Here is a 57,671-nt window from a genome sequence, read left to right as displayed (position 1 = left end):
ATATTTTCTTTTAGGTAGCATATTATTTTCTCTACTTCATAGTATATTTCTTTTTCTTTTCTTACTAAATCAGAGTGTTCAAAACCCTTAGTTTCTAAGCTGTTTAAAAAGAATAACAACTCAATAAAATAAGAACGGCTTCTACAAGGCCAGTAGTCCGAATCTTGTTCTTCTAGCTCTCTGTTTATCTTAGAACATAAATTAACTATGACTTGCTTTGAACCAGGTAGTATTGGAATTCTCCAAGTCTTCTCTTTTGATATTCCATAAAAAAAATCTAAAAGAATGGCATCTTGATAAACGGTAGGTGGAATTTTTCCAAACAGCTCTTGTTCCTGTAAAAGAGTTTGAGTTAGATAATCATTGAGTGCTATTGGTAGAAAGAATAAGGTGAGGCATTCTATATTGGATTCTGATAGTGTAATAATGGTATCTTTTTCTGATAGTAACAATAGTAGTGGAGACTCTAAATCAAAGGTAGTATTATGATAGCGAAGAGTTGCTTTGCCATTTAAAATCAAAACGAAACGACAATAGGAAGAGGATTTTATATCCTCCGTAATGCGGTTCTGCTTATCCACTTTTAAGTAAACGTCTCTTTCCCAATATGGGTTTTTTGATTTGGTGTAATAATCCATACATTGCCTCCAATAATATTCATTGTGTTATGAGAATACCCTCTTATGCATATTTTAACATAAGAGGGCATTCGGGGCAATATAATAGGAAAATTATGGCGTTTTTAATGCAATGGTATCACCGTATTTGATAACGGTTTTTCCATCTGGATGAAATTCTTTTACATTCTCTTCATTAAAAGTTTCTAAGTCAGAGGATGTATGCATTGGAATATTGTAGGTTGCTTTCACTAATCCAGCACATTCCGTTGCTTCTTCCGGACCCATATTGTAATGTCCATCGATAGGATACATAGCATATGTAATGTTTTTGTCTGCTAAATTTCCCATAGAATCGATTTTTGAGGTGTCACCTGCATGATACACTGTTATTCCGTCAAAGGATATAAGATAGCCTACACAACCCATGCGATGGTTATCATTGTATGCAGGAACTGCTTCAATTGTAACACCTTTTTCTTCAAATTTTTGATATTCCTCTTTTTTTAGAGCTTCATTTTGAGTAATAACTAATGTAGTATCTTTTTTGTTAATTAAATCTACTCGGTCATGGTCACCGTGAGCATGAGTAACTAAAACAATATCGGCTGGTGTTTTATAATCTCCATCAAAATAAGGATCTATGTAGATGACTATTCCTTCTTTTGTAACAATTTTTGTAGTTGCATGACCTATTAGTGTTAACGTAGCACCATCTTTACTACAGCTGCTTAAAAACATTACAGTACTTAAAACTGATAATAATGCAAATATCTTTTTTAACCTCATTTTTCTCTCTCCTCCATGATCAATATTGTAATAAAAAATTGGAAATATTTCGATGTATTTTATGCACAAATAATTGGATTATATGCACATTATAATAAGTGAATGAAAAGAGATATCATTCTATTAGTATAATTTGAAGCGAATTTTAGATACTAAAAAAGATAACTTAATCTTTTTTTGTGACCATTAAAGAGAATCAGTGATTTTTCTTAATGGAGAGAAGGAGGTAATATGACTGATTTAAGATGTGAAGTATGCAACTGTGCGTATAATGACAATCACCTTTGTGAAAGAAAGAACATATCAGTAAAGGGACCAAGTGCAGAGTCTCCCGATGCGACCTGTTGTGACAGTTTTTGCGAGTGTGGACATGGTGCTAAAAATGCGGTTCATGGGGAAGCAGCACTTGAAACTGAAATCTATTGCAATGCAGAGGATTGTGTTCACAATGAATGTGAAAAATGTACTGCTCATAGTATTGATGTCAGAGGTATTGGTGCCAGCCAACCAGAAGGTACCCTCTGTGCCACCTTTAATTGTAGACATGGAGAATCTAGTTACATCAATTCTTCGATTTCCTAAGATAATCGAAAGGTACTATTTTTTAAGTTAATCTAACGATAACTAATAAATAATAAATAGTAAATAGATGATAAACGTCTCTTATGCTGTGAGAACAAAAAAGACAATCAGTTTTAGGCTGATTGTCTTTTTTTATACTAAATGATATTTTTGTAATAATAGATTGTAGATGATTGAAATTTAGATTTGAGATTATGCCTAATAGTAATCTTCGGAGTCATAAACTTCGTCGATTTCTTCTTTGTCTTCGTAATAGTCATCATTCATAGACTTACTTTTATAGACTTGTTTGGCATTGGCTTTGCTATTGCTAGCATTGTTAGAGCAGTTGGAAGCTGTTCTTTTGGTTGGAGTAGATTTACTATTTTTAGAACTTTCCATGAGAATAATCTCCTTTCCTTTTTGTCCGTAGTATGTACATTTTCATAAATAATATTCAAAAATTAAGGATGGGGAGTATGCAGGATATAAATGGTATTAAGAGGATTATTCTCGTCCATAACAAATCCATCGATATGGCCATTGTTAATAATTGTAGTGCAATGGTTTACATCATATTGTTGTTCACATTCTTCTAATGTAATAATATCCATATTCATAAAATTACCCCTATCTTGTCTTTTCTCTGCATTATATTCATTGCCGAGCATAGATAGAATAGGGGTAAGATAATAAATTTATTTCGTTAAATCAATTTGAAATCGTTCTAGAACGAATTAGTACTTAATAAAACTACATCACTAATAAAATTTCATTTTCTACCGTTAAGGAATTAGCAGGGATGTAATTTGAAGACAACTTTGTTCCATTTAAGTAACATTCACGATAGCCACCTTCTGCACCATCTGTATTCTGGATAGTAATAGTTAACTTCTTACCACGGAACATCTTAGTGATTTTAACCTCTTTCCAAGTGGATGGAATCGAAGGGGAAAGTAATAGACCATCAAAGTCAGGACGCATACCTAAGATACCTTCTACGCAACCTACCATTACGGTAGATGCAGTTCCTGTTAACCAATGTACATGGGAGCGTCCTTCAAATGGACTATCCACGGATTCTGTAAATTGTCCATGAACATATGGCTCGAGAACACGAACATCTGCATTATCATTCTGAGAAGATGGAGAGCACTCAGTAAAGTACTCATAAGCTCGATTTCCGTGACCCATTAACGATTCTGCTAGAATAATCCAACCTTGTGGCTGTGAGAAAATACCACCATTTTCTTTGGTTGATTTATTAAATAGGATAGCGAGAGCACCGCTAAATGCGTGATCTACATAGGAAGGAGCCATTACTCGGCACCCATATGGTGTATTCAATTCACGATGCACACTCTCTAAAGCTTTTTCTGCCTGGTCTTTTGTAGCAAGACCGCTAATAACTGCCCATGATTGAGGATTTAACCACATATTTGCTTCAGGATCATGTTTAGAACCAATGACTTGACCATCTTCCTTATAGCCACGGATAAATCGGTCATCTTCCCAACAGTATTTCTGAATGGTTTCCCCTAGTTCTTTCTGAACTTTATCTAAGTAAGAAAGATATTCTTTATCACCCTTTTCCATAGCAAATGGGCGAATCACTGTCATAGCATAATATAACTGTAGTGCAACGAAAGAAGATTCTCCCTTTTTACCAAGGCGCAAGCAGTCGTTCCAATCAGCATGAAGACCAGCAGGCATGTTATGTGATCCAAGACGCTCCATAGAGAAGTTAATTGCTCTCTTTAGATGATCATAAACAGTACCTTCATCTTTGTTGGCATATGGGATAACTTCATCAATAAAAGCTTTATTTCCTGTTTCTGCAATGAATTTTAATACCGTAGGAAATAACCAGAGAGCATCATCTGCACGATAAGCTGGATGTCCAGTTGCCTGTGCATAAGAAATATCATCTGGTGTATCTTCATGACCAGCATTATGATTAAATTTTACTAATGGTAAACCACCACCATTATCGACCTGTGCTGATAACATAAAGCGAATTTTCTCCCCAGCCATTTCTGGATCCAGGTGAATAATACCCTGTATGTCTTGAACAGTATCACGATAACCGTAACCATTTCTTAACCCTGCGTAAATAAAAGAAGCAGCTCTTGACCAGATAAAAGTGATAAAGCATTGATATGCATTCCACGTATTTACCATATGATTAAAGTTTTCATCTGGGGTTTTTACTTGAAATTGCTCTAGTTTTCCATGCCAGTATGATTTTAATTCACTAAGTTCTTTCTCTACGATGGATATGTCTTCATAACACTTTAATAGTTCGGCAGAATCTTTATCATTTTTCTTGCCTAATATGTATACCAATTCTTTCGTTTCTCCAGGAGCAAGGGTGAGCGTAGAATGAAGAGTACCACAGGCATTGGAGTTATAATTTAAGGTATTATCACAACAACCATTGATGACAGCGATTGGATTACCATAACTATGATAACGGCCAATAAATGACTCTTTATCACCATTGTAGGAGACAATAGGTTGCCCTACGCTTCCAAAGAATCGTTCACGATAATTGGTTCCTTCTGCATTCTTACCATCATTTTCGTTGATCGTTTGGAGGATTTTATTACCTTTAAAATAAGTTTTCGTAATAAAGAGTGTGTATTGTAGATTAACTTGATCATTTTCATAGTAGTCTTCATTTGTAAATTCTATAAAACCAAAGGTGGAAATCGTTCTTTCCTTATCATCTGAATTGGTTACAGATAATTTCCATACTTCATGTGTCTTATTAAGAGGGACGTAATATAATGCTTCGGAATGAATCTTAGAATAATCTGCGCTAATTTTGGTATAGGCGGTGCCGTGGCGGCATTCATTCTGATAGACGGATAGATCTTTACCTACTGGTTGCCAAGAAGCTGACCAATAATCGCCGGTTTTATCATCACGTAGGTAAATATATCGTCCTGGCTTGTCTTCTTGATTAAATATGTATCTGGATATTCTACCATTTGCACCACTTTTTACGAAACTATAACCACCTGCATTGTTTGATATGATAGCACCATATTCGGGAGAGCCTAAATAATTCGCCCATGGAGCTGGAGTATTAGGTTTGGTAATCACATATTCTCTGTTTGTTTCATCAAAGTAACCGTAATTCATAACAATCTCCTTTATTTTATTAATATGGTTAAGACATAAAAATTCCTTAACTTTTGGTTCATTATAGCATAAGTTAAGATTTAGAAACAATGTTTAATCATATCCTTATAAATTGGTGGAGATAAGATATGACATGGGAAACGATGAGATATGCCTTAAGGATTTAGTGTGCTGTCGATTCTTATCACATTCAATGGATAAGCGGCATATTTTAATAGTGAATACTGTACAAGGAGGGGGAATATGAAAGATATCGTTACATCCATTCAGCTAGTAATTTCTAGCCTTGGTGGTTATCTTGGGTGGTTTTTAGGTGGTACCGATGGATTTTTATACGCATTATTATTTTTCATAATTGTCGATTATCTAACTGGTGTGATGGTTGCTATCTTACAGCATAAGGTGTCTAGTAAGGTTGGGTTTCGTGGAATCTTTAAGAAGGTAGTTATCTTATGTCTTGTCGGAATAGGCCATATCTTAGATACGAAAGTTATCCGTAGTGGAACTGTAATGCGAACCGCAATTATTTTCTTCTATTTATCGAATGAAGGAATTAGTATTTTAGAAAATGTTGCATTGATAGGACTACCTGTCCCCAAAAAATTATTAGATGTCCTTATTGCATTAAAATCAAAAAATAGTGAAGAAGTTGTGGATATAAAAAAAATAGAAGAAACATTTAAGAGTAGTACAGAGGAGATAGGAGAAGAGAACAGAGAAGATCAAAATGAAATTAGCAAAGTAGAGAAGCATCAGGAAGAGGATTGTAAGGAAGATAATAAAGAAGTTAATAAAGTAGATAATAAAGAAGATAATAAAGAAGATAATAAAGAAGATAATAAAGAAGAGGATTATAATGAAGAAAATTATAAAGAAGAGATACTAAAAAAAGAGAAACTAAAAAAAGATGAGTATAATTTAGAGTGTAAAAAGGAAGAAAAAGATGAAGAAAAAAACCATAAAGAAAAGAACCACAAAGAAAGGAACAAGTTACAATACAGAACAAAAAAACAGGATGTATATAATAAGTATAAAAAATATAATAAGTATAAAAAATATAATCATAATTAAAATCTTGATAGTGAATAGAGACTGTAAATTATTTTGTGGAAACTAGAGAAAATCCTCTTAGATTAATGTTAAAATAAATATTAATCTAGGTGGATTTTTTATGGCAAGACATGTTAAAAGATTTATTAGGTGCAATGGAAAATCATAGTAGTATACTATTACTTTTTATTGTTTAGTTCCTAATGAATCATAGCCCTGTAAGAACTGTATTAATGTTCTTATAGGGCTATGATTTATTCATTTATTTACTTATTTATTTTTTTCTACTTCAGCCATCTTCATTGCACGAACCTTTAATGAAAGACCAAAGAGATTGATGAAGCCTTCTGCATCATGATGATCATACAACTCACCTGTAGTAAAGGATGCAATACTTTCATTGTATAGAGAATATGGAGATGTTGTACCTTGCTTAATAATATTTCCTTTGTAAAGCTTTAATTTAACTTCTCCAGTTACATATTCCTGAGTGACCTCTACAAAAGCCTGAAGGGCTTCACGGAGAGGCGTAAACCATTTTCCTTCGTATACTACATCAGCAAATTTATTACCAATTTCTTTTTTACAAGAAAGAGTAGCACGATCTAAGATTAATTCCTCAAGCCCTGTATGTGCTTCCATTAAGATTGTTCCACCAGGAGTTTCATAAACGCCACGGGATTTCATACCAACAACACGGTTTTCGACGATATCGACAATACCAATACCATGCTTTCCTCCAAGCGTATTTAGTTCTTCAATAATCTCTGAAACCTTCATCTTCTTACCGTTAAGAGCAGTTGGAATACCTTTTTCAAAGGTTAAGGTTAAGGTTTCTGCTTCATTTGGAGCTTTCTCAGGAGAAACGCCAAGTACAAGCAAATGATCGTAATTTGGAGCATTTGTAGGATCTTCTAGTTCTAAACCTTCATGACTAATATGCCATAAGTTACGGTCACGGCTATAGCTATGGCTTGCGTCAAATGGTAAGTCAATTCCGTGAGCTTTACAATATTCAATTTCATCTTCTCTGGATTGCATCTTCCAAGTGTCATTACATCTCCATGGTGCAATGATTTTCAAATCTGGAGCAAGTGCCTTAATACCTAATTCAAAACGTACCTGGTCATTACCTTTACCAGTAGCACCATGGCATATTGCAACCGCATTTTCTTTTCTTGCAACTTCTACTAATTTTTTCGCAATCACTGGACGAGCCATCGAAGTTCCTAGAAGGTATTTATTTTCATAAATTGCACCAGCTTTTACACATGGCATGACATATTCATCTACAAATTCATCAGTTACATGCTCTATGTATAATTTAGTTGCACCGGATAATTTTGCTCTTTCTTCTAATCCATCTAATTCATTTCCCTGTCCAACGTCGATACAGCAGCAGATAACTTCATAATCATAGTTTTCTTTTAACCATGGAATAATTGCAGTAGTATCAAGACCACCGGAATATGCTAAAATAACTTTTTCTTTCATAATAATATCCTCCTTAAACAATTGGTTTCACACTTAGAAATGTATATCCATGCATGAAATTCATCTTATAATTTATAAATATACATCAAACTTAAAAAATATGCAATCCTAAAATTAAGAAAATTTTAATTTAATCTTAGGGTATGTTTAAGACTAATTTAGTTGTTTCGTTTCTTAGACTATGATAGAATATTAACTTGGAGGTTGCAAAATATTAGAAAAAAATGGTGAAGTAGTTGCAATCTAGAAAGGAACATTAAGAATGAAACAATTTTTTAAGAAATATAATCACGCCTGGGTATTGCTTTATACGTTTATCTATTTAATATGGTTTTTCTATTTGAGTCAAACAAGCATTGATTCTTATCACTTGGTAAAATCAAGTCTAGATGACAAGATACCATTTATTGAATGGTTTATCATTCCGTATTACATATGGTTTCCTTATGTCCCTGTTGTTATCGCTTACTTCTTCTTTACTTGCAAAGAAGAATTTTATCGTTGCACCGGTTTTTTATTTATCGGTATGACAATCTGCCTGATCGCATATACCATTTATCCGACTGGGATTAATTTTCAACATGATTTAGATTCTCTTGGGCGTAGTAATTTTATGATTAATATGACACGTTTTATTTATAGTGTTGACCCGGGAACTAATGTCTGCCCAAGTATTCATTGTTATAATTCTATAGGTCTTTCGATTGCAATTATAAAAAGCAAGCGACTTGGGAAGTCTAAAGTTATTGTTATCGGATCAGTTATTTTAAGTACTTTAATCTGTATGTCAACAGTTTTCGTAAAACAACATTCAATCATTGATGTATATTTTGCAATTGGGCTTGCAGTTATTATGTATCTTATTATATATGTTCCAAATTATGAAAGATTATTTAAAAAATGTAGATTAGAAGCTTTAAAAAATAGACAATAATCATTTAGTGGAGGTTTTATGTATCAGATTGTCTTAGCATCAGGTTCTCCAAGAAGAAAAGAAATTTTATCGCAGGTTGGTATTGATTTTACAGTATGTGTTAGTAATAAAGAAGAAATCACATCTGAAACATCACCTGAAAAGGTTGTAATGGAACTTTCCAAGATGAAAGCAAAGGATGTATCGCAACAATATGCAGCGAATACAATAATTATAGGCTCAGATACCATCGTGGCATATCAAAATCAGATTCTTGGAAAACCAAAGAATGAGGATCATGCAAAGGAAATGTTACAACTGTTATCTGGGGAATCACATGAGGTATATACTGGTGTAACCGTAATTATTAAAAATGACTCAGGCGAAGTGTTAGAGCATACGTTTTATGAAGTATCTAGAGTAACATTTTCTGAGTTAACAAAGGAAGAAATTTTAGATTATATAGCTTCCAAAGAACCAATGGACAAGGCTGGAGCCTACGCAATCCAAGGAAGATTCGCAGTTCATATTTCAAGAATTGAGGGAGATTATTATACTATTGTTGGACTTCCAATTGCTAGATTATATGAAGAGGTAAGGAAGTTAGGGTTTGACATTGTTAGGAATCGAGAGGTGGAGTAGTAGTTTAAATAACGCTAGATAAGATAATTTTAATATATCTGATTGTTATATGGCAATTTATGCAGGTATACTTATATTAAAGGGCATCTATGTAGATGTTCTTTTTTTTATGTTTTTGTGCAGTTATATTTGAAATAATTTTTGAAGTTGTATTGCTTACTTAATGAGTATTCTAAATAATATAAGAAGCTGAAAAGATGTTAAGCAACAGTTGTGTAAGGAATAGTATAAGAAAAGATCAAAAACAGGAAAGAAAACAGGAAAAATCTTTAGGAAAAGTAAAATAATGTCGAAGAATGACTGCTAAATATTGATATATGGTATATTATGGTTTATGATATAAAGAAAAGTGCTTTAAGTGAGGGAGAAACGCATGAAAAAGAAAAAGCTCTTTATTGCTTTCGTAATCATCATTATTTTGTTACTCATTCCGGTTAGTTTTACTATTACTGACAAAATACGTTATGACAACGGAAAAGAAGCAATCTTTGTTTGGGATATTGGGGGTGGTGGAGAAGTTATTATATATAAAGGTATTTTCTACAGTATCCTGTACTTTTATCCGGAAACCACAATCGATGATAATCAGGAAATCTCCTCTGAATGGGTATGGTTTTGGGAGGATTAAAAATGGGGGTATTTAGATGAAAAATAGTGTTTTCTATGACATATGTAACAGGTTAGATAGTTGTAATAAATCTTGTTATAGTGACAGCATTACTTGCACTAAGAAAATATTGAAACATCAAATAGGAGGAGATTATAATAAATTTTTAGAAATAAAAGCTGAATGTATCGATTCAGACTATTCATCTGGAGCAGCGAATTTTATTTCACAGGCAGCTTTAGTTGTGGCAGTATACTCTTTTGCAACGGATATTCTTGATAGGATTATAGATTATGTTATTATTAAAATAATAATTTCATTATTTTATTTTCTTATAGCATCAGTATTTAGTATTTATTGCCTTAGAAAAATTACAAATAAAAAAAGTATTATAAAATGGAGAAAATATATTTTAGTAGTACTTGATGACATGGAAAAAAATTGGTCTACTTATTTCAATTAAGATTTAGAGGTTGTTACAAAAGAGAAAAGACAATTTGCTTTGGTCAATGCATGGTGGTGGAAATACGCACTCACCCTACGCATTCGGTAAGGTGAACTGTATTTGCCTACGCAAAGTGCATTCGCTTCTAAGTTGAAACTTGATAAGCCTAGAGTTGCGAAGCCACGTTGCTTTCGTTGCAGTTCATGAGCGGACAAGTTCCGCTATCTATAATGTAGCATTAAATATAACTAATGCAAATTAATACATAATATTCTAACAAATTATTCATCAAAATTAATAAAATTAAAATATGAAAATCAAATAAAAAGGAAGATACCCTGTACGAGCTGGTATCTTCCTTTTTATTTAGTTATAAGTGCTATAATTTATAATTATAAATTAACATATAAAAAAAGCTTGCATAATATACAATACGGATGTATAATTATGAAAACTTTTGAATAATTTACCTTATTAGTAGTAGAAATATAAAAAGATACAAGAACTGTTTTAATGAGAATACATAAAAACATAAAGAACTTAGGGAAGAGTCTACGAAATGATTCTGCATGATAAAAGTACACAATGCTGTGTCAGAATGGAGGTTAGTATGATTAAAGTGGGTATTATTGGTTCTACTGGATATGCAGGGCAGGAATTGGTTCGTATTTTATTACAACATAAAGATGTTTCGATTGTGTGGTTTGGATCAAAGAGCTACATAGATAAAAAATACTCAGAAGTATTTCAAAATATGTTTCAACTAGTGGAGGAAAGTTGCCTCGATGATAATATGGAGGAACTTGCAAATCAAGTAGACGTAATCTTCACAGCAACACCACAAGGTTTTTGTGCATCTCTTATGAAAGAAGATATTTTATCGAAAGTGAAAGTAATTGATTTAAGTGCAGACTTTCGAATAAAAGATGTGAGTACATATGAAGAATGGTATGGCATAAAACACAGTAGTCCGAACTTTATAAATGAGGCAGTCTATGGACTATGTGAGATAAATAGAGAGGAAATAAAGAATGCACGTTTAATTGCAAATCCTGGGTGTTATCCAACTTGCTCTATCTTATCTATTTATCCACTTGTGAAGGAAGGTATCATAGAACCAGATAGCATAATTATCGACGCAAAGTCTGGAACCTCAGGAGCTGGTAGAAGTGCAAAGGTTGCCAATCTTTACTGCGAAGTAAATGAGAATATCAAAGCTTATGGTGTTAGTACTCATCGCCATACTCCTGAGATTGAAGAACAATTTTCCTATGCAGCTGGGGAGAACTTAACGATTAATTTCACACCTCATTTAGTTCCAATGAACCGTGGTATTTTAATAACGGCTTACGGAAAACTAAAGAAGCAAGTGAGTTATGAGGAAGTAAAGGATATTTATGATAAGTATTATGAAAAAGAATATTTCGTTCGAGTTTTAGAGAAGGGGATGACTCCTGAAACCCGTTGGGTGGAAGGTAGTAATTTCGTGGATGTGAATTTTGTGATTGATCCACGAACCAATAGAATTATCATGATGGGAGCAATGGATAATTTGGTAAAAGGAGCTGCTGGGCAGGCAGTCCAAAATATGAATCTAATGTTCGGGTTACCTGAACAGGAGGGACTTAAATTAGTTCCGATGTTCCCATAAAATTTAATATTAGTATAAGGCCGAGTTACCCAAAATCCTATTTATTATTATATTAAAATAAGGTCGAGTTACCAATATCTTATTTATTACTGCATTAGTTTAAGGTTAAGGTTACCAATATTTCATTTGATATAGCACTCTCTCTCTCAATCTTAAAGCTATCTGAGGATAGAGAATAGATGATCTTTATATAAAATAATGTTTAAAAATTAATGGCATCGTATTGAAAGAAAGGAGAGTATGAGGAGATATTCTCATACGATAACAATTATGGAGATTATACAAGGTGGAGTAACAGCAGCAAAAGGATTTAAGGCGTCAGGCATCTATGTAGGAATAAAGAAAAAGAGAAAAGATATGGCGTTAGTATATAGTACGGTTCCTGCAGTCGGAGCAGGAGTATTTACAACTAATATTGTAAAAGCTGCACCAGTAAAATGGGATATTAACTTATTAAAACAAAACAATGCAATACAGGCAGTTGTTTTAAATAGTGGTGTAGCAAATGCATGTACTGGTGAACTTGGGGATATCAACAACGAGAAAATGGCAAAAGCAGTAGCGGATGCACTTTCTTTACCAGTAAGTTCTATATTAACAGCATCTACTGGTGTGATTGGTAAACAATTACCGATAGAGGTTATTGAGTCGGGTTCCAAAATACTAGTAGAGGAATTATCAGATACGATAGAAGCAGGCTTATTAGCAGCAGAAGCAATTATGACCACGGACACTATTTCAAAAGAATGCGCAGTATCTTTTTATCTAGGTGAGAAAAAAGTTACGGTTGGTGGTATGAGTAAAGGTTCTGGTATGATTCATCCTAACATGGCAACGATGCTTGGTGTTGTAACTACGGATGTGGCGATTAGTAAAGAAATGCTTCAGGAAGTAGTAAGTACTGATGTAGTTGATACATTTAATATGATATCTGTAGATAGAGATACCTCAACGAACGATTCTCTCATGGTAATGGCAAATGGTCTTGCAGAAAATGAGCTTATTACTGAGAAAGGTGTGGCATATCAACTATTTTATGAGGCATTTCATTATGTTACAGAAACCTTAGCAAAAATGATGGCTGGAGATGGTGAGGGAGCTTCGAAATTATTAGAGGTTTCTGTCATCAATGCGACTTCAAAGGAGCAAGCTATCACTTTAAGTAAGTCGATTATAACCTCTAATTTAGTCAAAACAACAATATTTGGTAATGATGCAAATTGTGGAAGATTCTTGTGCGCTATGGGATACGCTGGTGTTGAATTTGATCCGGATAAAGTAGATTTATTTATCGAAAGTAGCTTCGGGAAGTTACAGCTAGTAGAAAATGGTATGGCTACTAACTATTCTGAAGATTTTGCTTCCAAGATACTTTCTGATAAGGAAGTAATTGCGATTGCAGATATGAAGCTTGGTACAGCTTCTGCAAAAGCTTGGGGATGTGATCTTACGTACGATTATGTGAAAATCAATGCAGATTATCGTTCCTAACTATAATTATGAAAAGAATAAAATGCTCATTCCTCCTATTATACGATAAAAAATGAGTACCTATTGTTTGCATCCACATGAAAGTGAAAGTGAACATGTAGCAGAACTATCTATTTCATAATTCACATTTTGTTTGAAACATAAATGCTATCTAAAAATACATCTTAAGGGGATTTCATATGGACCAGTTATTAGTAAAGGCACAAACCTTAATCGAGGCATTGCCTTATATTCAAAAATTTAATAATAAAAAAGTGGTCGTTAAGTATGGGGGTAGTGCAATGCTAGACCCAGAACTTGAGCTTAATGTAATAAAGGATGTCGTTTTATTAAAATTAGTTGGAATGCAGCCAATCATTGTACATGGAGGTGGTAAGGAGATTAGTAAATGGGTTTCCCTACTAGGTCACGAATCAAAGTTTGTAGAAGGGCTTCGTGTAACAGATGAAGTGACAATGGAAGTGGCTGAAATGGTACTTGGCAAAGTAAATAAACATTTAGTACAAATGGTACAACAACTTGGTGTGAAAGCAGTTGGTATTAGCGGTAAGGATGGAGCAACACTTTGTTGTGATAAGAAACTTGCAAATGGAGAAGATATTGGATTTGTTGGTAATATTACCAATGTGAATACTAATTTAATTGATACCTTAATTGCCAATGATTTTATTCCTATCATAGCACCAATCGGACTAGATAAGAATTTCGAGGCGTACAACATCAATGCAGATGATGCAGCGTGTGCAGTAGCTACCGCTATAGGTGCTGAGAAACTTGCTTTCTTAACGGATATCGAAGGTGTCTATCAAAATCCAGAAGATAAATCCTCTCTCATTTCTGTTTTAACTCTTGAAAAAGCAGATGAATTAATACAAGAAGGTTTTATAGGCGGTGGAATGCTGCCAAAACTTAAGAATTGTATCGATGCAGTTAGAAGCGGGGTAGCTAGAGTGCATATCTTAGATGGTAGACGAGAACATTGTTTATTACTTGAGTTTTTTACGAATAAAGGAATCGGAACTGCGATTATCAATGATGAATCGATTTTGTTTGAACATGAAAATGCAAATCAGGAGGGATAAAGATGGAGAATATAATTAACCAACAAGAACAAGTATTGATGCATACCTATCAACGCTATCCTGTTGTATTAGATCATGGGGAAGGTGTTTATCTATACGATACGAATGGGAAAAAATATCTTGATTTCGCCTCTGGAATTGCAGTTTTTGCACTTGGTTATGCCAATCAAGAGTACAATAATGCCCTAAAATCTCAGATTGATAAGCTGATCCATACTACGAATTATTTTTATAATGAACCAGCACTAGCCGCGGCTAAGAAACTAACGAAAGCAAGCGGTATGGATCGTGTGTTTTTCACCAATAGTGGTACGGAAGCGATTGAAGGAGCAATTAAGCTAGCTAGAAAGTATTACTATAAGAAGTTTGGAAAGGCGGATAGTGAGATTATTGCTATGGAACATTCCTTCCACGGTAGAAGTATGGGAGCTTTATCCGTAACTGGTACAAAAAAATACAGAGAAGCATTTGAACCATTGATTGGTGGAGTAGTTTTTGTTCCCTATAATAATTTAGAGGAATTAAAAAGTAAAATATCTGACAAAACATGTGCAATCTTAATGGAAACAGTACAAGGGGAGGGGGGAATCTATCCTGCTGACCCGGAGTATTTAAAAGAAGTGCGTAAAATATGCGATGATTTGGGAATCTTACTTATCCTTGATGAAATTCAGTGTGGTATGGGGCGTTGTGGTACTATGTTTGCATACGAACAATATGGTATTTTTCCGGATATTGTTACTACAGCGAAAGCGTTAGGGTGTGGTATGCCAGTAGGTGCATTTGCTGCTAAAGAATTAGTTGCAAATGCTCTAGAACCAGGGGATCATGGAACCACCTATGGTGGAAATCCACTCGCTACAGCTGCTGTAGCTAAAGTTTTTGACCTATTTGAACAGGAACAGATTTTAGTGAATGTGAAAGAAGTAGGAGATTATTTGCAGGAAAAATTACTAGACCTTATGAACGAAAATCAATCCATTATAGCTTTGAGAGGCAAAGGGATGATGTATGGTTTAGAATTTGCAAATCCAGTAAAAGATATAATCTCAAAAGCATTAGAGAAGAACCTGATTTTAATTTCTGCTGGTACTAATGTGATTCGATTCTTACCAGCACTGATAATAGAGAAGAAACATGTAGATGAAATGATTACGATATTGAAGGAATGTATTTCGATGGCAGAATTAATAAGTTGCTAATATTGAGGTTGTTTCATTAAGACAAGAAGCCTAATTTAGCTCAGTTATGAGTTAAATTAGGCTTCTTGTCTTAAAAGGAGGGAGTATAAGTATTTAAGATTTAACTTCTTGAGACACTATATAAACGTACAAAGAGACGACATGTAAAACGACTTATCTATGTCATGTTTAAGTAGTTACTCGATGCATAGAAATTCAAAGAATAGGGAAAACTACAGACATTTAAGTGAATTATGCGCGAAGAAGCGTGAGGATGATTAGGAGGTTTTGAAATGATTGGTTGGATTGTTGCATTAATTTCTGGTGCGTTAATGAGTATACAAGGTGTCTTTAATACAGGTGTTACAAAACAAACAAGTGTGTGGGTAGCATCATCTTTTGTTCAATTTACAGCTTTAATCGTTTGCTTAGCTGCATATTTTATCACTGGAAGAGAAGGAAATTTTGGACAGCTAATTCGCATTCAGGATAAGTATATGTTACTTGGTGGAGCAATCGGAGCTTTTATCACCTTTACTGTTATTCAAAGTATCGGTACCCTCGGACCAGCTAAGGCTACGATACTTATTGTGACAGCACAATTAGTAGCTTCCTACCTTATTGAGTTATTTGGTATCTTTGGAACAGAAAAAGTTCCTTTTGAGTGGAGAAAATTAATAGGACTGGCTCTTATGATTGGAGGTATTATTACCTTTAAGTGGGGAAAATAGTAAAATAGGAGAAAAAGTACTCTTTCTGAGCTTTTTCTAGTCCTAAATAATCAAAAAATATTTACTTTTTCCCACTTGTATTCACCTTTCTAATTAGGTACAATGGTATTGTGTAGTGTATTGAGACTATTGCTCCTAAAGGTTATCAATGAAAGGATAATCCGATGGAGAAAAAACGAAAAATTGCAGGTTTTTGTTTGATTTTAGCTCTCTTGGGAGCTGGTGGTATTTATTATAGTACAGTTTTTGGTGGAACATCAAATTCTGAAGTAGTACTGTTAGATAGTGAAGATAAGGAGTTAAAGGATCAAAATGTTCAAGAAGATCCAAACAATCGAGAGGATTTAAATAACCCAAACGATACTTCTTTGAAACTAGATAAGACTACTACAGGACAAGGAAATGAAGTAGCCAATGTAAATACCTTAGAACAAGACCAATTACCGGAAGCTGTAATTCATGTCTGCGGAGAGGTTAAAAATCCCGGAGTGTATACACTTTCAGAAAAATCAAGAGTTGTTGATGCAATTGAAGCTGCGGGAGGATTTACGAAGGAAGCGGCAGAAGATGCATTTAATCAAGCTGCTTTGATTACAGATGGACAAAGGATTTATGTTCCAAACAAAAAGGAAGTGGAAACACTTTCCGATGCAGAAGTTGCAGAAGTCGTATTTTCTAACCCTTTAGGACAAGAAAAGAACGATGGAAGTTCTAATAAAACAAAGGTCAATATAAACAAAGCTACAAAAGAAGAACTTATGACTATACCTGGAATTGGAGAGGCTAAGGCGGAAAGTATAATTTCTTATCGCACAGAGCAGGGAAATTTTACCACCATTGAAGAACTTCAAAATATATCCGGAATTAAGTCAGCAGTTTTTAATCGAATGAAAGACTTCATTACGGTAGGAAAATAGCCGTAAGTATCGAACAGGTTAAGGTACAAAATTCCACCAGTTATTATACAGTGGAAGAAGACAGATGCAGAGATGAAAGAGGTGGATTTGTTGAGTAAAAAAGTGCTTGTAGTGGATGATGAAAAATTAATCGTTAAGGGAATTCGATTCTCCCTCGAACAAGACGGTATGGAAGTAGATTGTGCATATGATGGTGAAGAGGCACTTGGTTTTGCAAAACAAAAGGAATATGACGTTATCCTTTTAGATGTTATGTTACCAAGAATGAATGGCTTTGAAGTGTGTCAACAGATTCGTGAATTTTCGAATATGCCGATCATTATGTTAACTGCAAAAGGCGATGATATGGATAAGATTCTCGGTCTAGAATATGGTGCTGATGATTATATTACAAAGCCATTTAATATTTTAGAAGTAAAAGCTCGTATCAAAGCGATTATGAGAAGAAATTCAAGGAAGAATACAGAAGCAGAAACTTCTAAGACTATTGTTTATGGTGATTTGAAGATTGATAGCGAGAGTAGACGCGTATTTATTGCAGAGAAAGAGATTAATCTTACAGCAAAAGAGTTTGATGTATTAGAATTACTAGTTCTTAATCCGAATAAAGTATACAGTAGAGAAAATTTGCTTAACATCGTATGGGGATATGATTACCCGGGTGATGTTAGAACTGTGGATGTACATATCCGCCGCTTAAGAGAAAAAATAGAAGAAAATCCTAGCGAGCCTAAGTATGTACATACAAAATGGGGTGTTGGCTATTATTTCAAAAATTAAAAGTAGTTTTAAAAGTATGCGTCTGAGTTTGTTGATTGCATTGATGGTAGTCGGAATAGTTCCGGCTGCCATTTTAACGACCGTATTAATTCGCTCTTATATGGCTCAAAGCATTAATGAGAAGTTAGATAATGTTCAGGTTTATGGAACTTCTGTTGCGAATAAGATGCTATTTAGCGGATTCTTAACCAATGCAACGTCAAATGAAATTGCAACGCAATTGACTTTGTTAGCAGACCAGTACGATGGTAGAATTCTTGTTGTAGATAATACTTTAAAAATAATTTCGGATACGTATGAAAAAGAAGCTGGTAAGGTACTGTTATCCTCGGATGTGATAAAATGTTTGCGAGGGACAAGCAGTATAAAGAAAAATTCAGGCAAAAAAAGAGCCGAGATTATGATTCCAATCATATCATCGGATCAAACATTACCACTGGGTGTTATTATCATAAATGTTTCTTTGGAAAAAGAATATGCAATTCTTGACAGCATGAGCCAAAAAGCTATGATTTATTGTTGGCTTATCATGATTGTGTTATTTATCGTAGCATTTCTCTATTCCAAACGCATGGTAAAACCACTAAAAGCGATTATAACTTCCATACATCATGTTTCTGATGGTTATATGGATGATGAAGTTAATATTCAAGGTTATACTGAAATCGAGAAAATATCCGATTCCTTTAATGAGATGTTAGGAAGAATGAAGACGTTAGAGGAGTCCAGACAGGAATTTGTGAGTAATGTGTCTCATGAGTTAAAGACACCTATTACATCCATTAAAGTTCTAGCTGATTCATTGCTAAATCAACCAGATGCACCGGTTGAACTATATCGTGAATTTATGGCGGATATAAATGAAGAAATCGAGCGTGAGAATAATATCATCTCCGACTTGTTATCCTTAGTTAAACTTGATAAGAAAACTGGCGAGATGCATATTGCAACTGTAAGCATTAATGAGCTGTTAGAAATTATATTAAAACGTTTAAAACCAATTGCTATGAAACGAAACATTGAGTTAGTATATGAAAGCTTTCGGAGTGTATTAGCAGAAGTGGATGAAGTTAAATTATCGCTTGCTATATCGAATTTAATCGAAAATGCAATTAAATACAATATTGATGACGGATGGGTCCGTGTTTCCTTAAATGCAGACCATAAATATTTTTATATCAAGGTAGCCGATTCTGGAATTGGAATTCCAGAAAGTGCACAAGGCAATATTTTTGATCGATTCTACCGTGTTGATAAAGCTAGAGCAAGACAAACAGGTGGTACGGGTCTTGGACTCTCAATTACAAAGAATGTTGTATTAATGCATAATGGCGCCATAAAAGTTTATAGTCAGGAAAATGAAGGTTCTACCTTTACCTTACGAATTCCGCTCAGTTATATTCCATAAGTAGTAAAATATTTGGTGAAGGATAATCATGATATAATCATAGTTCAAGGTATGCTATGATATTGTTAAGCGATTATTCAGCTACAAAAGAGCATGAATCAAATTGTTGCTCCGTGGAATAAACTTAGTAATTGTTATGTAAATTACCCTACTTTTTCTGTAGGGAAGGTTAGAATATCGCATTAGGAAGGAAAGTATATGAAAAAATATTGCGTTTGGTTGATCCTTTGCCTATGCCTCTTCCTTATTGGATGTCAAAAGAAAGCGAATGAACCAGTTACTGGAATGAAACTATTTTATATCAATAAGGATGAGACTGAAATTGTATCAGAACCTTATACTCTTAAAAGTACAGATAAAAAAGGTCAGGTAGAGGAATTTATAGAAGCGTTAAGTATTGAACCTAAAAATCCAGATTATAAGCTTGCAAAACCAAGTGAAATAACTTTACTCGGTTATGCCTTTGGTGAAGCAGGACAGCTACAATTAGGATTTGATATTAATTATTATAATGTAACTGGTATCTCTGAAGTATTGATGAGAGCAGCTATCGTAAAGACATTTACACAGATTGAAGGGATTACCTATGTTGAATTTCTAGTCAATGGACGCCCTTTGATACTGGATGGTGAAAACTGGGTTAGTATGATGAGTGCAGATCAATTTATTGATAATGTAGGAGATTTAACCTCATATTCTCAAGTAGATCAGGTATCTATTTTTTTTGCAAACGAGACAGGTGATGGGTTATTAGAATCCGTGAGAAGAATTGAATACGATGGAAGTATACCAATTGAACAGATTATAGTAGAACAATTGATTGAAGGGCCACTTGAAGCTGAAGTTGAAGCTGGAATGCAGCCAACGATTCCTAAAGATACCGTTCTTCATAAAATAAGCAAAAAAGATGGGATTTGTACCGTAGATTTAAGCTCGGAGTTTTTAAATAAACTACCAAATGTCACAGAAGCAACAACGATCTATTCTATTGTAAATACACTAATTAGTGAAGAAAATATTGATAAAGTACAAATCTTGATTGACGGCGAGGTTACCAATCTCTATCGAAAGATTGCAATTGATCATCCTTTAGAAAGAAACCTTGATATTATTAAGAGTGAGAAGTAAAGTTTAAGGGCACTTATATTAATGATAGAGTGTTAATGCTCAAAGAAATTAAATATCCAATAACACAAAAAAGATGATATTCAATGGAAGAATAGAGTTATCTTTATTCTATTCTTCCTTTATTCTTAAGAAAAAAATACTTAACATTTAACTTATATAATTTACATTACAATTCTATTCTTACTAGTCATTTTTATCTTTCTACAACTCAATTAATAAAAGTTAGTAAGAGTTCTTCAACAAGTTCTGCAGGGTAATAGAAAGATAACATAAGTTATGCCACGTGTCCATTTCGATAAGTTCATTAATATTATTCTATAATTATTTCACTATAGGATAACTTATTAAGATAGTTTATAATTGCCATTCTTCTGATATCTATGATATCTTCTGGAAGATGGTCAATTGAAGACCATTCAAGCTCATAACATTTCTCTGGCTCCATAATTCTAGGTGTTCCTTCATAGGAAACAATTAAGAAATAAATATCATAATAGGAGCAATTTCCATTTCTACCAACACAATGTGATAAATGTAAAAATGTTATATCTATTATACTAACATAAATACCAAGTTCTTCTAGACATTCTCTGTGTACTGCCATTTGTGCAGTCTCATCTTCATCAACATGTCCGCTTCCAGCAATACCCCATTTACCTTCTTGACAACCAGTGTTTTTTGTATTTTATCTCATCTTTCAACGGAAAGGTTGCCCTTTTATGTTATCTAATTATTATTCTACTTGTTTTCTCTTAACTCTTATTGATAGATTTTTTTATCCACAATAACGAATATAAATTAAAGCTTCTCGCATGAATTCTGTAATTAGCAGGTACTTTCGATTGGTAGGTTATGAATATTATTAATTTACATTCTAGTTTTCAATCAACCTCATTAAAATTTAGCATGGAGGAATTATCCTATGATAAAACGTCCCTTAGTATGGATATTATTTGGATTTGTAATTGGAAATTTGATATACCGGTTTACCCTAGATACCTATCAATGGTTTGCTATTATCCCAGTGCTTGTTACAATATTCATACTTTTAGCACTGATAATTAAGGAGAAAATGGAAAAGAAACATAATTCGTCAATAAACTACAGTAGTAGAACAATGGAAAAATACTCTCGTTGCAATTATAGAACATTAATAAAAGACGATCTTTTGGATAATGATAAGATGAAGTCTGGTGTTCGAAATTATAATAGAGTTTTTCTTCTGATTTTTTTACTATCGATTCTTCTTGGTTTTCACTTAATGAAAAAAGAACTAAGATTGGAAAAGATTGAACAGGAAATAACAGAAGCAAAAGAAGTTACAGTATGTGGAAAGATATACGACATTAGTAGAACGGAAAAAGGATTGACATTAACTATTGGTGAGGGCGTAGTTTCTACGAAGGAGGATAAGAACCCTAGGGAGTATTATTTGAACGAAAAGATTCTAGCTTATATCACAAAAGAAAAATATCCGGGAATTATAACTGGAGAAACCTTCAGAATAGGAAATGCTATCTATCTTAAAGGAACTTTAAGTCCATTAACTCATGCAAGTAATCCAGGGCAATTCGATGAATATACATATTATAAGAGTAAAAATATCAGTTTCAAATTTTATCCGAAAGCAGTTGCTCTATACTCGAGTAAAGTTTTTCCTATTGCGAACATATTCTACAAATGTAGACAATGGCTAACGAATCAGATGTTTTCTATCTTGCCGAAGACGGAAGCGAGTGTAATGAATGCGATTTTATTTGGTGATAAATCAATGCTTCCAGAAGATATTTCTGATTTATACCAGCAAGGTGGAATTTCACATATGATGTCAGTAAGTGGTTTGCATGTATCATTACTTGGATATGCCATGTATAAACTTCTTACTAAATTGCGACGTTCTGTAAAAGTAGCCATCTTTTTATCTGTGGCATTCTTAGTTTGTTATGGAGCATTGACAGGCTACTCTGTTTCAACTACGAGAGCAGTAATTATGTTTTCAATATCACTCGGATCTATTATCTTTGGGAAAACTTATGATATACTATCATCCTTATCTTTAAGTGCGCTAATTATTCTGATACAACAGCCGAGAGAACTAATTTCACCGGGATTTTTATTATCGTATGGAGCGGTTCTTGGAATCGTCTTGTTATACCCAAAGCTATGTAATCTTAGTGAGTCTATAAAGAATAAGTATATTAAGAAGTTGATGGAAGGAGTTTTTTTGAGTTCATCAACACAGTTAATGACATTACCTTTACTTGCTTACTTCTTTTATGAAATTCCTCTATACTCCGTTCTAGTAAATCTTATATTGGTTCCATTTTCATCTTTTCTTCTTGTATCCTCTGGTATCGCTTGTTTGATTTCTTTTATCTCTGTTAAGATTGCGGGATGGATTATCGGAGCTTCTTATTATATTTTAAAAGGATATGAATTTATCTGTGGAATAAATGTGAAACTTCCATATCATTATATTTTAGTTGGTAAACTTCCCATTAATCAAATTCTTTTCTATTATACTATTTTGTTTGCTGTTTTTACTAGTATTCCAATTATAAGAACTAGAAAAAGTAAGGAGAAGACAGTACCAAATGCAAGTACTGATTATTGGGACAAGGAAATACAAAACAACAAGGATATAATAATCAACAAAGATAAAATAATCAACAAAGATAAAATAATCAACAAAGATAAAATAATCAACAAAGATAAAATAATCAACAAAGATAAAATAATCAACAAAGATATATTAAACTACAAGAAGGAGATCCCTAATATCAATGATAGAAAGAAGGAAGTGCGAGAAAAACATTATACTTTTCGCTATATGATTCTCCTTTTTCTAATACCTCTATTAATCCTATGGAAAGGAGAGGAGCTTTTGATAACATGTCTTGATGTGTCACAAGGTGATAGTATTGTAATCGAAAAAGATGAGATAACTTGTTTAATTGATTGTGGCAGTAGTGACGTCAAAGAAGTAGGGAAATATCGATTGCTTCCATTTCTTAAGAGTAGGGCAATTGGTGCTATTGATTATGCATTTATCTCTCATGCAGATGATGATCATTCCAATGGTATCTACGAGATTTTAGTGGATATGCCTATATTAAAAGGAGAAAATTTTCAGCGTGGATATTCAGGCAAGATAGTAATCCGAAATATTATTCTACCAGGATTATCAATGTATGATGAAAGTTATCAAAAATTTATCACTCTTGCTAATGAGAAACGAGTGAACGTACATTATTTTTCGACAGGAGATGAATTAAAGTGGAACGATGTTACAATTCGAGCTCTTCACCCTAATAAAAATTATGTTGCAACCTCAAGAAATGCTCATTCCCTTGTTCTGTACTTAACATACAATAAGTTTCAAGGAATATTTACTGGTGATGTGTTACAAGATGGAGAAATCGCTGTACTTCGAGAAGTTAAGAAGATGAAAGAACTATCGCTAATTGACCCGGAGGAACGTATTGAATTTTTAAAAGTAGCCCACCATGGCTCAAATACTTCTAGTTCGGAAGAATTTCTTGAGGAAATTAATCCTACTTATTCCGTTATTAGTGCAGGAAAAAACAATCGATATCATCATCCCCATCCACTTGTGTGTACTCGATTTCAGGAAAGGAAGCTTCCCTATGATTTGACGATGGATTTGGGTGCAATTGATATTATCACTGATGGTGTTCTAATGAAGAAAAGTAGTTTCTTAAGGGAGTAAACGAATAGGTAAAATATAGTTTAAAGAAGAATGTGTGATGAATAACATTGTAAAGGAAAACTTTCCAGATAACAGTGAGGTATAAATAGGAAGCATTTGTTGTATTAACTAGGTGAAAATGCTATAATTATGAAATAATAATAAAAGATAGATTGAGAGATAATAAGAAACTATCAAAGCCACGAAAAGATTTAGACAAGGTTAAATTTATGGGTATAGGAAAGAAAGATTTACGAAAGGAGAAAGGATATGTTTTATGAAATATCCAATACTGTTAAACCAGTAGATTATAAGGAAATCAATAGTAATTCCATCTACGTAGGTATTATTTCACTAAAAGAGCTAGATGAGATTTATGATTTTTTCGATTTTTCGGAATCAACTTTAACTACTTGTCGAAGTGAAAATAGAAACATGCAAAATACGATTGCGGTTTATGATGAATATAGCTTTGGGATTATTAATGTAATTGATAGTAAAGATATACACAAAAGTCCTGACAAAGTAGCATTCTATATCATGAGTAATTTATTTTTGATTGTGGATATATTCGATGAAGATAAAAGTACCGTATCAGCACTTGATATGGTGCTTACACGAGTGAAACAAAATAAAGTTACGTTAGAAAAGTTAATCTATAATTTTCTATCTCGTCTTATCTTTGAAGAAAACATAGAGATAGAAAATCTCGAATTAAAGATTAGTAAACTGGAGAAACGAGTATTTTCCAATGAAATAAAGAACTTTAATGATGAGTTGTTACTTATACGAAAAAAACTATCTACAATGAGAAATTATTATGAGCAGCTTGTTAATATTGGTGAGGATCTAATGGAAAATGAAAATGATATTTTTCAAGAAGAGAATTTAAGATATTTTAAGATGTTTACAGATCGAGTAGATCGATTATCTAATAATATTCAAATGCTAAGAGATTATGTATCGCAAGTTAGAGAAGCATATCAAGCACAGATGGATTATAATCTTAACAACATAATGAAGGTTTTTACTGTAGTAACGACAATTTTTTTACCTCTTACTTTAATTGTTGGATGGTATGGAATGAATTTTCAATATATGCCGGAAATCACTTGGAGATATGGATATTTGGGGGTTGTTATCTTAAGTGTTGCTGTCGTAATCTTCTGTATTATTTGGTTTAAAAAGAAAAAGTTAATGTAGAATTTTATGGAATAGACTGGAATAGTCTGGGGATATGGATGCTTTTCATTGACAAGCACAACTAGAAATAGTATACTCATACTAATGGATTAATATCTGAAAGTGTGTCTTTCTATCACATTTTCGTAAGAGTGTTAGTTCCACTTGTGTATATGGGGGTTGTAGCATTGCCAAAAAAATATGTGAAATATGTTGTGAACACTGGATTTTTGTTCGCAGTTTTTCTTACAACCTTTTATCTAGTATTCAAAGATAGGGAACTAAACGCTGTGTTAGATTCCATCCATCGGGCGAAGAATGGTTATATCGTTTTAGGAATGTTCTTAAGTTTAATGTTCCTATGTTCAGAGTCCGTAATTATTCAATATCTGATGCATACAGTAAAGCAACAGGTATCATTTTTACAATGCGTGAAGTACTCTTTTGTAGGATTCTTTTTTAGTGCAATTACTCCTTCAGCTTCTGGTGGTCAGCCAATGCAGGTATACTCCATGAGTCGTGATGGTATTAATGTTGCAGTATCTACTGTAGTACTTATGATTGTAACAGCTGCATATAAAACAGTATTAATAATTTTATGTCTGATTGCAGCAATCTTTGAATGGAATTATATTTCGATTCATGCTTCTAATATTTGGTTTTTAATCTTGTTTGGCATAATTGCAAATGTAGGCTTTGTCTTATTCTTAATAATTGCAGTATTTAAACAATCTTTTGTAACCAAAATAGTAGGTAAATCAATTTTATGGTTAGGGAAACATAAAATTATTAAAAATCGGGATAAGTGGTTAAGAAAAACATTAAAAACATTGAAAAAGTACGATAAGAGTGCAGATTATCTTAAGGGAAACAAGAAAGTTTTGTTTCATGTTTTTATTATTACGATACTGCAAAGACTTAGTCTTTTTTCGGTCACTTATGTAATTTATCTAGCATTTGGTCTGCGTGGAGCAAGTGCATTTGAAATTATTGCATTACAGACCATTATTGCTCTTGCGGTGGATTCATTACCACTCCCAGGAGGAATGGGAGCTAGTGAGAGTAGTTTTTTAGTTATATTTTTGACAATCTTCGGAGAAGAATTCGTTTTGCCTGGAATGTTATTAAGCCGAGGTATTACTTACTATGCCCTAATAATTATTAGTGCGCTTGTTACGGTACTGAGCTCCTTAACGCAAAAACGAAAGAAAAATTTAGAGAGTGGTGGACAGCTATATGATAGGATTTTATAATTATTCGGTAATATTAACTTACCTAGGATTAGCATCAGCTATATTCGGCATTTCACAAGCATTTGCTGGCAATATTAATTGGGCTTTACTATGCCTTATAATTTCTGGAACCTGTGATATGTTTGATGGTAAAGTAGCTAGAGCGATGAAAAATCGTACTGAAGATGAAAAAGTATTTGGAATTCAAATTGATTCGCTTTGTGATCTTGTATGTTTTGGTGTATTACCGGGTATTATTGCTTATATGACCTGTCAGTATGAAGCTCTCGGCATAATTAGTGCTACTTTATTCGTTCTTGGTGCAGTGATTCGATTAGGTTATTTTAATGTAATGGAGCAGGCAAGACAGAAAGAAACCTCAGAATGTCGTAAATACTATCAGGGATTACCAGTAACAACGATTTCAATGATATTACCAAGTGTATACATAATACGCCATTTCATTGGAGTAGATAGAGTTCCAAGTACGGTTTATTCTATCGTTTTATTAATTGTAGCATTCTTATTTGTATATGACTTTAAAGTGAAAAAACCAGGAAATTTTGGTTGTATAGTTATGACCATTTATGGAGTTTGCATCTTGGCAGGTGTTATCTTCCTAAAATAGGTTGCATCAATCAATGTTATTGAGAAGACTGGGTAATATAAATCTATAATTTAAGGGAAAATCCTTCGTCTAAATGAAAGTTAGTCGAAGGATTTTACTATTCAATGTAGTTGATTAGTTAAATGTCTGCCTTGTAATGAAAGTTGTCGAAGGATTTTACTATTCAATGAAATAGATTAAGTAAATGTATGCCTTATAATGAAAGTTAGTCGAAGGATTTTACTATTCAATGAAATAGATTAAGTAAATGTATGCCTTGTAATGAAAGTTGTCGAAGGATTTTACTATTAATGAATTTTATAAAGTAAATCTATGCCTTTAGATGAGTGGTTAGTATAATAAAATAATCACAGGTAAAAAGATTATTGAAACATTACTTACTTTAATTAAATAACCATTGCGAGGAGTCATTTATTTTGTTATTCTTAATTAGATTTGAGAATTAAACAATTAGATAGGAGCCTATATATTTCTTATATAATTTCATCCAGAAGAAATATACATCTGTCTATTGCAAACTATTACTAAAAACAAAGGTATGGAGGAAAAGATGAACTATCGTGACCGACAAGGTAATTCTTTTAAGAATTCCACAAACCAAGATAAAACATTAGAAATGATGTATTCCAAAGCACCATTTCGTTTAGCTTTGAAAGCGTTATCTGCGCCCGTAGTATCAAAAATAGGGGGAAGATTTATGGACTCCTTTTGGTCTACTTTTTTAATAGACTCTTTTGTTAAGAAAAATCATATCAAAATGAGCGATTATGAAAAGAGAAGATATCGATCCTATAATGAATTTTTTACTAGAAAGATAAAATCTAAAAGTCGTCCAATTAATAAAGAATCGTCTGTTCTAATTGCACCATGCGATGGAAAAGTTAGTGCTTATCCGATTACACTAGATGCTAAGTTTAAGATTAAGAACAGCTGGTATACAGTTGAATCCATGCTAAAGAATAAAAAATTAGCAAAGGAATATGTAGGCGGAACATGCGTGATACTTCGCTTGACCGTTGATAATTACCATCGTTATTGTTATGTGGATGATGCAGCGAAAGAGAGAAATCACTTTATTCCAGGTAAACTATATACAGTAAATCCAGTTATCTTAGACCATGTGAATATTTATAAAGAAAATAGCAGAGCATATTGTTTATTAAATACCAGAAATTTTGGAGAAGTAATCCAGATGGAAGTCGGTGCACTGATGGTTGGTAAGATACATAATTACCACTCTGTTGCAATGGTAAAGCGTGGGCAAGAAAAAGGACGATTTGAATTTGGCGGATCTACCGTTGTGCTATTATTGAAACGTGATGCTGTAAGTATGGATGAGGATATCTTGCGAAATACTATAGAAGGATATGAGACAATCGTAAAGATGGGCGAGCAGATTGGTACTTCAATATTCTAGATTTGGTAGCAAAATTTTTAGGCATATATAGAGATTATAAAAGGAAATAGAATAATAAGTTTGTGTCATATCATAAACTTTTGATTCATGACAAGGAAAAGTTCGCAAAGCGTACTTTTTCTTGTTTAATAATGTAAGCATAGGCATGGTGAAGAGATGAATACTTTAAAACAACATATTAAAACAAATTCCTATGAACGTTTTTACTTACTATATGGAAATGAAGCTTATTTGAAACGTTTCTATAAAAATAAATTAAAAGCAGGAATCCTTGGTGATAGCGATGAAATGAATTTTACGTATGCCGAAGGAAAAGATATTGATTGCAATGAGATGATTCATATTGCAGAAACTATGCCATTTTTTAGTGAGAAAAGATTAATACTGCTTGAGAATAGCGGATGGTTTAAAAATCAATCAAATTTTGCTGATTATATCAGAGAAATGCCTGAATCAACGTATGTCGTTTTTGTTGAAAATGAAGTGGACAAACGAAATCGCCTCTATAAAGCTGTGAAGGATTTAGGTTATATCAGTGAACTAAATGGTTTAGATGAAAAGAGTTTAAAGATATGGGTTGTTTCCTTGTTGCAACGAGAAAATAAAAAGATTACGGATGCAACATTAACTTATTTTTTAAATAAAGTTGGAACAAATCTTGATAATATTCAAAGCGAGATTGATAAACTAATTTCATATTGTTATGAGAGAGAAGTTATCACCGAAGAAGATATTAGAGAAGTCTGTTCTGAGCAAATTACGGGAAAGATGTTCCAGATGTTAGACTCTATTGCAATAAAGAATCAAAAACGAGCGTTAGAGTTATATTACGATTTGCTTTCTCTACGTGAAAAGCCAATGACGATATTGTATCTATTAAATCGTCATATTAATCTTTTAATGCAGTGCAAAGCACTACTTGCAAAGCGTAACAGTAATACAGAAATAGCATCTAAGATGGGGGTACCACCATTTGCTGTTACGAAATACGCTGCTCAGGCTAGAAATTTTTCGGAAGACACCTTAAAGAAATCCTTGATTTTAGGAACAGAAATAGAAGAGCAAGTAAAAACTGGAAAGTTAATTGACCAGATTGGTGTAGAGGTATTAATTATTAAGACTGTATTGGGCTGATAATTATGAAGATCTTGGTGAGTGGGTAATAAAGAAATTCTTGATTTATATAATTAAATTATGTTAAACGCCAAACTCGGTATGTATTATAAATACCGAGTTTTTATATTAGTGAATATAATACTTGTTAACTAATTCGTTTCTATTATTTACATTTATGTTTACGAAGAGATGAGTTCAGGTAACATAAATTCTAATACAAAATTATGGTTTTAATAATTTTCTAATATATTTTTTAACTAACTATATTGCAATATAGAATAGTAAGTGGTAATATATAGAACATAAAGAAAGATAGTGAACAGTAATATAAGTTTTATCAAAATACTTTCACTTCCTTTAGAAGGAGTTATCTAATTAAAATTTTCATCTGGAACTGCGATACATGGTACTGATGAAAGGGTTACGAGATACAAGAAAAAGTATGATATGCGACTTTACTTGTCTTGAATAATTAAGGAAAGGAGTGCAGGGAAATGAATACACAATTAAAAAAAGGTGCCTTAGAGTTATGCGTATTGGCTCAATTGGTTTCAAAGGATCAGTATGGATATGAGCTGACAGAAGCAATATCTACAAAGATGTCGATTGCATCAGGAACCTTATATTTAATCTTAAAACGACTAAAAGATGAGGATTATGTTGAAACCTATTTAGTAGAATCAGCGGAAGGACCGGCAAGAAAGTACTACCACATAACAGAAAAGGGAGTGGAGTATTTTCATAAATTAAAGTCAGAATGGGATAAATTTGTAATTGCAGTTGATGAATTAATGAACGGCTCTTAATAGCTTTCTTTGTGATTCGCATACATTTGGAGGGAGTATATGGAATATAACATACAATATTTTAAGTCATTATTGATACAAGGAAAGTTAAGGCAAGCGGTTAAGTACTTATCAGATTTTGAGGAAAATAAAGATTTGGTCAAGAAATATTATGAAACATTTGAGCAAAAGAAGGATATTATAAGGTCTGATAATGAAGTAATTCAACGAATTGATGTTATCTATCAAGAATACTACCGAATAGTATTTTGGGAGGAGAAACCAGAGGAGTTTGCGTTGCGGTATTTATGTGAGTCCTTTTCCTTACTGCTTGGTGACGAGGTTCCAATGCTTAAAACAAAAGAAGCGTTGATTCAAGCAATTGAGCAGCTAGAAGGTAAACTTAAAAAGATTGTAGAAGGCGAAGGGTATCATTATTTAGGTGATACAACTGCTGCATGGTACGGACCTTATATATGGAAAGAAACTGTACCTACCAAGTATATAATAGACTTACCGGATCAAACATACGACTTGGTAGTAAACATGATGGAAGGCTTTATATCAAGAAGTTGGCTTGATTATTTATCCTTTGGTGAGGTTGGTACTGGTGGCTGGGCTGGGGATGAAGGTCAGTTGTATTGTGTGAAACAATGTTATTTGAATAAGATGGATACACCATCCTTTCAATTATCTTATCTGAAACATGAGGCGCAACATGCAGTCGATAAAATGAACTATGACTCGTTAGATTCTGTTGTATTGGAATATCGAGCTAAGTTAGTAGAGCTAATTTATTATCCGGACATTAGTAAATTTCTTGACTTTTTATTAGAGGCAGATAAAACAAATACAAAAAACTCGCATAGTTACGCTTCCTTCCTTATCATGAGTAAGCTTTCAAAAAGAATCTTACATAAGGATTACGAAGAAAATGAGGCTGCATGGCTTCCTTTTGAAAATGAAATACGTAATGTAGCGAAAGAGCTGTATCGAGAGCATCCAGATAAGGCGTATAAGCTAGACCATTCCTGAACAACGTTAAAAGCATATTATTCAATATAGGATATCATGGAGAACTCATAGAAAACGGTGGGGCAATATTGCTTGACGACCTGTTATTAATCACCTCCGTCATAGGCGTGGATGGCAGCCAGATGAAAGAGAAAATCTCTGCTCCAAAACTACTTGAAGCCTTGAAATTTCTAACTGGCTGCGGTATTTATTTTGATGGTATTAGTTTAGATGTACGAACATTAGATTTGTCAAAAGCTGCATCACTTAAAATTTCATATCCAGATAACCCTATTATGCTGACAGGTTTAAAGGTTATGGCGATAGCCCAGAAAGATTTGTACACCAAGGGGAATCATGATATTTTCTTGAGGTGCGATTATAGGGTTGTGAAAGAGGAAGAAACAGAAGTCATCTCTAACTTGAATGATTTTGTTGCTCCGTTGCCTGCCGAGATACAAGATTTCGCTTTGAAACTACATAAGCGTTATCTGGAAGCGGGATTGACCTGTAAATTGGATGTATTCTATCTTGGTATTCGATTTATTTATTCACATAAAAATAAAGAAATATGGACGTTTTCGGCAGCGCATGAATCCGGTTATCGCATCCTCATTAAGGCACAAAACACTCACATTTATACGGATGTTATCGAAATGTTTCCATTATATTTAAAGGAAAAAATCTCCCGGGGCTATGGTTGCAACAAGAAATTATTCGGAGAACCTTGCCAAAAAGGTTGTCACGGGTTTAGCTTTCCTTTAGATGATTCGATCATTGATATAAGCCAGAATATTGAAGTATGGCTTGATAGTGAGGTGTCATGTTTACAAAGAAAAAAGCATACGAGTAATTAATGAAATTTACAAAAATATTAGTTTATTTACTATTCCTTATTAAGAAGAAGGAAATAACTAACGATATCGGGACATTTACGTATAAAGACAACATCTACAAGTATAATATTGAAGTACAACAAATGAAGTTGTCAGTAAATTGAATTTTCTTGCTAAGTATGAAAAGCGTTCATCAAGTAAACAACTTGAATACATCGTAGAAGAGTACATAAAAACTTTTGAACCAAAAACGGTCAACTAATAATACATAAAACTGGAGTTGTAGTTATATCTTAACTAACTCCAGAAAACTGGGGGAGTTATCACAATCGAAGATTGGTTAAAAGAGCACAAGGATTTCAGAGGAACTTTACCCGAGTAATGATATCTAAACAAGCAACTACTAGCGGTATGCCAATCCTTTAAAATTTATAAACAACATAACTATAATCATCCATTAACCCATTAAACTTAAGTGTTTGAGGGGTTTTGTGGTTATCTTAATAAAATCGCCAATACAGCTAAAACGACAATTGGAAACACCGTTGTAATGTCGGTCAATTTATTACAAACCATCTATAAAACTATAATTAGTTTTGTCGTTTCTATCTATTATTCATGTAATAAAAGATAATATTTTGTATTATAATTTGAAATAATATCCATTTATTGATATATTTTTAATATACATATATTAGCAATGCAATGGTTATCACTTGTTGATTCCTTGTTGTTAGCTATTATGAAATGGATACATATTTCTTATGAGAAGGTGGTTGCATGAACGAAGGCACATTACCGATATTACAGACATTAAAATTGAGAAACCTCATTATAATGCTTTTATGAAAATCAATCACAATCATTTTCTCAAAGGAGATAATTGTAATGAAAGAAATACTATTATGTGACAACGGTGAATATTTAAGAGTTTCTGATTTATGTGAAAAATTTAATCTTAATGTAAATATTGATGCATTCCATGACCCTGAATATCATAATACTTACCCAAATGAAATAGAAAAACATTTAGAAAGGTACAAAAATATAAAAGTATGTTCCATTCATGGTTCTTTTACCGATTTGTGTTTTGGAAGTAAAGACAGTCTTATAAGAGAGGCGACAAAAAGCAGATTTGAATACTCATATGAAATATCTCGCAAATTAGGTTGTAAAAACATAGTTCTTCACCATGGTTATGTACCTGGAACAAGTTATCCCCCTAATTGGGTTAAAAGAAGTAAAATATTCTGGGATGACTTTTTAAGAAATAAAGATTCTGAAACTGTTTTTTATATAGAAAATCAGCTTGAACATACTCCTGACTTAATTTCTGAAGTAGCATCAACAGTAAATGATAGTCGTTTGAATATATGTCTTGATATAGGTCATGCTCATTGCAATTCAAAAACATCAGTTTTAGATTGGGTTAAAAAACTTAATAAACAAATAGGATTTGTCCATTTACACAACAATTATGGACAACAAGATGAGCACTTAGGGTTTGAAAAAGGTACAATTGATTTTTTGGAAATTTGTAACGCTTTAGAGGAATATGCTCCAAACTCAATTTGGGGAATAGAAACAAATATAAATGATATGGAAAGTTCAATAATTTGGCTTATAGAAAATAATTTCTTAAAGCAAAAGTTTAGATATGATTCAATTTGAACTTAATCCACAATTTTTCTCAATTACGAAGTTGTTAAATCCCATTAAGCTTAATATGGGATAGATGATCCTTCACCTTTTTACAGCGATACAAGCTACTGGCAATTATGGAGAGTTCCAATGCGTAACCCGCAGGCAGGTGACAAAACTATTTTCTGGAAAAATGGTTCGCTTCTGCATTCTGCAATAGTAAGTAGTTTAACAAATTGCACCTCAAAGCTTGGACATTACGGTGTATATAAAGCAACAATCGCTGAAATGGAGAGTTTTTATGGATCAACAACAAAAAGTTATTATATTCCAAAATAAATATTAATTTAAATGGAGACTGATATTATGAAACCAAAATTTATATTGCCTTCATGCTTGTACTCATCGGCATGGATACTTTATACGGTTGTGCGTCTTCTTCACATGAGGAATCTACCACCGAAACAGAATCCACATATGAAGAGTTAAATGTTGACTACACAACTAACGACGACGGGACATATACGTATAAAGACAACATCTACAAGTATAAAATTGAAGTTTCTGGTATCGAAGGAGAATCACAGGTTACATTAATTATCTTAACAAATGATGAAAAAACTAGTTTTGAAGATGTCTCTTACAGTTTGAAAAAAGCAGAGGCTAGCACAGGAATACCAGAATTCGTAGTATTAGGATGGTATTAAGAGGGGCTGTCGCACTGTCGGATATAAAAGGTGATCATGATAATACTCTAGTAACAGGTGATGTAGCAACAAGAGGTGATAAGGATAATCCTAAAAGCGGTACAGTAATTAGTGTAAGTGCGTATAAAAAAGATACAAAAACATTTTTCACCAAAGAAATTACTAAAAATGATAATGAAGCATTACCTAATGCAATACTTGATATGGAAAACAGGAGTAGAGTATTGGGGATATACATGGGCTTCAACTTTATCAATTGAGGATGGTTCAGGTTCGTATACATATAAATAATCTGAATGAATTTCAAATAGCTGGGGGATAAACTCAGCTATTTAAGATTTAGAAAGGTGGTAATTTGAAGAAACATTTTCGAATGATTGCTATTGCTGTCTTTTTCGTGTTTTTTATTACCTCATGTCAACATAATTCTGAAGATACTTCATTATATTTATCAATTGCTGCAACGTATTATGATGATGGCGTTGGACCTGAAAAAGGAATGAGTACACTAATATATCAGTATAATTTAAATAAGGATACTGGTAAAACAGTAGATAACGTCAAATATAAGTCGCAGTATCCATTAGCCATATATAGCGAAGAAGAGAATGTGATTTATTACACATCTTATGATAAGATAAATCGTGGTGATCAAATATGGAGTTATGATATTGGTAATAAAACTACAGTTGAATTGACTACAAATATATCTGTTGTTAATTATATTATTCCAAGAAAAGAATACATTGTTATTATTGGAAGAGAACGAGGAGAGAGAAGAATTAAACCTATGATTTATGATAAGGTAACAAAAGAGGTATATGACGTAGAAACACCAGAGATTGATTTTCAATGCAATATTTGTACATACAATCCAATAACAGAAACCATCTTGATGATAGGAACATCAGAAGTACAAGCAGATAAACTAAGAGAAAATTGGAATGAAAGAGGGGGAAAATATTATCCTCCAGATACATACATCTACATGCTTAATGAGAAAAACGCAGAATTAATATTGAAGTTGCAGAGTTACGAGGTAAAGAATATTTCATCAGATTTAGAAGGAAATGTCTATTATAATGGTGTAACTGAAAAACATTCTGATGTGCCAGTGACATATTATCGTTATATGATAAAATCAGATCGGATTGAAGAGTTTGTGGTTATGGGGAATGATAGTCCATTTCATATTAGAGAAGATTATTTTTTTATTTCTGAAAATGAAATTGTATTTCGTGGAAGTGCAAAAAATGAAGAAGAGGAAGAAAGGTATCCATACGGTATCTATCGTTATAATATAAGTACAAAAGAGTTTAAGTTAATATTTGATGGAAATGAATATACTGATGCCTATATTAATAATTTTATCATTTTGAAAAGCAAAAGATGAAAGTTTACAAAGATAACTTGAAATAAGAGCAGCCATAAAAGCGGAAAATTAGCTTTGGGGTTGCTTTTTCTAATTTAGGCTTCAAGTATTGAAAAGCTATAATTTTTACCATGTATTACCTTTGTATGTAAACTCTTATTATCTAATAATTGCATTTTATTATAGGTCTTAAAGGAGATAGTTAATGATGAATTTTAAAGAGCCTATAATTATGCCTAGAGGTACTCATTTTGGTAATAATTATTGATAACCTTGGAATTGAATCCTCAAATAGAGTATTTTTGTGAACAACCTCTTGAAGCTAAAGTTATAATTGATGGTGAAGAAACAAAAACTATTTTTGACTTCTGGGTTAAATATAAAGATGGAACCGAAGAAATGCAAGTCAAATACTCTGAATTAAAACAATCTGTTAATACATGGATGGAATATGATGATTGTGGTTCAATAATATATGGACGGCCAATCAATACACAAAATCTTAACTAGGAGACAGTGGTATATATTATTGCGCTAAATCCAGGTTTAACGTAATATTGGTGTATTTTAATAAGGTGTAGTCACTTTAACCCCTTTTTTTGGGTATTGGGGCTGATCTCTTTATTTCTTATATTAATAGACTCTTCTATAATACTCAATTGTTTTTATATCTGCTTTTTGTATTTACTCTCATACAATTTTTAAATATTTTCTCTAATTTGCTTGAACATGTTTTATTTTTTATCTAAAGTAATCTATTCAACATTATCCCTTGACTGTTTTATCTAAGCTTAAAAAGTTTTAATCTAGATAACCATTGATTACCTAAATTTAAAACACTCTAAATACTTCTTTATATATCAGTGTAAATTGTATTATTATAACGTTAATGTTTCACTATGTATTCCTAGTATTTCATCACAATGAACGTAAAAACTAATACTTCAAAGGAATATCCATTTTCCCACTTATTAAGCTTTATATATATTACGTCTTATCTAGCTCAGTTTTTATAAGTTCTTTCATAATTTCCTTATAGCTACATTTCGTCAAAAAACACATAGTTATCTTTATGTATTTCACTTCAAAGACATTCTAATACCTGCATCGGTTTTATTTTAGAGGGGGAACCAAGGAATCTTTATGGCTAATTATTTCCTAATGCAAATTATCTAGTCCATTTATATTATTACCATCTTGTTACATTATATTCATTTGTTAATATTTTAACATTTAACTTGTAGTCATATTTATATTATGTTAACTTTAGATGTCCTTCCTTACATTCCTTACCTTCTTCACATTGCTTCCATATACCTTCATTTCGCATCAAATAATAAAACTCATTAATAATTCCTTAAAAATACCCGGATGGTTTCCACTATAAATAAACGAGTTTCGTACATGCAAAGCGTAGATCTAGAATGTTCTAATCAAACCCAATCCTTTACCAGGCGCATCTAATCTCACATAATACTCTCCCACCAAGGCGTAGGTGCTTTGATTTATAGCATATTTTACTTTTCCTTAATGAAATAACAGACGCGTTTATTTGGTCATTCGAGTGCTCTCCCAACAGATTACTTCAATTTTCAAAGTTGAATTACTTGAATTACTCACTATGTATGACAAAGCACCGAAGAACCGTTATTAAATAGATTTGAAGTTAAAGGCACAGAAAATGCTATGAATCATTATCATGACCATAACAGCTTCTTCAATCCTATAGCAAAATTAATTACTTTGATGAAACTCCTCAATATCTACGAGTAAAGCTTCCACATTCTCCTCTTTTGTTGCCCAACTCGTACAGAAACGAACTGCATGATGAGTCTCATCTATCTTAGTCCAAAAATTATAGGAATACTTTTCACCCAAGTACTCTAATAAGCGAATAGGTAAGATAGGAAATTGCTGATTTGTTTTTGAATCATACAAAAAGGAATAACCATTCTTTTCGAACGCTTCCCTAATACGCATTGCTAACTTTACCGCATGTTCGGAGATTTCTTCATAAAGGTTGTTCGTAAATAAAGTCTCAAACTGTAACCCCAACAAACGCCCTTTCGCTAACATACCACCACGAAGTTTGATATGATATCGGAAGTCTTTCTTAATTGAATTGTTCGTAATTACTACAGCCTCTCCAAATAATGCTCCTACTTTTGTTCCTCCAATATAAAACACATCACAGTTTGCTGCGATATCTTCTAAACTCAAATCATTTCCTTCTGAAGCTAAAGCATATCCTAATCTCGCACCATCGATAAATAGTGGTAACTCTAGTTCTTTGCATAGGTTATAAAGCTTCACTAATTCGTCTTTTTGATACGTAGTTCCATTTTCGGTTGGATGTGAAATATACACCATACCAGGTTGTACAACATGCTCATGACTAGAATCTGCCCAGTGCTCGTCGTAATACTCTCTCACTTGCTGCGCTGTGATTTTCCCATCTTCGCTAACAAGGGGTAATACCTTGTGACCTGTTGCTTCAATAGCTCCAGTTTCATGACAATTAATGTGACCCGTATTCGCAGAAATTACTCCTTGATGCGGTCTTAGTACAGAACTTATCACTGTTGTATTGGTTTGCGTTCCTCCTACTAAAAAATGCACTTCTAGATTAATATTGCCACATGCTTTTTTAATTAACTCGCGTGCATGCTCACAATATGGGTCTTCCCCATATCCTTTTGTCTGCTCCATGTTAGTGGAAACAAGCTTTTCAAGAATCCTTGGGTGTGCACCTTCTGTATAGTCTGATTCAAAATGTATCATCTCATCTCTCCTTTATATAAATAATCTGTATTTTCTTAATTTCTTCCATCATTTCAGGCTCACCATAAGATGATTATCTCATCTTAATATCATTAATCTAAAGTTCAGCTTTAATCAAATAAAGATAAATGAACAGTAATCCAGAGAATATTTCATTTATTATAACACTCCTTATACATTGGAACAAACTTTTTTTACTTACTCATTAAATAGCATAGTCATTCGACATTTTTTTGTCTGTTAATCTGAAAAAATCATAGTCCATATTTTGTTACCCTTTAAGTAACTAATTATAAAGTTATCAATTAATGAAAAAAAAGGTACCCTAAGTATCTGTCGCATGACGGAATTTGAATAAACAGAGTTTTTAGAATTATATAATATAATTAAGCTGCACGACATAAATCTTTATTTCTAACTCTCTCTTTCGCTTAATGGCGCATAAAAGTTACAAAATTTCATATAAAAAGATGGTGCTTAAAACTAATGAAACTAGCTTTAAACACCATCTTAATATCAGTAATCAATACACATCATAGTATATTATTCTCATATATCAATGTTTTATAGAACAATCAATATTATCTTGAATTGATCATCCATTCTATCAATCTATCTATAATATTAAGATATTATTTTAATGATAAACAACCCAGATAAATACATATCCGATCCATACTGCCATTAATGTAAATGGAACACCGATTCTCATAAAATCTTTGGTCTTAACCTCATATCCATCTTTACGAAGAATGCCAATTGCAGTAATATTAGCAGATGCTCCAATTGGTGTTAAGTTACCACCTAATGTTGCACCAATCAATAAGCCAAAGTAAAGTAGATAAGGCTCCACATTCATCATAGCTGCGATTGAACTTACCACAGGAAGCATTGTTGCAACATAAGGAATATTGTCGATAAACGCTGAGAATATTACAGAGGCAAATACCAGTAAGGTATATACGATAAATACATTATCCCCGGCAATAAGAACAAAATATTCGCTTATTTTATTAATAACACCTGCTTCAGTAATACCTGCTATAACAACAAATAAACCAATTAATAATAAAAGTGTTTGATAGTCTATCTCTTTCAAAGCTTTTATTGCTGAATTAAAATTATGATTCTTTATATAAGACCATAAGATACCAACTAAGAAGAAACCTACACAAATAATACCATTAGTAATAGCTGGCTTTTGTGGTATAAAAGAAGCGAAAATTAAAGAAACTACTGTGCCACATAGTAAAATTGTTGGAACAAAATCTGTTACTTTCGTCATTTCTAGCACAGTAACCGGTTGCTTTTCTTTTCTAAATAGCATAACTAAGACTAAAAGAGTTGCAACTGCTCCAAGCTCTACTGCCCAGAAAATACCTGGTTTACCATTCATAAAGAAGAAGTCTAAGAAATCCATCTTTGCGTAGTTACCAAGTAAGATTGAAGTAGTATCTCCTACTAACGTAGCCGCACCTTGAAGATTGGAGGATACAGCAATACTTATTAAAACTGGAACTGGAGAGATTTTCACTCTCTTTGCAATCGCAAGACCAACTGGAGCAACCATTAATACAGTTGCAACATTATCAACAAATGCTGAGATGATACCAGCAAAAAAGGATAATACCACGATAGCAAAACATACGTTTGGTACCTTTCTAATTAGCAAGTCAGACAATAAGGCTGGCATTTTTGATTCAATAAATAATGATACAGTCCCCATAGTGCCCGCTATCATTAATATTACATTAAAGTCAATCGCAGGGAACACTTTCTTAATTGGAAGTATACCAATTACAACAAATATAATCGCTGAAGTTAAAGCGACAAGGTAACGATACTTAGGCAAGCTAAGCATTAATACGTATGTGATAATAAATAAAACTAAGGCTGTTATTAACATTTTTCCTCCATAATCATTCGTGTTATTGTTGTATCTACGTAATCTTAATTCCTTCATTTATAAGCAAATTTATGCTCTTATGTTTCCATCAGTGCTATTAACCAAGCAAATATTGGAACAGCATTTGTTTAGCTTATAAACGAGTAGTTCTGCAGCGGTGAAATAAGCCCCCCCTTTTTGAATGGAATCATTTTTTATTTGTTAAGGTATTTTTAATATGTGAAATTAAAATATTATATAAATTCCCTAACCTAATTCTATATTTTACTATATATAATATCTCTCTTCAACATGATTCGACGTTTCCCGCTATTTCTGAACAAAATATTAACATCAAGAATTATCTATCATAAATTTATTAATGGTAATATGCCTTGTATATGCTCATGCCGTAGATGCTCACTATATGTTCATTAACCATCTATCCTATGTTCATTATTTACTTTAAGTAAGAAATTTAACGTGATTGAGAATGAGTCCTCATCACATAAAAAGACAAGTTACCTAATACGATAACTTGCCTTATCTTCATAAAAAATATTCATTATTACATAAAAAGTATTTCTTAACTATCTCACTCGATCAAAAGATAGATACCTTGTTCCCTGGAAGGTAAGTTTTCCAACATCTCCTTCTACCAATAACCCATATTGTTGCCCATCTACACCAAGCTCTAAACGATCACCACTTTCAAACTGAAAAGTAACATAATAATAATCCGTATAAGAAGTGTGTGAAGCATGATTCATGTTATGATGTGTATGACGAGAAGTGCTCATTCTCTTTGTAACAACAGTTGCTTCAACTGTCAAGCGTGGAGAATTATTATTCTTGTGCCAACGTCTTGCATTTGATATTAGCGTAAAAATAATCACACCAAGTATCAATAAAAATACAATCGTAAAGATTGAAAAAAATCCCCCAAACATACTACTATACCCAAATGGTTGAAACATAAAAAGTCCCTCCCTATAAATTTTATCGTTCCTTAGTAACACCATAATTATGGTAATCTCATTTTATGGCAATTCTGTGTTAGATAAGATTATACCATTGCTTTAATTCCTACTTCGTTGCTTCAAACTCTTAAATATGCTATAATTATGGTAGTACGAATCTTCGTGATTGTCAAATGATACTACAAAAAATATTAACTTTAATAATATGAAAAGAAATTGAGGGATACATAGATGGAAAAAGAAACTTATCATCAGAGAAAAGCAAAGGAAAATATCGTAAAGCTAAGAGAGCTATTAACCCAGCTACCACCGTGGCTAAAAGATTTCTTCCGTGGGATTGAGCAATCAACTGAACCAAGAACAAGAATTGCGTATGCGATTGACTTACAGACGTTCCTTGAATTTTTACAATCTCATAACCCAAGTTTTAAAGAACAGCCTATTAAGGCTATACCAATAGCTATATTAACCCAGTTAAAAGCTAGTGATATCGAAGAATACTTAGAATACCTAAAATTTTATAAGAATGCAGAAGGAAAAGAGTTTATTAATAATGATCGTGCGATTAAGCGTAAGCTCTCCACACTACGTACGATGTATCACTACTATCATAAAAATAAAATAATCGATGAAAACCCTGTCCTTCAGGTAGATATGCCTAAAATTCACGAGAAGGCAATTGTTCGTCTTGATGTAAATGAAGTTGCTGAATTACTGGATGTTGTCGAAACAGGAAGTAAACTTACCGATACCCAGAAAGTATTTCATGAAAAGAATAAGGTCCGTGATCTTGCGCTAATGACTTTACTCCTTGGTACTGGTATCCGTGTTTCTGAGTGTGTAGGGCTTGACTTAACTGATGTAGATTTTGATAATGATCGTATCAAAGTAGTGCGTAAGGGTGGATATGAATCCTATGTTTACTTTGGAGAAGAAGTTCGAGAGGCACTTCTCTCCTATATGGATGAACGTGACCAAATTATTGCTGTGGATGGTCATGAAAATGCTCTCTTTCTTTCTTCAAGAAGAAGCCGTATCAGCGTTCGTAATGTCGAAGTTTTGGTTAAAAAATATGCAAGGACAGTCACAACTCTAAAGAAAATCACACCGCATAAACTAAGAAGTACTTACGGTACCTCTCTTTATCAGGAGACTGGTGACATTTATCTTGTGGCCGACGTCTTAGGCCACCGTGATGTAAATACAACGAAGAAGCACTATGCTGCTGTTGAGGATGAGAGAAGGCGAAGTGCTAGGGATAAGGTGAAGTTGAGGGAGAAGATGTAGTAAAGTAACTCCCGCCCGCCGTGTACAAAAAAATGACTGATTTTGGACGAAACTTCGATTAACACTTACGAAATCAAATTACTATTCTAATTAAAATAATGGACGAAACTATCATTAACACTTATGACTGAAACGGTTTTGTAAAAATTCCCCTGCGTTATGCGAAAAATCCCCTTACGTCACCTATTGCTTATGACGTAGCGTAATGTGTTAAATTACCCTCGAAAGGAGGTTTCTATGTCATACTACACGACTGGCGAAATGGCTAAACTGTGCAATGTTTCGGTGCGAACGGTACAATTCTATGACCAGCGGGGTGTTTTACATCCATCCGCCGAAAGCAAAGGCGGCCGACGGATATACAACGATGATGACCTTTCCAAATTGCGGCTAGTTTGCACACTCAAAGCAATCGGACTCTCCCTTGACTCAATCAAGGGTGTGTTGAAAAGCGAAATGTCCGGCAAAATCCTCACAATTTTACTTGACGAGCAAGAGAAAGCGCTTTCAAACGAAATTGATGTGCGGCAACGGCAGCTTGAAATGATAAACATCATCAAAGAAAACATTGCCAACAAAGCCATCGTTCCGGCAAATTCAATTCTTTACATAGAACGCATTATGGAAAAGAAAAGCAAATCGCAGGGTAAAAAGAAACTGGCACTGGTTTATGTTGGAGTAGGAATCGCCGCGACTTTAGGGCTCTTGTTCATGGCGTGGCTCGTTGTATCGCGTATCTGGTGGGGACTTGCGGTATATATATCCTTCGCAATACTCGGTCTGTCGATTTCAGCTTATCAGTTAAAAGATAATGAGTTTATTTGTCCCAAATGCGATTCAGTTTTCAAGCCATCTCTAAGACGCGCTTTCTTTACTACTGGCAGCCATAAAGTCCGCTGGACGAAATGTCCCGAATGCGGACATAAAGATTGGTGCGTTATACGGAAAAATGAGCAGATAAAGGAGACTGATAACAATGCGTAAACTACTTTCAAATGATAAACTAAAGTTATTTGCTTTTGTAATGCTGGCGCACGTTTTTACTTACTTCGCTTGCGGGCTGATATTTTCGCAAATTATGAATTACGACGATAAGTATTTACAACTCTTAGGTTTTAGACCTATGGATGAACTCAACGGTTCAATGCTCATACTTGGGCAGGTAGTCAGAGGCGTCTTGCTCGGATTTGTTGTATGGTGGATTAAAGACAGCATTGTCGGTAAAAAGCTGGCATGGCTAAAACTCTGGGCTATTCTTGTAATACTCGGTATCATTAGCACATATGGGCCTGTTCCCGGCTCTATCGAAGGATTTATCTATCTTGCTCCTGTTGATGTACCTGTTAATATTGGGTTGAGCATTTTAGAAGTATTAACACAACCGTTATTGTTCAGTATAATGGTTACTTATCAAAGGAAGAAAAAAGTGAAGTCTGCAATACGAAAAGATAACACGGTAGTATAAGCACTAACTACGAAACGCTGCCATTCAGGGCCGATTCGTAATAAGCGAGATTTTCTGTGGCACATATGGTGACCGGCAGGAAGAAGCATTATCTTCCTGTCGTTTTTTTTATTTGTGATAGATACTTTACATTATACAAAAGATTACAGGAATATGCCGCAAGATTGGTATTTGTTTGGTACTTAATTGTACCTTATAAAATTTTTAAAGAGTTACCTTGACAATAAGGGCAATCCACCATTACAGTTAATTCAAGATTATAAGAGATAAATACGCACTGCAACCTCTAGTTGCTAAATAATAAAGCTAACTTGATATCCTAAATAATGTAAATATGCTATAATATGCTTATTACATAATTAAGGAGAACTTCTCTATGAATCTTGGTGAAAGAATATATAAACTTCGAAGTGAGAAAAACTTATCTCAAGGTGACCTTGCTGAGATATTAGATGTTTCAAGGCAATCAATCTCAAAATGGGAAAATAACAATGCAGTACCTGAATTGTCCAAATTTATAAAAATGAGTGAATTATTTCAGGTCTCTCTCGATGACTTAGTAAAAGAGAACTCAACTACCGATATGGATTCATATAAAACAAATCTAGCTAGTCTAGAAGAACTCCATACTACTCTACCAACTAGAAAAATATTAGGTACTATTCTTTTGTCCCTAGGCTTTATAACGATTTTAATTTTAACAACGCTACTAGGAATAGGTAACTTTGTATTTGCATGCCTCTTAACATCACCACTTATCATTTGTGGTATCATTTGTTTCTCCTTTAAGAAGCATCTTGGGCTATGGTGTAGCTGGGGCGTATATTTTTCCATTGATGTTTATCTAAGGCTCGCTACAGGTCTTAGCTGGAAAGTAATATTCTATACCTTTCGTTGGACTTACAGAATGAATTATATGAGATTAGCAATTGGATGGATTCAATTCTTCTGTTTACTTTTATTTATATGTATTACCATTATAAAATTTCGTAATGCGCCTTATTCTATCCAAGATAAAACTAAACTTCGTATTATTTCATCTTGGATTTTAGTTGTTTTAAGCCAAAGCACCTTGTTCCTTATACCTATTATTATAAGAGCATTATTGCTATCTTCCAATCATACCTTAAATGGAACCCTTATTAACATAACTACTGTATTCATTGATTGGATTAGCATTATCGCTTTTACATACGCACTAGTTAATACAATCCTGTATAGAAAGAATAGAAAAATAATATAAACTACAAAAAAGACTGAATCCCATTAAGGTTTCAGTCTTTTACATATTAATTTTTAATATATTTTGTTTTACTCTTATCTAAGGAAATTTATGAAGCTCATTTGTATAAACCAAACACATATCCTAATAAAAAATGAACGTTAGATAATAATAAAGGTATATGGATATGATTGAAGGAGGGATGTAATTTTCCCTCCTTTTAAGTTCGCAATTGTGAAAGAAAGTGAGGTAAAACGAATGCACATTATGTTTATGCTACGCCTATGCTTACAGTGATTCTTTTAATGTACATGAAATGAAATATCCGCAAAGACCGTCAACGTTAATACCGTTACCCAGCGAATCAAAGTCATTAAATACTTCTCCACCCCAAAAGCATGACGCATCAATGTATTCTTCCGATTTACTTAGTATATCCTTTACTTCCCCTTCAACATAACCTCCCCATCCCTTGGCAATGTATCCTTCAGGGATATCAAAATAATCCATACCATTCGGAACTGGAGTATCTACTTTCATGAATTTGCCGATGATATATCCAGTTAATTGATTTTTTTCTTCATATTTATCCCACATATATATACCACCACCGTAAGGCTCGGCGGTAGTATATTCCGTCATCTCATCAAGGGTTTTAAAAATCCAGTCCTTCGCCTTCCAAACGCTCTGAACTATTTCTCCAGTGGCGCTGTGTGGATTCCCCCAATCATTCCGAACATACACAGCCTTTCCGATAAACCTGTATGGTCCACATTTTACTACCTCGAATTTCTCAAGTTTTGTTTGATTGCTTTCCATTCCTATTCCTCCCTATATTATATAAATAATGTTCCATTAACAGTTGATAACAATTGAGAAGTGATAAGAAATACTTATTCTCCGTCCAGATAGTTTACTTTCGACTCAATTTTGAATGATTTTTGCATGTTTCCATAAAAGAAAGGTCATCATCCATTACACATAATATCCAGCCTGAGCTCGGAACATTGTAGCGTAAATTCCATCCTCATATCCAATAAGCTCCTCATGAGTTCCATACTCCTTAATGTGATCTTCTGCAAACACGGCAATGCGGTCACAGAATTTACAGGAGGACAATCGGTGTGATATGTAAATCGCTGTTTTCCCACCGACTAGGTCATTAAATTTACGATATATCTCATACTCTGCCATGGGATCTAGCGCTGCAGTGGGTTCGTCCAAAATAACAATAGGTGCATCTTTGTACATGGCTCGACTAATTGCAACCTTTTGACGTTGTCCGCCTGATAACTCTGTTCCCTCTTCATCAAAGCTCTTATAGATAATCGTATTCAGACCCTTCTCCAGTTTCACAGCATCTTCATAGACACCACTTAAGGTTAAGGCATTCTCTATCGCTTTCTCCATAGCATAGGAACTTTGCTCCAGTGCCACATTTTCCTTCAGACTAAAGGCAAACAGCTGAAAGTCCTGAAATATGACAGCGAACAGCTTTCGGTATTCTTCATCAGAGTATTCCTTAACGTTACGCCCATCCAAAAGAATAGCCCCTTCGTTAACGTCATAGAGGCGGCACAGAAGTTTGATAAAAGTAGTTTTGCCCGCACCGTTAAGTCCAACGATAGAAAGATGTTCACCTGAGGTAATCTTCAAGCTCAAATCGCGTAAGATGTAATGGTCTGTTCTAGGATACTTAAAGCTTACATTACAAAATTCAATTACATGCTCTGTTTCCTCAATCGCTCCAGCCCCCTTCTCCATTACTGAGGGATACTGTAGAAATACGATATACTCATGAATATAATTGGAACGTTTCACAACCTCCTGCACACCATTTACGATATGAAACAAAGCCCAGAAGAAGTTACCTGCCGCACCGGCATACATGGTGAAATCACCGATGGTAATGATTTTTTTAATAGCCAATACTCCGAGGTAGAAATAAGAACTACCATCACGAAGGCTGTTTATTATATCAGTTTTCCAAGAGTTGTGCCGTTGACGTATCATACGTTTCGCCCATACTTCAAGCATTTTACGATTCTCTATATCCGCTTTTTCACCCATCATATCTACACTATCATAGAGCCGGATATCTTTTCCGAAACGAAAATCCGCCAATTGATAAAAGAAATAGCCGAATTTACGATTTAGCGCAGAAAGTTCAAGAAAGCTTTGTACCTCTATTTTATTATTAAGGTAATTATAATAAGTTACTAAGCACAAGCTAACGCCCTGAATAAGGAGCAGCCATGGACAGCCGACAACGATAATTGTAACAATACCTATCAACACGGTTAAGTTCATTACAATCGTATAAAAGTTTGACAGAATTCCTTCTACACCACCGCTATACCAGTTAATTCCTTCCTTTGCCTTGTTCAACTGATCCAGTGCTGCTGGATCCTCCGTATGTTCAAAATCCATGGTCATGGCATGGTGCGCCAGCTCTTCTTCTAGGTGACGATTGAACCATTCGCCGTAGGATGTACGCATAGCATGAGTTAAGTTTGCGATACTGCTACATAAAAAATGAGAACCAATCGAGAGTCCAATGGTCAGTAACAGCTTGAACCTTACTTCAGTATAGTTTTCCCCCTGTAGTACTTCCAGTAGGTAGTCAATGATGTATTTCGGAAGAATAACTGCCAACATGGTTCTGCTAACCTCTGCAACTAATTGTATAAAATAAATTAGAAATAAGATTGGTTTCTTCTTCCATACCAGTTTTAAAATATATATCAGAGAGTGTTTCACACATCCTTTTGATTTCTTTGCGGAAGTATTCGCTTCGTTGCAGTTTTTATCCTTCTTCTGGTCACGCTCCGATGTCAGTGCCATATTCTTCGCCATCACTAACTCCTCCTTTCTCAACATAGTACTGAGCCTGCAATTCGAACATATTTGAATAAGGTCCTTTTTTTCTTAATAACTCTTCGTGGGAACCATATTCCACCATTTGTCCATCTATAAACATGGCAATATGATCACAGAATCTGGTTGAACTAAGCCGGTGACTGATATAGATCGCTGACTTATTTCCAATCATCCGGTCAAAGTTCTGATATAACTCATACTCCGCCAGTGCATCTAAGGCTGCCGTTGGCTCATCAAGAACAATAATCGGTGAATCCTTGTAAAGAGCCCTGGCCAATGCTAGCTTTTGACGTTCTCCACCGGAGAAATCCACCCCTTCCTCATCAATGACCTTGAGAACCTCGGTATGAACTCCTTTGGGAAGCTCCTTTAACTTATTACGAAAGCCTGCCATATGTAGGCATTCCTCTGCACGCGCCACATTGGTGTTCTTAGGTGTATCCATAGAAATATTTTCTGCAAGGGGAAATGCAAACAACTCCACTTCCTGGAACAAAGGAGCAAATAATTGATAATAACTTCTCTTTTGAAAACTTCGGATATCCACTCCATTTAATAGAATTTTACCACTGGTCGGTTCATAGAGACGAAGCAATAACTTAATAAAAGTTGTCTTTCCTGCACCGTTAAGGCCTACAACAGCCAATCGTTCCCCTGGCTTAAACGTAAGATTTAATTCCTTTAACGCGTACTTCTCTGATTTCGGATAACAGAAAGAAACATTCTCGAATACGAACTCGTATTGATTACCTCCGGGAACCGGAAGTCCGTCATCCTCCAAATCCCCTCCCTCAAAATCGAGAAAGCTTCGAAAGTCACTTACTTCACGACTTCTTTGGCGCAATCCGGAAAAATTCTTTAATACTGAGCTAAGGCTACTATAGAACGTCTCAGCTGTTACTACATAGAGAAATGCATTAGAAATCGTAATGTCTCCCTTGATAACTGAATTGATGATAAAGGTATAAATTCCCACTTGGGAAAGTGCCCACATTACATTGTCAAATATTCCGACATAGAACCAACAACGTTCATTTTTCTTCTGCATATTGTAACGGTATACATTAAGATTTCGGCATTTTGCCAACAACCAGTCCGTTAGATTGAACATGCGAATATCCTTGGCTGCTTTGAATTCTGTGCTAATATTGTTCATGTAATTGTTTTTACGCCACCAGGGTGCCAATACATCCCATACCGTTTTCTTAGTGTAATCATTCACTCGGTCATTCATCACAAAGGAACATGCTGCCGTGGCACAGAGCAATAGCAAAATGAGGGGATGCAGAGTTCCCATGATAACAAAGCCCACGAATGCAACTGCCATCTTTGACATGCATTCTACCCCTGTACGCATCATTCCCTCAACTCCCTGTTCATTGCCACCACTAGAGTTCTGTGCTTTACGAAAGGCATCCATAACATCCGGATTCTCCAGATGCTCAAAGTTCACCGTCATAGCCTTTCTGTTCAAACTTGTCATCAGATGCATACGTACCCCGATATAACGAAACCAGGTACTGGACCAGTAATAGGTATTAATTACGCAGGCAAGCATGATACACGCGATAAAGGTCAGAATAAGTGGTATCAAGGCTTGCCAGTCTTTTCCCTCGGTAATTAACTCAATAACACTTCTGGAAGTAAAGTTCCAGAGGTAACTCATAATGGGAGCCACAACAATACCCATTGGAATCAGATATCGGAGAGCCTTCTCTTCCCTGAACATGGTTCCAAATATGAATTTCAGGTTGGACCGAAGGGAATAATCCTTATGTAAAGGATTTTTTTCCTTTTCCTTAATAATTTTCTTTGCTTTCATTTTAATCGTTCCCTTTTCCTTTAAATTCTAAGTAACTACCTCCATACTATGTAGAAGGAAGGTTAACCACCTTATACACGATTGCTATCAACTATGACAACTAAATATCCATATTATACCATATTGGGTATCAGAACACAAGTTCGAGATACAGACATTGATAACTTATTAATAGGCTTGACGTTGGAATCTGTAGTGCAAATGGATTGTTTATTTAGGGATATTAGTGATTTATCGTATTTAGGAGAAATAATTAGGGAAGATTCCGTGGAAAATATCCAGCACGAAAAGCATATGAAACAAAATTTATTAGAGAAGGTATTGCCTTTCAGGTTGATGCAATAGCTATCAGGAAGAACTAGATAAATTCAGATTTGTAGAGTCGTTATATCACATAAAAATGAGTGCAGTGAACTTTTCTTTGTAGAGTTCGCTACACTCATTTTGATCCGTTCAATCTGAATTAAGTTGCTTTGAATTTGATAAATTTTATAAGAATTAAATTGTGCTATTTTACGTTTACAGTAGATTATGTTCAACCTACTTTTTATTTGGTTTTCTTTTTATTTGGTTTTCTTTTAATAAGTAATAACTTCTGAATATCTTCAAGTAGTGAATTTCCTGGTTCAAAAGACATCCATTTTCCGTCATGATAGGTTGTTGAATTATGGTAGATGTTTTGAATTTCATCAGAATAAGTATGTTGCTCGTTCTCAAATCTAGCTCTTTCCTCTTTTCCAAAAACAATCTGTATGCTAAAACAATTTTCTTTCGCATAGAGCGTACACAAGGTTTTACCACCACGTCGATATTTATGCTCGTATCTCCAATTATTCCAATTGGTGTTTTTTCGCAAGATATCCATTTCGTATAAGTTTTCAACTAGATTACAGACGCCTGTCCATACATTATATTTCTCTGTACCAAGCATTTCACTAAGTTTTTGATTTGTTTGGAAAACTTCTTGCATAATAACTCCTTCGCAAATATTCACGATATCAAGTGGTTTTTCTATTTGGATGAAGTCATGCTTTCGCTTGGAAGGTTGTGTAGTTCCTTCTTGTAAATACCAAGCTGCTTGAACTGCTTTCATTCCAAGTTTTCTTGCAGTCTCCAACTCATAACTTCCTCCGTCCCCAACATAGATACATTCCTCTGCCTTCACAGAAAGTTCCTCCATACATCTTTGGAAAATCTCCTCATCTGGCTTTTGAATCCCCTGTTCATAGGAGAGATAAATTGCATCAAACCTAGGAAATAGTTCGCTTCTGCGGATTACTTCTGCTTCCTCTGAAAAACAGTTACTTATTAATCCGACTAAAAATCCCCTTTCTTTCAATGTTGAAAGCATTGGGATAATTTCAGTATGTAAATGTCTAAAACACTCTTCTTTCGCGGCTATTCGCTTTTCAACAATTTCCTTAAAAAGCTGTTCAGAGTAACAATGCTGCTCTCGAAGAATACGTTTTATTACATCCTCAAATGTTAGCTTCCCTACAGTTCGTTCCTGTTCCGTAGAATGCCAAAGTACCTGAAACTGGTCCTCTGGAATTCCTGCATCCTTTGCCATTTGTGCTCCAAAATATAGTGGACTATTATAGTGCGTTATCAGCGTTTCAAACATGTCAAAAATTACTGCTCGTGTCATTATTTTACCTTCCTACTAATAAATTTATAACAAAATAACAAAATCGTTAATTCACAATCGCTAGCGAACTCTATAAATATCTAAATCATCAATGCTGACATTTTGTAATGAAAACCCTTTGCTTATAAGTTCTGCTGTTAATCGCATTTTCTCCTCCTTCAGCTCTGCTATTATATGAAAGCCCAATTAATAAATCTAATTTCGCTTTTGCCACCGAATGCGATATTATTTCTTTCCTAACCCCTTCGATAATAAACACAATTAGAAAAACAGGTAGTGGAAAACATTATACTCATTCTCCAAAAATGAACTTATTCTCCGTATAGATAGTTTACTTCCTACTCAATTTTCAATGATTTTTGCATGTCTCCAGCCATAATTACGGTATTCTGCTATCTTTACAATTTTTATTTCCAGTTCTTGCATGATAACACTCCACTCTACAAATATATACAATCAATTCTAAATATTAATTAACTGATTGCCACTAAAATATCGTGTTCGATATCATTAATCCAATCTTGCGGTGCAGTTTCAATATTAAGAAGCCCAAGCATGACTGGAATGTCTGCTACTCTCGCTAGTTGCAGCCAATTATCAGGAAGTCCGCCATACCCATTAGCGAACGACTCATAGATGTCAGTATTTATATACTGCTGAACATCATGAGCTTTATTTCTAAAAAACTTTCCGATATCTCGAAATCGACTTTCAGCCATAGCATACTCAAAATCAATGAAATATACATTTTCATTTGAAATCAGAATATTTCCATATCCGATATCACCATGACAAAGAACAAAATCTCTATCGATTCGGTTAATAATGTCCACATTCTTTTCCAAATATTCTATTAACTTATCTTGGATTATAACAGAAAGACGTGAACCTGATTTTCCTTCAAGCATAGACACTATAAACTCTCTCGTATTTTTCCATGGGTTATCTAGTTGTAACTCCTTGTCAATATATCCACTCATAGGATATTTTTTTTCATGTATTTTTGATAACATCCGACCAATTTCGAATGCTATTTCTCTTGGATAACAACGATTTCTTCTGATATATTCAGAAAGTGTTTCTCCATGTATGTATTCAATTATTGAATAGGGATAAGGGCAAATTTTCTGACTATCATCATAATAATAAAGTGTAGGAATTTGTATGTATTTTCTAAGATAATCATACAATATTGGCTCAATATTTCTACTGTTACCCGAGTAGATTTTAAGAAGATAATTGGTTTGTCCAACTGTTATACAGTAATTACTTGTACTCATACCACTGTGTATGGGTATCACATGATTAATAACTGCTAAATTATCAAAAACTCTGAACATTTCACTGATCTTTTTATTATCGATATTGTAAAATGAATAAATGCGTTGTTCCTGTGACATTGAACACCTCTACTAATTCTAATTTGTTATATTATCTATGCAATATTATTTTGATCGCATACTTAATTTCTTGTAATTATACTAGCCGAATGAAATATCAATCTATCAAAACATAATATAAGTGCCTTAATTCTTAGTTTGGTCATAACTTAACTTTAATTTCTATCAATTGCATTATTAATCTCAGATAGCAGTTCATCACTGTTCTTAATTTGATACCCACCCTTGTTGCTGCTTTCATACACAATGTTAATATCTCCTAAAATAATATGTAGTGGTCTATTTTCGTAAATACCTTCAATCTCGAATACAACTGAGTCTTGCTGATACGGTGCAAAGGAAGCTGGAATACGGCTACATTGGTATTCGCTGATTATTTGTTTTAACTTTACTAAGTTTATTTGATCAGTAATATCAGTATGGTTATCTTCTTTAGCATAAATCACACGATTGATATTATAATTACCAACATCGTTTATAATTGCTTTTGGTTTTAAGAAATATACTACGGATAGGACAATACTAATAGCTATCATAGCAATAATGAGTATTATTTTTCTCATTTAAATTACCTCCTGCTCTATAAATTAGCTATATCATAATCTACTTAAATTCATCATTGTAAAAAACTGATATTGTTTGAATATCATCATAAGGAGTGTTACAACGTAGTAGGACAAAATTACATTATTTACCTTTCATGGAAAGTATAGCATAACTCTTTTATAGAATCAACGTATGCTTCTTCTAAACAGTATAGAAACTCAACATAAAAACTCTTCATGGTCTTCCATTCAACTAGTAATATTTAGTATAATTCATTACTCCACTCTAGCAAAAAAAACCACGAACCATATTCAAATGATTCGTAGTTTTTTTATTCGCTCCAATAGAATAATTACTGCTCCCTCTATTTCTGACTGTTATTGCGCCACTGTATACAACGAATAAAAATACTCTCGTTTCTCCATCAGTTCTTCAAATGTACCAACTTCATCCACTTTTCCATTTCGTAATACTAGAATCTGATCGTATTTTTTCAGTAATGCCTCCTCTAAACGATGTGTCACAATGATTCGAGTAAGCCCTGAGATATCTAAGATGGAATTTGTAACTGAGAATGCGGTCGCTGTATCTAATGCTGCGGTTGCTTCATCCACGAAAAGAACTGGGGTTTCATGCAAGAGACTTCTAGCGATAGAGATACGTTGCCTTTCTCCTCCTGATAAGCCGCAACCATTTTCTCCACAGGAATAATCATGACCACGCTCTTTTATTAAGTTCGAAAGACCTGACATTAAAATTGCACGTTCAACCTTTTTAGCTTCGAACTCTCGAAACATTGTGATATTATCTCTGATAGAGCTATTGAAGATAAATACATTTTGTTGAATAATGGATACCAAATCATACAAGGAATCAGAACTAATCGTTCTAAGTTCTTCCCCATCATATAAGATTTCACCCTTATAATTCTCATAACTTCCCATTAAAAGATTTAATAACGTAGATTTACCACTTCCCGACCCACCTACTAGTGCATAACTTTTCCCAGCTTCAAAACGCATCGAAATATCCTTCAGGATTGGGCTGTCTTTTTCATAGGCATACGATAGATTTCTTACTTCTATAGCATCATCCAGTTTATTGTCTACTTGCTTTCCTTCGCGCTGTACATTGGAATATATTGCATCAATTAATTTATCAATGAGTGCATTTGCAGCTTTACGATTGGCTAAAATCTGAGGGACATCTGAAATCGGACTTAACACGTAATTCATTAATTGCACAAAAACAATGACAACTCCAGCTGTTACTCCTTTTCCAGACACTGTGAGATACGCACCGAATAAAAATACACCAAACTGAGCAATTACCCCTGCAATTAAGCCGATGGTTTGAATCAACAAATCTGTCATTCTTCGTTTGCATTTTAATTCTTCAGTCTTTTGATTATTCTTGGAAAATTGCTTGATAATCTCTCTTTCAGCTTTAAAACTTTTGATAACAGAAAATCCAGATAACGTATCTTTTACCATCCCTAAGAAACTTTCATTTTGGTCTGAAACATTTTTCTCGGCTGCTGCCAAGCGATTTCCTGTAAGCATAGATGCAATCACAGGGACAAGTGATAATAAAAACGCAATCAGAGTTAAGTAAGGACTATAAAAAAGCATTAAGATAAATGCTCCAATAAACATGATGATTTGCATTACCAGTGTAAATATCTTACTAAGGTAGTTGGTTTCAATACTTGTAGCATCGTTGGTTAAAGCAGAGATATAGGTTGATGTATTCTCCCCTGTGAATGAACTGATGCTCTTCTTTGTTATTTCTTCAAAAGCATAATCTTTATATTGTTTCATGGCTTTTTTTATGAATCTTGGTAATGTCTGAAATTGAAGTATCATAACAAAGATAAAAAAAACTACAGAGAAAGCAACAATAAGTGTGATTTGTAACAAAGATAATTCCGTTGACATTCCTGTGGAAATATCAATAATTTGTTGCATTTCCCATGAAATAATTAAATTGAGCAATGCAATTAAGATAGTTGCAAAAATTGCCAAAGTGAATAACAACTTATTATGCCTATAAAATTGATTCTTAAATTCTTTTCTTTTTGCTTTATTATCTTTACTCCCCTTCATGCAAAAGTTCCTCCCATAGTTTTAGCATATCTTCCTTAATTTCCACATTTTCATTTATCGAATTCATAATTCCCTGTGAAGCGGTGACCCCAAAATCATCAGATAACGTATCTTTGCTAAACGAGCAATAGTTTATCTTGCTTAAGTTATAATCGGGTGCAGCATCAAATTTTTCTGCCGTAACTTTTGCTTTTCTTAAATATTCTTTGGAAGCCTTATAGTCGCCCATATCACAATATAATAAAGAATTGCAGGTAAAGAGAATAACATCTAGTTTATCAAGATAACAAACATCATCGGATCTTAGTCCCTTTAAAAAGTTATGTACCCATTCTACAATATCTAACGCTTGTTGATACTCCTTCCTATTGGAATAGTAATTAACATACCCTATCATTGTCTTAAAAAGTTTGGATATCTCTTGAATAAAACTATCCGATAGATATGGAATTGCTTCCTCATATTTCATTGACATGATAAGGTAAAATCCAATGTCTACGTTATTCATTCCATCGTAGTTATATTTTTTTAAATGTTCTATGGATTTTTCCACATCGCCTAGTGCCATATAGATATTCCCAATACTATTTTGCAAGGACACTTCGCTAATCGTCTCATCTGTATTTTGATCAATTAATTTACAAGCACGTTGAAGTAATAAGAGTGACTTCTTTAAGGCCTCCTGATCTCGATGCTCAATTCCCTTCATCTGAAATACTCTTGCACTCTCATATACAACATCAAATCGATTCGGATATTTTTGCAAATATTTATCGGCTTCTCTTTGTCCTTCCTCATACTTTTTTTCGTGACGTAATCTTTTAATTTCTTCTACTATCTTATCAGGATTTGACTTACCAAGCTCATAACCCAACAACACATCAACTGATAGTTCGAAAAAATCAGCCAAGGTAATAATAAGACTAATATCAGGAGTTGAAGTTCCTGATTCCCATTTCGATACTGCCCCGATGGTAACACCAACCGCTTCTGCCAATTGTTCTTGTGTGAGGCTTAGTTCTTTTCTATACTTTCGAATATTTTCACCAATTTTAATTACCATTTCATCCCTCCTAAATGGTATCATATCATAACTGTTATAATTCGATAAGCTACTAATTGTAAAGTTGGTAAAGAAATAATTTTACTGATGGTAAAGTTTTATTATAAAATGTACTTATATTATCTAAAATAGTTTTTTAGATATCAGCTATTTCAAAGTAAGCACTACTAACCTTTCTTCATTAATTAACATAAAAAACGGCTACTCAGAATGACATACACCCCAAATGTTAGAATTCAATTCTATCTAACATTTGGGGTGTATTAAAAATTAGCTATTTTTCTTAGAAAGGTATTCTATTACAACATACAGCA

At 33.7% G+C, this 57,671-nt stretch carries 50 protein-coding genes and 1 pseudogene (1 of these 51 cut by a window edge); 33 read left to right on the top strand and 18 right to left on the bottom strand.

The features are described from left to right. Nucleotides 1-638, bottom strand: partial view of an AraC family transcriptional regulator gene (locus CC92_RS0114160; RefSeq protein WP_029504964.1) — the 5' portion only. It extends 280 nt beyond the left edge of the window; only the first 638 of its 918 coding nucleotides appear in the window; its start codon is at nt 636-638; its stop codon lies beyond the left edge, outside the window. Between the two features lie 93 nt (nt 639-731). Next, nucleotides 732-1,406 (bottom strand): MBL fold metallo-hydrolase, encoded by a 675-nt coding sequence (locus tag CC92_RS0114155; RefSeq protein WP_051650907.1) that lies wholly within the window; start codon nt 1,404-1,406, stop codon nt 732-734. Between the two features lie 231 nt (nt 1,407-1,637). Between CC92_RS0114155 and CC92_RS0114150 the strand changes: the two genes are divergently transcribed. Next, on the top strand, nt 1,638-1,988 hold the full coding sequence (locus CC92_RS0114150) for a DUF1540 domain-containing protein (protein ID WP_051650906.1): 351 nt from the start codon (nt 1,638-1,640) through the stop codon (nt 1,986-1,988). A gap of 198 nt (nt 1,989-2,186) precedes the next feature. Here CC92_RS0114150 and CC92_RS0114145 read toward each other — a convergent pair whose 3' ends face one another. The 3 genes from CC92_RS0114145 to CC92_RS0114135 form a co-directional block, all read right to left on the bottom strand. Further along, on the bottom strand, nt 2,187-2,369 hold the full coding sequence (locus CC92_RS0114145) for a hypothetical protein (RefSeq protein WP_029504961.1): 183 nt from the start codon (nt 2,367-2,369) through the stop codon (nt 2,187-2,189). A 62-nt stretch (nt 2,370-2,431) separates the two neighbouring features. Then, a complete protein-coding gene (locus CC92_RS22585) occupies nt 2,432-2,587 on the bottom strand; it encodes a hypothetical protein (protein ID WP_155998488.1) in 156 nt (51 codons plus the stop codon). Nucleotides 2,588-2,720: 133 nt separating this feature from the next. Then, nucleotides 2,721-5,114 carry a GH36-type glycosyl hydrolase domain-containing protein gene (locus CC92_RS0114135; protein ID WP_029504960.1) on the bottom strand — a complete coding sequence of 798 codons (2,394 nt, stop codon included), beginning with the start codon at nt 5,112-5,114 and terminating at the stop codon, nt 2,721-2,723. A 243-nt stretch (nt 5,115-5,357) separates the two neighbouring features. Here CC92_RS0114135 and CC92_RS23050 point away from each other — a divergent pair. After that, nucleotides 5,358-5,762: pseudogene (locus CC92_RS23050) on the top strand (phage holin family protein); the annotation flags it as partial. A 672-nt stretch (nt 5,763-6,434) separates the two neighbouring features. Here the strand turns inward: CC92_RS23050 and CC92_RS0114125 are convergent. Further along, nucleotides 6,435-7,658, bottom strand: coding sequence for an argininosuccinate synthase (locus CC92_RS0114125; protein ID WP_029504958.1), 1,224 nt, complete (start codon nt 7,656-7,658; stop codon nt 6,435-6,437). Nucleotides 7,659-7,920: 262 nt separating this feature from the next. On the opposite strand from CC92_RS0114125, the gene CC92_RS0114120 reads away from it, so the two are divergent. The 13 genes from CC92_RS0114120 (at nt 7,921) to CC92_RS0114055 (ending at nt 20,634) form a co-directional block, all read left to right on the top strand. After that, complete coding sequence (locus CC92_RS0114120; RefSeq protein WP_029504957.1) at nt 7,921-8,592, top strand: phosphoesterase; 672 nt, start codon at nt 7,921-7,923, stop codon at nt 8,590-8,592. Nucleotides 8,593-8,610: 18 nt separating this feature from the next. Continuing rightward, nucleotides 8,611-9,213, top strand: coding sequence for a Maf family protein (locus CC92_RS0114115; RefSeq protein WP_029504956.1), 603 nt, complete (start codon nt 8,611-8,613; stop codon nt 9,211-9,213). A gap of 373 nt (nt 9,214-9,586) precedes the next feature. After that, nucleotides 9,587-9,841: a hypothetical protein gene (locus CC92_RS0114105; protein ID WP_029504955.1), complete on the top strand. Its 255-nt coding sequence runs from the start codon at nt 9,587-9,589 to the stop codon at nt 9,839-9,841. Nucleotides 9,842-9,857: 16 nt separating this feature from the next. Further along, on the top strand, nt 9,858-10,283 hold the full coding sequence (locus CC92_RS0114100; RefSeq protein ID WP_029504954.1) for a hypothetical protein: 426 nt from the start codon (nt 9,858-9,860) through the stop codon (nt 10,281-10,283). Nucleotides 10,284-10,875: 592 nt separating this feature from the next. Beyond that, nucleotides 10,876-11,916, top strand: a complete 1,041-nt coding sequence (gene argC, locus CC92_RS0114095) for an N-acetyl-gamma-glutamyl-phosphate reductase (RefSeq protein ID WP_029504953.1) — start codon at nt 10,876-10,878, stop codon at nt 11,914-11,916. 270 nt (nt 11,917-12,186) lie between these two features. Next, on the top strand, nt 12,187-13,407 hold the full coding sequence (gene argJ / locus CC92_RS0114090; RefSeq protein ID WP_029504952.1) for a bifunctional glutamate N-acetyltransferase/amino-acid acetyltransferase ArgJ: 1,221 nt from the start codon (nt 12,187-12,189) through the stop codon (nt 13,405-13,407). A gap of 179 nt (nt 13,408-13,586) precedes the next feature. After that, nucleotides 13,587-14,489 (top strand): acetylglutamate kinase, encoded by a 903-nt coding sequence (argB, locus tag CC92_RS0114085; RefSeq protein WP_029504951.1) that lies wholly within the window; start codon nt 13,587-13,589, stop codon nt 14,487-14,489. 2 nt (nt 14,490-14,491) lie between these two features. After that, nucleotides 14,492-15,691, top strand: coding sequence for an aspartate aminotransferase family protein (locus tag CC92_RS0114080; protein ID WP_029504950.1), 1,200 nt, complete (start codon nt 14,492-14,494; stop codon nt 15,689-15,691). A gap of 272 nt (nt 15,692-15,963) precedes the next feature. Then, nucleotides 15,964-16,401 carry a DMT family transporter gene (locus tag CC92_RS0114075; protein ID WP_029504949.1) on the top strand — a complete coding sequence of 146 codons (438 nt, stop codon included), beginning with the start codon at nt 15,964-15,966 and terminating at the stop codon, nt 16,399-16,401. A gap of 164 nt (nt 16,402-16,565) precedes the next feature. Further along, nucleotides 16,566-17,318, top strand: coding sequence for a helix-hairpin-helix domain-containing protein (locus tag CC92_RS21780; protein ID WP_051650905.1), 753 nt, complete (start codon nt 16,566-16,568; stop codon nt 17,316-17,318). A 90-nt stretch (nt 17,319-17,408) separates the two neighbouring features. Beyond that, nucleotides 17,409-18,098 carry a response regulator transcription factor gene (locus tag CC92_RS0114065; protein WP_029504947.1) on the top strand — a complete coding sequence of 230 codons (690 nt, stop codon included), beginning with the start codon at nt 17,409-17,411 and terminating at the stop codon, nt 18,096-18,098. Then, nucleotides 18,055-19,506 (top strand): sensor histidine kinase, encoded by a 1,452-nt coding sequence (locus tag CC92_RS0114060; protein WP_029504946.1) that lies wholly within the window; start codon nt 18,055-18,057, stop codon nt 19,504-19,506. Before CC92_RS0114065 ends, CC92_RS0114060 begins: the two co-directional genes overlap by 44 nt. Nucleotides 19,507-19,704: 198 nt before the next feature. Further along, complete coding sequence (locus CC92_RS0114055; protein WP_029504945.1) at nt 19,705-20,634, top strand: GerMN domain-containing protein; 930 nt, start codon at nt 19,705-19,707, stop codon at nt 20,632-20,634. A gap of 310 nt (nt 20,635-20,944) precedes the next feature. Here the strand turns inward: CC92_RS0114055 and CC92_RS0114050 are convergent, their stop codons facing one another. Continuing rightward, nucleotides 20,945-21,280: an NUDIX domain-containing protein gene (locus CC92_RS0114050; RefSeq protein WP_081841956.1), complete on the bottom strand. Its 336-nt coding sequence runs from the start codon at nt 21,278-21,280 to the stop codon at nt 20,945-20,947. Nucleotides 21,281-21,556: 276 nt separating this feature from the next. On the opposite strand from CC92_RS0114050, the gene CC92_RS0114045 reads away from it, so the two are divergent. From CC92_RS0114045 to CC92_RS0113970, 14 genes are all read left to right on the top strand, one after another. After that, entirely contained in the window at nt 21,557-24,364 is a 2,808-nt protein-coding gene (locus tag CC92_RS0114045; RefSeq protein WP_029504943.1) for a ComEC/Rec2 family competence protein, read from the top strand. A gap of 249 nt (nt 24,365-24,613) precedes the next feature. Continuing rightward, on the top strand, nt 24,614-25,546 hold the full coding sequence (locus tag CC92_RS0114035; RefSeq protein WP_051650903.1) for a CorA family divalent cation transporter: 933 nt from the start codon (nt 24,614-24,616) through the stop codon (nt 25,544-25,546). 167 nt (nt 25,547-25,713) lie between these two features. Then, nucleotides 25,714-26,778 (top strand): lysylphosphatidylglycerol synthase transmembrane domain-containing protein, encoded by a 1,065-nt coding sequence (locus CC92_RS0114030; protein WP_051650902.1) that lies wholly within the window; start codon nt 25,714-25,716, stop codon nt 26,776-26,778. Further along, nucleotides 26,762-27,385 carry a CDP-alcohol phosphatidyltransferase family protein gene (locus tag CC92_RS0114025; protein ID WP_029504940.1) on the top strand — a complete coding sequence of 208 codons (624 nt, stop codon included), beginning with the start codon at nt 26,762-26,764 and terminating at the stop codon, nt 27,383-27,385. Before CC92_RS0114030 ends, CC92_RS0114025 begins: the two co-directional genes overlap by 17 nt. 550 nt (nt 27,386-27,935) lie before the next feature. Next, entirely contained in the window at nt 27,936-28,802 is an 867-nt protein-coding gene (locus tag CC92_RS0114020; protein ID WP_029504939.1) for a phosphatidylserine decarboxylase, read from the top strand. A 156-nt stretch (nt 28,803-28,958) separates the two neighbouring features. Then, nucleotides 28,959-29,936 (top strand): DNA polymerase III subunit delta, encoded by a 978-nt coding sequence (gene holA, locus CC92_RS0114015; protein WP_029504938.1) that lies wholly within the window; start codon nt 28,959-28,961, stop codon nt 29,934-29,936. Between the two features lie 476 nt (nt 29,937-30,412). Next, on the top strand, nt 30,413-30,724 hold the full coding sequence (locus CC92_RS0114010) for a PadR family transcriptional regulator (protein ID WP_029504937.1): 312 nt from the start codon (nt 30,413-30,415) through the stop codon (nt 30,722-30,724). Between the two features lie 39 nt (nt 30,725-30,763). Beyond that, complete coding sequence (locus CC92_RS0114005) at nt 30,764-31,738, top strand: hypothetical protein (RefSeq protein WP_031420419.1); 975 nt, start codon at nt 30,764-30,766, stop codon at nt 31,736-31,738. Nucleotides 31,739-31,860: 122 nt separating this feature from the next. Next, a complete protein-coding gene (locus CC92_RS0114000) occupies nt 31,861-32,574 on the top strand; it encodes a hypothetical protein (protein ID WP_051926211.1) in 714 nt (237 codons plus the stop codon). An 867-nt stretch (nt 32,575-33,441) separates the two neighbouring features. Next, the gene (locus CC92_RS0113990) at nt 33,442-34,224 is read left to right on the top strand and encodes a sugar phosphate isomerase/epimerase family protein (RefSeq protein WP_029504766.1); all 783 of its coding nucleotides are present in this window, start codon (nt 33,442-33,444) and stop codon (nt 34,222-34,224) included. Nucleotides 34,225-34,344: 120 nt separating this feature from the next. Then, entirely contained in the window at nt 34,345-34,533 is a 189-nt protein-coding gene (locus tag CC92_RS0113985) for a hypothetical protein (protein ID WP_029504765.1), read from the top strand. A gap of 71 nt (nt 34,534-34,604) precedes the next feature. Continuing rightward, nucleotides 34,605-34,901, top strand: coding sequence for a hypothetical protein (locus CC92_RS0113980; protein WP_155998462.1), 297 nt, complete (start codon nt 34,605-34,607; stop codon nt 34,899-34,901). Then, nucleotides 34,892-35,161, top strand: a complete 270-nt coding sequence (locus CC92_RS0113975) for a hypothetical protein (RefSeq protein ID WP_029504763.1) — start codon at nt 34,892-34,894, stop codon at nt 35,159-35,161. Before CC92_RS0113980 ends, CC92_RS0113975 begins: the two co-directional genes overlap by 10 nt. Before the next feature lie 95 nt (nt 35,162-35,256). After that, the gene (locus tag CC92_RS0113970) at nt 35,257-36,294 is read left to right on the top strand and encodes a hypothetical protein (RefSeq protein ID WP_029504762.1); all 1,038 of its coding nucleotides are present in this window, start codon (nt 35,257-35,259) and stop codon (nt 36,292-36,294) included. 1,713 nt (nt 36,295-38,007) lie between these two features. On the opposite strand, the gene CC92_RS0113960 is transcribed toward CC92_RS0113970, so the two are convergent. The 3 genes from CC92_RS0113960 to CC92_RS0113950 all read right to left on the bottom strand — a co-directional run bounded on the left by CC92_RS0113960 (nt 38,008) and on the right by CC92_RS0113950 (nt 41,916). Continuing rightward, a complete protein-coding gene (locus CC92_RS0113960) occupies nt 38,008-39,054 on the bottom strand; it encodes a threonine aldolase family protein (protein ID WP_029504760.1) in 1,047 nt (348 codons plus the stop codon). Nucleotides 39,055-39,691: 637 nt separating this feature from the next. Further along, nucleotides 39,692-40,960 (bottom strand): SLC13 family permease, encoded by a 1,269-nt coding sequence (locus tag CC92_RS0113955; RefSeq protein WP_029504759.1) that lies wholly within the window; start codon nt 40,958-40,960, stop codon nt 39,692-39,694. A gap of 569 nt (nt 40,961-41,529) precedes the next feature. Beyond that, a complete protein-coding gene (locus CC92_RS0113950; protein WP_034218502.1) occupies nt 41,530-41,916 on the bottom strand; it encodes a DUF2500 domain-containing protein in 387 nt (128 codons plus the stop codon). A gap of 234 nt (nt 41,917-42,150) precedes the next feature. On the opposite strand from CC92_RS0113950, the gene CC92_RS0113945 reads away from it, so the two are divergent. From CC92_RS0113945 to CC92_RS21775, 4 genes are all read left to right on the top strand, one after another. Continuing rightward, nucleotides 42,151-43,206 carry a tyrosine-type recombinase/integrase gene (locus CC92_RS0113945; protein WP_029504757.1) on the top strand — a complete coding sequence of 352 codons (1,056 nt, stop codon included), beginning with the start codon at nt 42,151-42,153 and terminating at the stop codon, nt 43,204-43,206. Between the two features lie 237 nt (nt 43,207-43,443). Continuing rightward, nucleotides 43,444-44,190: a MerR family transcriptional regulator gene (locus tag CC92_RS0113940; protein WP_029504756.1), complete on the top strand. Its 747-nt coding sequence runs from the start codon at nt 43,444-43,446 to the stop codon at nt 44,188-44,190. After that, nucleotides 44,183-44,671, top strand: a complete 489-nt coding sequence (locus CC92_RS0113935) for a hypothetical protein (RefSeq protein WP_029504755.1) — start codon at nt 44,183-44,185, stop codon at nt 44,669-44,671. Before CC92_RS0113940 ends, CC92_RS0113935 begins: the two co-directional genes overlap by 8 nt. Before the next feature lie 376 nt (nt 44,672-45,047). Continuing rightward, nucleotides 45,048-45,914, top strand: a complete 867-nt coding sequence (locus CC92_RS21775; protein WP_051650888.1) for a helix-turn-helix domain-containing protein — start codon at nt 45,048-45,050, stop codon at nt 45,912-45,914. A 267-nt stretch (nt 45,915-46,181) separates the two neighbouring features. On the opposite strand, the gene CC92_RS0113925 is transcribed toward CC92_RS21775, so the two are convergent. The 8 genes from CC92_RS0113925 to CC92_RS21770 all read right to left on the bottom strand — a co-directional run bounded on the left by CC92_RS0113925 (nt 46,182) and on the right by CC92_RS21770 (nt 57,357). Further along, the gene (locus CC92_RS0113925; RefSeq protein WP_029504753.1) at nt 46,182-46,712 is read right to left on the bottom strand and encodes a hypothetical protein; all 531 of its coding nucleotides are present in this window, start codon (nt 46,710-46,712) and stop codon (nt 46,182-46,184) included. Nucleotides 46,713-46,868: 156 nt separating this feature from the next. Then, entirely contained in the window at nt 46,869-48,749 is a 1,881-nt protein-coding gene (locus CC92_RS0113920; protein ID WP_242841367.1) for an ABC transporter ATP-binding protein, read from the bottom strand. Beyond that, entirely contained in the window at nt 48,715-50,595 is a 1,881-nt protein-coding gene (locus CC92_RS0113915) for an ABC transporter ATP-binding protein (protein WP_051650887.1), read from the bottom strand. Before CC92_RS0113915 ends, CC92_RS0113920 begins: the two co-directional genes overlap by 35 nt. A 547-nt stretch (nt 50,596-51,142) precedes the next feature. Beyond that, nucleotides 51,143-52,243, bottom strand: coding sequence for a DUF3788 family protein (locus CC92_RS23045; RefSeq protein WP_242841366.1), 1,101 nt, complete (start codon nt 52,241-52,243; stop codon nt 51,143-51,145). 473 nt (nt 52,244-52,716) lie between these two features. Next, nucleotides 52,717-53,643 (bottom strand): aminoglycoside phosphotransferase family protein, encoded by a 927-nt coding sequence (locus tag CC92_RS0113885; RefSeq protein ID WP_029504749.1) that lies wholly within the window; start codon nt 53,641-53,643, stop codon nt 52,717-52,719. Nucleotides 53,644-53,798: 155 nt separating this feature from the next. Beyond that, nucleotides 53,799-54,206, bottom strand: a complete 408-nt coding sequence (locus CC92_RS0113880; protein ID WP_029504748.1) for a hypothetical protein — start codon at nt 54,204-54,206, stop codon at nt 53,799-53,801. A 360-nt stretch (nt 54,207-54,566) separates the two neighbouring features. Next, nucleotides 54,567-56,294, bottom strand: coding sequence for an ABC transporter ATP-binding protein (locus CC92_RS0113875; protein ID WP_029504747.1), 1,728 nt, complete (start codon nt 56,292-56,294; stop codon nt 54,567-54,569). After that, nucleotides 56,281-57,357: a helix-turn-helix domain-containing protein gene (locus CC92_RS21770; protein WP_051650886.1), complete on the bottom strand. Its 1,077-nt coding sequence runs from the start codon at nt 57,355-57,357 to the stop codon at nt 56,281-56,283. The genes CC92_RS0113875 and CC92_RS21770 overlap by 14 nt, the downstream gene beginning before the upstream one ends. Nucleotides 57,358-57,671: the final 314 nt, after the last annotated feature.

This window comes from Lachnoclostridium phytofermentans (assembly GCF_000733755.1).
In the GTDB taxonomy this organism is placed as follows: domain Bacteria; phylum Bacillota; class Clostridia; order Lachnospirales; family Lachnospiraceae; genus Lachnoclostridium; species Lachnoclostridium phytofermentans_A.
The sequence above is the reverse complement of the archived record's forward strand: the minus strand, read 5'-3'. Positions and strand labels throughout refer to the sequence as shown.

What these genes read in the sequence shown, in the direction of transcription:
- CC92_RS0114010 (WP_029504937.1), top strand. Translation starts at nt 30,413, where the DNA reads ATGAATACACAATTAAAAAAAGGTGCCTTAGAGTTATGCGTATTGGCT.
- CC92_RS21780 (WP_051650905.1), top strand. Translation starts at nt 16,566, where the DNA reads ATGGAGAAAAAACGAAAAATTGCAGGTTTTTGTTTGATTTTAGCTCTC.
- CC92_RS0113925 (WP_029504753.1), bottom strand. Translation starts at nt 46,712, where the DNA reads ATGGAAAGCAATCAAACAAAACTTGAGAAATTCGAGGTAGTAAAATGT.
- CC92_RS0113950 (WP_034218502.1), bottom strand. Translation starts at nt 41,916, where the DNA reads ATGTTTCAACCATTTGGGTATAGTAGTATGTTTGGGGGATTTTTTTCA.
- CC92_RS0114150 (WP_051650906.1), top strand. Translation starts at nt 1,638, where the DNA reads ATGACTGATTTAAGATGTGAAGTATGCAACTGTGCGTATAATGACAAT.
- CC92_RS0113980 (WP_155998462.1), top strand. Translation starts at nt 34,605, where the DNA reads ATGGATACTTTATACGGTTGTGCGTCTTCTTCACATGAGGAATCTACC.
- argC (WP_029504953.1), top strand. Translation starts at nt 10,876, where the DNA reads ATGATTAAAGTGGGTATTATTGGTTCTACTGGATATGCAGGGCAGGAA.
- CC92_RS0113875 (WP_029504747.1), bottom strand. Translation starts at nt 56,294, where the DNA reads ATGAAGGGGAGTAAAGATAATAAAGCAAAAAGAAAAGAATTTAAGAAT.
- CC92_RS0113940 (WP_029504756.1), top strand. Translation starts at nt 43,444, where the DNA reads ATGTCATACTACACGACTGGCGAAATGGCTAAACTGTGCAATGTTTCG.
- CC92_RS0114020 (WP_029504939.1), top strand. Translation starts at nt 27,936, where the DNA reads ATGAACTATCGTGACCGACAAGGTAATTCTTTTAAGAATTCCACAAAC.
- CC92_RS0113975 (WP_029504763.1), top strand. Translation starts at nt 34,892, where the DNA reads ATGGTATTAAGAGGGGCTGTCGCACTGTCGGATATAAAAGGTGATCAT.
- CC92_RS21775 (WP_051650888.1), top strand. Translation starts at nt 45,048, where the DNA reads ATGAATCTTGGTGAAAGAATATATAAACTTCGAAGTGAGAAAAACTTA.
- CC92_RS0113955 (WP_029504759.1), bottom strand. Translation starts at nt 40,960, where the DNA reads ATGTTAATAACAGCCTTAGTTTTATTTATTATCACATACGTATTAATG.
- argJ (WP_029504952.1), top strand. Translation starts at nt 12,187, where the DNA reads ATGGAGATTATACAAGGTGGAGTAACAGCAGCAAAAGGATTTAAGGCG.
- CC92_RS0114055 (WP_029504945.1), top strand. Translation starts at nt 19,705, where the DNA reads ATGAAAAAATATTGCGTTTGGTTGATCCTTTGCCTATGCCTCTTCCTT.
- CC92_RS0114135 (WP_029504960.1), bottom strand. Translation starts at nt 5,114, where the DNA reads ATGAATTACGGTTACTTTGATGAAACAAACAGAGAATATGTGATTACC.
- CC92_RS0113985 (WP_029504765.1), top strand. Translation starts at nt 34,345, where the DNA reads ATGCGTAACCCGCAGGCAGGTGACAAAACTATTTTCTGGAAAAATGGT.
- CC92_RS0114060 (WP_029504946.1), top strand. Translation starts at nt 18,055, where the DNA reads ATGTACATACAAAATGGGGTGTTGGCTATTATTTCAAAAATTAAAAGT.
- CC92_RS0113915 (WP_051650887.1), bottom strand. Translation starts at nt 50,595, where the DNA reads ATGAAAGCAAAGAAAATTATTAAGGAAAAGGAAAAAAATCCTTTACAT.
- CC92_RS0114075 (WP_029504949.1), top strand. Translation starts at nt 15,964, where the DNA reads ATGATTGGTTGGATTGTTGCATTAATTTCTGGTGCGTTAATGAGTATA.
- CC92_RS0113935 (WP_029504755.1), top strand. Translation starts at nt 44,183, where the DNA reads ATGCGTAAACTACTTTCAAATGATAAACTAAAGTTATTTGCTTTTGTA.
- CC92_RS0114115 (WP_029504956.1), top strand. Translation starts at nt 8,611, where the DNA reads ATGTATCAGATTGTCTTAGCATCAGGTTCTCCAAGAAGAAAAGAAATT.
- CC92_RS0114080 (WP_029504950.1), top strand. Translation starts at nt 14,492, where the DNA reads ATGGAGAATATAATTAACCAACAAGAACAAGTATTGATGCATACCTAT.
- CC92_RS0113880 (WP_029504748.1), bottom strand. Translation starts at nt 54,206, where the DNA reads ATGAGAAAAATAATACTCATTATTGCTATGATAGCTATTAGTATTGTC.
- holA (WP_029504938.1), top strand. Translation starts at nt 28,959, where the DNA reads ATGAATACTTTAAAACAACATATTAAAACAAATTCCTATGAACGTTTT.
- argB (WP_029504951.1), top strand. Translation starts at nt 13,587, where the DNA reads ATGGACCAGTTATTAGTAAAGGCACAAACCTTAATCGAGGCATTGCCT.
- CC92_RS0114125 (WP_029504958.1), bottom strand. Translation starts at nt 7,658, where the DNA reads ATGAAAGAAAAAGTTATTTTAGCATATTCCGGTGGTCTTGATACTACT.
- CC92_RS0113990 (WP_029504766.1), top strand. Translation starts at nt 33,442, where the DNA reads ATGAAAGAAATACTATTATGTGACAACGGTGAATATTTAAGAGTTTCT.
- CC92_RS0113945 (WP_029504757.1), top strand. Translation starts at nt 42,151, where the DNA reads ATGGAAAAAGAAACTTATCATCAGAGAAAAGCAAAGGAAAATATCGTA.
- CC92_RS0114105 (WP_029504955.1), top strand. Translation starts at nt 9,587, where the DNA reads ATGAAAAAGAAAAAGCTCTTTATTGCTTTCGTAATCATCATTATTTTG.
- CC92_RS0113920 (WP_242841367.1), bottom strand. Translation starts at nt 48,749, where the DNA reads ATGGCGAAGAATATGGCACTGACATCGGAGCGTGACCAGAAGAAGGAT.
- CC92_RS0114025 (WP_029504940.1), top strand. Translation starts at nt 26,762, where the DNA reads ATGATAGGATTTTATAATTATTCGGTAATATTAACTTACCTAGGATTA.
- CC92_RS0113885 (WP_029504749.1), bottom strand. Translation starts at nt 53,643, where the DNA reads ATGTCACAGGAACAACGCATTTATTCATTTTACAATATCGATAATAAA.
- CC92_RS0114155 (WP_051650907.1), bottom strand. Translation starts at nt 1,406, where the DNA reads ATGAGGTTAAAAAAGATATTTGCATTATTATCAGTTTTAAGTACTGTA.
- CC92_RS22585 (WP_155998488.1), bottom strand. Translation starts at nt 2,587, where the DNA reads ATGAATATGGATATTATTACATTAGAAGAATGTGAACAACAATATGAT.
- CC92_RS0114145 (WP_029504961.1), bottom strand. Translation starts at nt 2,369, where the DNA reads ATGGAAAGTTCTAAAAATAGTAAATCTACTCCAACCAAAAGAACAGCT.
- CC92_RS0114045 (WP_029504943.1), top strand. Translation starts at nt 21,557, where the DNA reads ATGATAAAACGTCCCTTAGTATGGATATTATTTGGATTTGTAATTGGA.
- CC92_RS21770 (WP_051650886.1), bottom strand. Translation starts at nt 57,357, where the DNA reads ATGGTAATTAAAATTGGTGAAAATATTCGAAAGTATAGAAAAGAACTA.
- CC92_RS23045 (WP_242841366.1), bottom strand. Translation starts at nt 52,243, where the DNA reads ATGACACGAGCAGTAATTTTTGACATGTTTGAAACGCTGATAACGCAC.
- CC92_RS0114000 (WP_051926211.1), top strand. Translation starts at nt 31,861, where the DNA reads ATGAAAGAGAAAATCTCTGCTCCAAAACTACTTGAAGCCTTGAAATTT.
- CC92_RS0113960 (WP_029504760.1), bottom strand. Translation starts at nt 39,054, where the DNA reads ATGATACATTTTGAATCAGACTATACAGAAGGTGCACACCCAAGGATT.
- CC92_RS0114100 (WP_029504954.1), top strand. Translation starts at nt 9,858, where the DNA reads ATGAAAAATAGTGTTTTCTATGACATATGTAACAGGTTAGATAGTTGT.
- CC92_RS0114035 (WP_051650903.1), top strand. Translation starts at nt 24,614, where the DNA reads ATGTTTTATGAAATATCCAATACTGTTAAACCAGTAGATTATAAGGAA.
- CC92_RS0114005 (WP_031420419.1), top strand. Translation starts at nt 30,764, where the DNA reads ATGGAATATAACATACAATATTTTAAGTCATTATTGATACAAGGAAAG.
- CC92_RS0114120 (WP_029504957.1), top strand. Translation starts at nt 7,921, where the DNA reads ATGAAACAATTTTTTAAGAAATATAATCACGCCTGGGTATTGCTTTAT.